This is a genomic window from Mucilaginibacter sp. BGA-UO-ETr-C110, from assembly GCF_059567985.1.
In genome coordinates, this window is the sequence record NZ_JCAQPB010000002.1 from 3,459,123 (window position 1) to 3,516,793 (window position 57,671).

The 57,671-nt window shown below is 42.4% G+C and carries 46 protein-coding genes and 1 tRNA gene (1 of these 47 only partly in view); 24 read left to right on the plus strand and 23 right to left on the minus strand.

The genetic code is table 11. From position 1 onward, the window contains the following. Both AC57BQ_RS14995 and AC57BQ_RS15000 read left to right on the plus strand, forming a co-directional pair. A protein-coding gene (locus AC57BQ_RS14995) for a cellulase family glycosylhydrolase (protein WP_496407059.1) crosses the window boundary here: on the plus strand, positions 1 to 269 show its final stretch. The gene continues 1,429 nt to the left of window position 1, outside the view; the window shows 269 of its 1,698 coding nt (coding positions 1,430-1,698); its start codon lies beyond the left edge, outside the window; it ends in the stop codon at positions 267 to 269. 110 nt (positions 270 to 379) lie between these two features. Continuing rightward, entirely contained in the window at positions 380 to 616 is a 237-nt protein-coding gene (locus tag AC57BQ_RS15000) for an ester cyclase (RefSeq protein WP_496407060.1), read from the plus strand. Positions 617 to 887: 271 nt separating this feature from the next. Here AC57BQ_RS15000 and AC57BQ_RS15005 read toward each other — a convergent pair whose 3' ends face one another. The 5 genes from AC57BQ_RS15005 to AC57BQ_RS15025 all read right to left on the minus strand — a co-directional run bounded on the left by AC57BQ_RS15005 (position 888) and on the right by AC57BQ_RS15025 (position 3,519). After that, positions 888 to 1,394, minus strand: a complete 507-nt coding sequence (locus tag AC57BQ_RS15005; protein WP_496407061.1) for a cupin domain-containing protein — start codon at positions 1,392 to 1,394, stop codon at positions 888 to 890. 127 nt (positions 1,395 to 1,521) lie between these two features. Further along, positions 1,522 to 2,055 (minus strand): nuclear transport factor 2 family protein, encoded by a 534-nt coding sequence (locus tag AC57BQ_RS15010; protein ID WP_496407062.1) that lies wholly within the window; start codon positions 2,053 to 2,055, stop codon positions 1,522 to 1,524. A 20-nt stretch (positions 2,056 to 2,075) separates the two neighbouring features. Further along, a complete protein-coding gene (locus AC57BQ_RS15015) occupies positions 2,076 to 2,504 on the minus strand; it encodes a tautomerase family protein (RefSeq protein ID WP_496407063.1) in 429 nt (142 codons plus the stop codon). A 44-nt stretch (positions 2,505 to 2,548) separates the two neighbouring features. Next, entirely contained in the window at positions 2,549 to 3,157 is a 609-nt protein-coding gene (locus AC57BQ_RS15020; protein ID WP_496407064.1) for a Crp/Fnr family transcriptional regulator, read from the minus strand. A 285-nt stretch (positions 3,158 to 3,442) separates the two neighbouring features. Further along, positions 3,443 to 3,519, minus strand: a tRNA-His gene (locus tag AC57BQ_RS15025). 116 nt (positions 3,520 to 3,635) lie between these two features. Between AC57BQ_RS15025 and AC57BQ_RS15030 the strand changes: the two genes are divergently transcribed. Both AC57BQ_RS15030 and rnhA read left to right on the plus strand, forming a co-directional pair. Further along, complete coding sequence (locus AC57BQ_RS15030) at positions 3,636 to 5,729, plus strand: heavy metal translocating P-type ATPase (RefSeq protein WP_496407065.1); 2,094 nt, start codon at positions 3,636 to 3,638, stop codon at positions 5,727 to 5,729. Between the two features lie 133 nt (positions 5,730 to 5,862). Continuing rightward, complete coding sequence (gene rnhA / locus AC57BQ_RS15035) at positions 5,863 to 6,333, plus strand: ribonuclease HI (protein ID WP_496407066.1); 471 nt, start codon at positions 5,863 to 5,865, stop codon at positions 6,331 to 6,333. Positions 6,334 to 6,436: 103 nt separating this feature from the next. Here the strand turns inward: rnhA and AC57BQ_RS15040 are convergent, their stop codons facing one another. Continuing rightward, a complete protein-coding gene (locus AC57BQ_RS15040; protein WP_496407067.1) occupies positions 6,437 to 6,931 on the minus strand; it encodes a metallophosphoesterase family protein in 495 nt (164 codons plus the stop codon). A 420-nt stretch (positions 6,932 to 7,351) separates the two neighbouring features. Further along, positions 7,352 to 8,059: a tRNA1(Val) (adenine(37)-N6)-methyltransferase gene (locus tag AC57BQ_RS15045; RefSeq protein WP_496407068.1), complete on the minus strand. Its 708-nt coding sequence runs from the start codon at positions 8,057 to 8,059 to the stop codon at positions 7,352 to 7,354. On the opposite strand from AC57BQ_RS15045, the gene AC57BQ_RS15050 reads away from it, so the two are divergent. Beyond that, positions 8,058 to 9,209, plus strand: coding sequence for a serine hydrolase domain-containing protein (locus tag AC57BQ_RS15050; protein WP_496407069.1), 1,152 nt, complete (start codon positions 8,058 to 8,060; stop codon positions 9,207 to 9,209). The two genes, AC57BQ_RS15045 and AC57BQ_RS15050, sit on opposite strands and share 2 nt — an antisense overlap. A gap of 7 nt (positions 9,210 to 9,216) precedes the next feature. On the opposite strand, the gene gloA2 is transcribed toward AC57BQ_RS15050, so the two are convergent. Together gloA2 and purL are read right to left on the minus strand one after the other, a co-directional pair. Next, positions 9,217 to 9,606: an SMU1112c/YaeR family gloxylase I-like metalloprotein gene (gloA2, locus tag AC57BQ_RS15055; protein WP_496407070.1), complete on the minus strand. Its 390-nt coding sequence runs from the start codon at positions 9,604 to 9,606 to the stop codon at positions 9,217 to 9,219. After that, positions 9,606 to 11,828 (minus strand): phosphoribosylformylglycinamidine synthase subunit PurL, encoded by a 2,223-nt coding sequence (gene purL, locus AC57BQ_RS15060; protein WP_496407071.1) that lies wholly within the window; start codon positions 11,826 to 11,828, stop codon positions 9,606 to 9,608. Before purL ends, gloA2 begins: the two co-directional genes overlap by 1 nt. 829 nt (positions 11,829 to 12,657) lie before the next feature. On the opposite strand from purL, the gene AC57BQ_RS15065 reads away from it, so the two are divergent. From AC57BQ_RS15065 to AC57BQ_RS15080, 4 genes are all read left to right on the plus strand, one after another. Beyond that, complete coding sequence (locus AC57BQ_RS15065) at positions 12,658 to 13,086, plus strand: VOC family protein (RefSeq protein WP_496409479.1); 429 nt, start codon at positions 12,658 to 12,660, stop codon at positions 13,084 to 13,086. A 185-nt stretch (positions 13,087 to 13,271) separates the two neighbouring features. Beyond that, the gene (locus AC57BQ_RS15070; RefSeq protein ID WP_496407072.1) at positions 13,272 to 14,759 is read left to right on the plus strand and encodes a serine hydrolase; all 1,488 of its coding nucleotides are present in this window, start codon (positions 13,272 to 13,274) and stop codon (positions 14,757 to 14,759) included. 322 nt (positions 14,760 to 15,081) lie between these two features. Beyond that, the gene (locus AC57BQ_RS15075; protein WP_496407073.1) at positions 15,082 to 17,775 is read left to right on the plus strand and encodes a GH92 family glycosyl hydrolase; all 2,694 of its coding nucleotides are present in this window, start codon (positions 15,082 to 15,084) and stop codon (positions 17,773 to 17,775) included. Positions 17,776 to 17,951: 176 nt separating this feature from the next. Continuing rightward, positions 17,952 to 18,971: an LLM class flavin-dependent oxidoreductase gene (locus AC57BQ_RS15080; protein ID WP_496407074.1), complete on the plus strand. Its 1,020-nt coding sequence runs from the start codon at positions 17,952 to 17,954 to the stop codon at positions 18,969 to 18,971. A gap of 236 nt (positions 18,972 to 19,207) precedes the next feature. Here the strand turns inward: AC57BQ_RS15080 and AC57BQ_RS15085 are convergent, their stop codons facing one another. The 3 genes from AC57BQ_RS15085 to AC57BQ_RS15095 all read right to left on the minus strand — a co-directional run bounded on the left by AC57BQ_RS15085 (position 19,208) and on the right by AC57BQ_RS15095 (position 22,440). Continuing rightward, positions 19,208 to 19,798, minus strand: coding sequence for a cysteine hydrolase family protein (locus tag AC57BQ_RS15085; RefSeq protein ID WP_496407075.1), 591 nt, complete (start codon positions 19,796 to 19,798; stop codon positions 19,208 to 19,210). Positions 19,799 to 19,856: 58 nt separating this feature from the next. Continuing rightward, on the minus strand, positions 19,857 to 20,714 hold the full coding sequence (locus AC57BQ_RS15090) for a helix-turn-helix transcriptional regulator (protein WP_496407076.1): 858 nt from the start codon (positions 20,712 to 20,714) through the stop codon (positions 19,857 to 19,859). A 271-nt stretch (positions 20,715 to 20,985) separates the two neighbouring features. Next, the gene (locus AC57BQ_RS15095) at positions 20,986 to 22,440 is read right to left on the minus strand and encodes a pyridoxal phosphate-dependent decarboxylase family protein (protein ID WP_496407077.1); all 1,455 of its coding nucleotides are present in this window, start codon (positions 22,438 to 22,440) and stop codon (positions 20,986 to 20,988) included. 68 nt (positions 22,441 to 22,508) lie between these two features. Between AC57BQ_RS15095 and AC57BQ_RS15100 the strand changes: the two genes are divergently transcribed. Then, entirely contained in the window at positions 22,509 to 23,387 is an 879-nt protein-coding gene (locus AC57BQ_RS15100; protein ID WP_496407078.1) for a LysR substrate-binding domain-containing protein, read from the plus strand. A 126-nt stretch (positions 23,388 to 23,513) separates the two neighbouring features. Here the strand turns inward: AC57BQ_RS15100 and AC57BQ_RS15105 are convergent, their stop codons facing one another. Both AC57BQ_RS15105 and AC57BQ_RS15110 read right to left on the minus strand, forming a co-directional pair. Continuing rightward, positions 23,514 to 24,746 carry a redoxin family protein gene (locus tag AC57BQ_RS15105; RefSeq protein WP_496407079.1) on the minus strand — a complete coding sequence of 411 codons (1,233 nt, stop codon included), beginning with the start codon at positions 24,744 to 24,746 and terminating at the stop codon, positions 23,514 to 23,516. A 157-nt stretch (positions 24,747 to 24,903) separates the two neighbouring features. Next, complete coding sequence (locus tag AC57BQ_RS15110; RefSeq protein ID WP_496407080.1) at positions 24,904 to 25,743, minus strand: energy transducer TonB; 840 nt, start codon at positions 25,741 to 25,743, stop codon at positions 24,904 to 24,906. A 993-nt stretch (positions 25,744 to 26,736) separates the two neighbouring features. On the opposite strand from AC57BQ_RS15110, the gene AC57BQ_RS15115 reads away from it, so the two are divergent. Continuing rightward, complete coding sequence (locus AC57BQ_RS15115; protein WP_496407081.1) at positions 26,737 to 28,044, plus strand: ammonium transporter; 1,308 nt, start codon at positions 26,737 to 26,739, stop codon at positions 28,042 to 28,044. 236 nt (positions 28,045 to 28,280) lie between these two features. On the opposite strand, the gene AC57BQ_RS15120 is transcribed toward AC57BQ_RS15115, so the two are convergent. The 3 genes from AC57BQ_RS15120 to AC57BQ_RS15130 form a co-directional block, all read right to left on the minus strand. After that, complete coding sequence (locus tag AC57BQ_RS15120; protein ID WP_496407082.1) at positions 28,281 to 28,874, minus strand: DUF4468 domain-containing protein; 594 nt, start codon at positions 28,872 to 28,874, stop codon at positions 28,281 to 28,283. Between the two features lie 154 nt (positions 28,875 to 29,028). Then, positions 29,029 to 30,063: a porin gene (locus tag AC57BQ_RS15125; RefSeq protein WP_496407083.1), complete on the minus strand. Its 1,035-nt coding sequence runs from the start codon at positions 30,061 to 30,063 to the stop codon at positions 29,029 to 29,031. A gap of 213 nt (positions 30,064 to 30,276) precedes the next feature. Then, positions 30,277 to 31,899, minus strand: coding sequence for an ammonium transporter (locus AC57BQ_RS15130; RefSeq protein ID WP_090466885.1), 1,623 nt, complete (start codon positions 31,897 to 31,899; stop codon positions 30,277 to 30,279). An 811-nt stretch (positions 31,900 to 32,710) separates the two neighbouring features. Between AC57BQ_RS15130 and AC57BQ_RS15135 the strand changes: the two genes are divergently transcribed. The 3 genes from AC57BQ_RS15135 (at position 32,711) to AC57BQ_RS15145 (ending at position 37,012) form a co-directional block, all read left to right on the plus strand. Beyond that, positions 32,711 to 34,885, plus strand: coding sequence for a glutamine synthetase III family protein (locus AC57BQ_RS15135; RefSeq protein ID WP_496407084.1), 2,175 nt, complete (start codon positions 32,711 to 32,713; stop codon positions 34,883 to 34,885). A gap of 93 nt (positions 34,886 to 34,978) precedes the next feature. Further along, the gene (locus tag AC57BQ_RS15140; RefSeq protein ID WP_496407085.1) at positions 34,979 to 36,160 is read left to right on the plus strand and encodes an AIR synthase related protein; all 1,182 of its coding nucleotides are present in this window, start codon (positions 34,979 to 34,981) and stop codon (positions 36,158 to 36,160) included. Between the two features lie 153 nt (positions 36,161 to 36,313). Continuing rightward, the gene (locus AC57BQ_RS15145; RefSeq protein WP_496407086.1) at positions 36,314 to 37,012 is read left to right on the plus strand and encodes a sterol desaturase family protein; all 699 of its coding nucleotides are present in this window, start codon (positions 36,314 to 36,316) and stop codon (positions 37,010 to 37,012) included. Positions 37,013 to 37,118: 106 nt separating this feature from the next. On the opposite strand, the gene AC57BQ_RS15150 is transcribed toward AC57BQ_RS15145, so the two are convergent. Then, entirely contained in the window at positions 37,119 to 40,478 is a 3,360-nt protein-coding gene (locus AC57BQ_RS15150) for a TonB-dependent receptor (protein ID WP_496407087.1), read from the minus strand. A 364-nt stretch (positions 40,479 to 40,842) separates the two neighbouring features. Between AC57BQ_RS15150 and lpdA the strand changes: the two genes are divergently transcribed. The 8 genes from lpdA (at position 40,843) to AC57BQ_RS15190 (ending at position 48,638) form a co-directional block, all read left to right on the plus strand. Then, complete coding sequence (gene lpdA, locus AC57BQ_RS15155; protein WP_496407088.1) at positions 40,843 to 42,234, plus strand: dihydrolipoyl dehydrogenase; 1,392 nt, start codon at positions 40,843 to 40,845, stop codon at positions 42,232 to 42,234. 237 nt (positions 42,235 to 42,471) lie between these two features. Next, a complete protein-coding gene (locus tag AC57BQ_RS15160; RefSeq protein ID WP_496407089.1) occupies positions 42,472 to 43,311 on the plus strand; it encodes an MBL fold metallo-hydrolase in 840 nt (279 codons plus the stop codon). A 238-nt stretch (positions 43,312 to 43,549) separates the two neighbouring features. Further along, positions 43,550 to 44,410: a sigma-70 family RNA polymerase sigma factor gene (locus AC57BQ_RS15165; protein WP_090466905.1), complete on the plus strand. Its 861-nt coding sequence runs from the start codon at positions 43,550 to 43,552 to the stop codon at positions 44,408 to 44,410. Positions 44,411 to 44,606: 196 nt separating this feature from the next. After that, positions 44,607 to 45,812: a DUF4932 domain-containing protein gene (locus AC57BQ_RS15170; RefSeq protein ID WP_496407090.1), complete on the plus strand. Its 1,206-nt coding sequence runs from the start codon at positions 44,607 to 44,609 to the stop codon at positions 45,810 to 45,812. 135 nt (positions 45,813 to 45,947) lie between these two features. Next, positions 45,948 to 46,289, plus strand: coding sequence for a hypothetical protein (locus AC57BQ_RS15175; protein ID WP_496407091.1), 342 nt, complete (start codon positions 45,948 to 45,950; stop codon positions 46,287 to 46,289). Then, positions 46,264 to 46,929 (plus strand): ATP-binding cassette domain-containing protein, encoded by a 666-nt coding sequence (locus AC57BQ_RS15180; protein WP_496407092.1) that lies wholly within the window; start codon positions 46,264 to 46,266, stop codon positions 46,927 to 46,929. Before AC57BQ_RS15175 ends, AC57BQ_RS15180 begins: the two co-directional genes overlap by 26 nt. A gap of 118 nt (positions 46,930 to 47,047) precedes the next feature. After that, complete coding sequence (locus AC57BQ_RS15185) at positions 47,048 to 47,839, plus strand: PhzF family phenazine biosynthesis protein (protein WP_496407093.1); 792 nt, start codon at positions 47,048 to 47,050, stop codon at positions 47,837 to 47,839. Between the two features lie 325 nt (positions 47,840 to 48,164). Beyond that, positions 48,165 to 48,638: a hypothetical protein gene (locus AC57BQ_RS15190; RefSeq protein WP_496407094.1), complete on the plus strand. Its 474-nt coding sequence runs from the start codon at positions 48,165 to 48,167 to the stop codon at positions 48,636 to 48,638. Between the two features lie 154 nt (positions 48,639 to 48,792). Here AC57BQ_RS15190 and AC57BQ_RS15195 read toward each other — a convergent pair whose 3' ends face one another. Next, positions 48,793 to 49,206 (minus strand): hypothetical protein, encoded by a 414-nt coding sequence (locus tag AC57BQ_RS15195; RefSeq protein ID WP_496407095.1) that lies wholly within the window; start codon positions 49,204 to 49,206, stop codon positions 48,793 to 48,795. A 181-nt stretch (positions 49,207 to 49,387) separates the two neighbouring features. Between AC57BQ_RS15195 and smc the strand changes: the two genes are divergently transcribed. Further along, complete coding sequence (smc, locus tag AC57BQ_RS15200; RefSeq protein ID WP_496407096.1) at positions 49,388 to 52,930, plus strand: chromosome segregation protein SMC; 3,543 nt, start codon at positions 49,388 to 49,390, stop codon at positions 52,928 to 52,930. Between the two features lie 11 nt (positions 52,931 to 52,941). On the opposite strand, the gene AC57BQ_RS15205 is transcribed toward smc, so the two are convergent. The 4 genes from AC57BQ_RS15205 to AC57BQ_RS15220 are packed head-to-tail and all read right to left on the minus strand — an operon-like array spanning position 52,942 to position 56,149. Continuing rightward, the gene (locus AC57BQ_RS15205; protein WP_496407097.1) at positions 52,942 to 54,519 is read right to left on the minus strand and encodes a S41 family peptidase; all 1,578 of its coding nucleotides are present in this window, start codon (positions 54,517 to 54,519) and stop codon (positions 52,942 to 52,944) included. A gap of 55 nt (positions 54,520 to 54,574) precedes the next feature. After that, positions 54,575 to 55,183, minus strand: a complete 609-nt coding sequence (locus AC57BQ_RS15210) for an HAD family hydrolase (RefSeq protein ID WP_496407098.1) — start codon at positions 55,181 to 55,183, stop codon at positions 54,575 to 54,577. Then, positions 55,173 to 55,481: a hypothetical protein gene (locus AC57BQ_RS15215; protein WP_496407099.1), complete on the minus strand. Its 309-nt coding sequence runs from the start codon at positions 55,479 to 55,481 to the stop codon at positions 55,173 to 55,175. The genes AC57BQ_RS15210 and AC57BQ_RS15215 overlap by 11 nt, the downstream gene beginning before the upstream one ends. A gap of 2 nt (positions 55,482 to 55,483) precedes the next feature. Next, complete coding sequence (locus AC57BQ_RS15220; RefSeq protein WP_496407100.1) at positions 55,484 to 56,149, minus strand: ABC transporter ATP-binding protein; 666 nt, start codon at positions 56,147 to 56,149, stop codon at positions 55,484 to 55,486. 146 nt (positions 56,150 to 56,295) lie between these two features. Between AC57BQ_RS15220 and sucC the strand changes: the two genes are divergently transcribed. Next, on the plus strand, positions 56,296 to 57,582 hold the full coding sequence (gene sucC, locus AC57BQ_RS15225) for an ADP-forming succinate--CoA ligase subunit beta (RefSeq protein WP_496407101.1): 1,287 nt from the start codon (positions 56,296 to 56,298) through the stop codon (positions 57,580 to 57,582). The last annotated feature ends 89 nt before the right edge of the window (positions 57,583 to 57,671 follow it).

Sequence of the window (57,671 nt, forward strand, 5' to 3'; positions counted from 1 at the left end):
TAACCCCTATGCATGCCACCGGAAAATGTTTGGAAATGTATGGCTTTGGCACCGGTAATGGTGGGCAGGTAGATTTATGGGATTACAACGGTGGGACAAACCAAAAATGGTCGATTCAGATAACCGACAACGGATATTATAAAATTATCAATGCAAACAGCGGAATAGTTTTGGATGTTGCAGCTTCTTCGCTCAATAATGGCGGTGCACTTGAACAATGGACCTACTCCGGAGGCCGTAATCAGCAATGGGGATTTGTGAAAATATAAGATAAATATAAAGCAACCAATTAAGTTATTTCACCAAATTGCTAGAAATCTCTAATGCCTCTGTTTTAAATGAGGTGTTAGAGATTTTTTGTTAGGTATTGATGGCTTGAATGATTTGTGTTGGGCAGATAGCCGAATTTCGTACAAAAACGCTGCTTTATCCGTTGTATTTTTATCGAAAAACCCGCAGTGGAACGTTCTTGGGTGTGCCAGCTACATTCAGAGCTATTGAAGTAAAAGCGGTAAATTTCTATAGATTTCATAATGATCAAATCATTGAAGAATTTGGCCAGCCTGATTTGCTAAATTTGTTACAACAAATAGGAGCAATGCCGTCTATGAATTAATGCCCCCATTGCTAGCACACGCGTGCCATGGCTGTTTAACTGTACAGTGGAATATGTGCATCCTAAAGGTTTAACTTATCAAAGCCATGTGCTTCAGCATCGGCAATTGTTTTTTTTACTTCTTCGGGTAGTGCCATTGAATTATTTTTAATGTTTGAATATCTTTTTATTGCTAAATGATATTCAAAGGTCGGCGGGATGCCAAATTTAAAATAGCGCGTCAAGCCCGAAAAATAGTCCGATCCGCCCGAATCTTAATAGCATCCAATCTTTACTTCTTATCCAAAAAATGCGGCGGATAAACTATTTGCCCATGCTTTTGCGCAATTGCCTGTAGCTTTTTTACAGCATCCGGTGTCATTGGCGGCGGTGGAAGAAATTCACCGGCCGCGACCGGTTCACCTATTTCTTCGAAAAATTCTTCCAACCCGGCCGGGACAACAGTACAAAGCAAATGTGCCAGCTGTTCACTTACATTTTTAAAGTAATGTACTACACCGCCTTTGGGAATTACTACATAGGAGCCTTTGGTTGCTGTGTAAGACCCAGCTTCAGAATGAACTTCCACCTCACCGTTGACAACATAAAAGGTTTCATAGAAATCAGCGTGCGAGTGAGGCCCGGGGCCACTTTGAGGAGGGATCAGCATATCAATAGTAGCAAATGCACCATTGGTTTGCTTGCCGGAGACAAGTATCCGATAGTTATCGCCTACGATTGATAATATTTCTCCGCCTTTAGGGCCGACGGTTATTGGTGCCGGTTTTGAGTTTTCCATATTGATATAGTTTATTTGCGTTTGACAGGTTTTTATTCTTCAGAAAATGAGTCTGTTAACGTAAGAATAACTCTACGGCATCTGCTATTGTTTTGTTGATTTAATAATGCAATAACTTGATGCCAGATCAATCACCCTTTTGTCGTTCTTTTAGCGGGGGCTGATCAAAATAATCTGTAAGTTCTAAGGAATAGATAACGCTGGTTATCTTCCATTTTCCCTCTCTTTTGATTAACGTAAGATATTTACCACCCCAATTGGTCATTTTGTTATCTGCCCAAAAGCTGTAATCCATACTGACCGATGCTATAGTTCCATCTTCAATGATCCGGATATGATCAAACTTATCTTCGGTTGACTGATACCTGAATAGAGACCGCATAAAAGCCTGGTAACTTCCGGAAAAGTAATTCCTGCGCGCAGCTTTGATCCCTTTAATTTCCAATTCTTTGGCTTGTGATCTTTCTTTAAGGGCCGCACACCAGGTTACCGGGCCATCATTGAACAAACTATAAAATGCAGCTGAGTCCTTTTCAATGACGTATTTGCTGTAATTGTTGATCACCTTAATTATTTCTTCCTTGTTAGCTTTTTTTTGCTGCGCATAAGAGTGCTGGATGATCATCAAAAATATAATGGACAGCAGTTTAATAGTTTTCATTGGTAATAGTGATAATGATTTCAAACAACCCGGGCAGGGATGCTATCATTTTTCCTTTGATTATTAATGTATTTATATTCTATCGTTGACCCTTCGTAACCATAAGCATCTGCTTTCGTTTCCTGAATGGCAGTATAACTGACCGGATGGATACTTCCAAGAAGAGCGGTTAGGGATTTATGAACAGCCTCTATATAATCAGCCTTATCAACCTTAAGGTTGGTAGAATCCGATATTTTAATATTAAGATGGAAACTTTTTGTTTTTAATTCCTCCAGGGATACTGAATTAACGAACCAAAGGTGATCCGGGACGAATGATACAGTGACTACGGTAACCTCGGGGTTTTTCTTTAGAACTTCCTTTGTAAGACGGCTGATCTCGATGGCGAGTTGTTGCGCTAAAGCGGGGTTTTCCTGACCGCTTACTTTTAATTCGATTAATGGCATACTTCAATATTTAATGAAGTACAAATTTCCGTTTAAAATTGGCCTTATTTATTGATGTATGTTAAGAGTTTAATCCGGCTCAGGGATTCCGGCTTTACACCCAAATAAGAAGCAATATGGTATTGTGAAACGCGCTGTTCGATTCCCGGGTACAATTGCAAAACACTTTCCAGCCTTTGAGCAGCGGTATTTTTCAAAAATGAGGTTTCCCGTTTACACTTCCTGATAAAAAATGTTTCCGCTATGTATTTACCCAGTTTAAGCCATTCATTATCCCGTGAAATCATGGACTGATATTGTTCCAAGGTGATGTAAACTATACTTGCATCAGTCAGGGCCTGAATATTACAATTGGTAGGTCTGGATGTTAAGAAACTGGTATATGCGCTCACAAAATCGTGCTCAAAATAAAAATCATTATTAAATTCATCCGTTTGACCTGCGCGTATAAATGAGCGCATAACCCCGGAAACCACAATGGCGATGAAATTGCAGGTATTGCCCTCGGTGATCAGGAATTCTTTTTTGGTTAATGGCTTACGAAGCATCACCTGCCTGAATTCGGCAACATGGCGCTCGTCAAGCCCCACAACTCCCAGAAGCACGCTATCCAATGCAGTGCGTTCTTCTGCCAAAAGACTTTCTGTATTCATACGGGCAATTATAACATATATTAAAGATAAATAACAAATTGTTACTTTTCTGTGTTGATACGGAATCGTTAAGAAGTGCACTGGAACAAGCGTGATGTTTGAGTACCACTTCCTTGATCGTAGCCATACTGACGAAATCCATTGTAAAACATTTTCGTCAAGTTGGGCAGTTTTTGTTAAACACAACGCATCAGCTTTCAACTGACGAACATTATTTTTTATCGAAAATCTGCCCTGAGGGCATAAAAAAAGCCCTTTTACTACTGTAAAAAGGCTTTTTAGAAATGGGGTAAATGATGGGGCTCGAACCCACGACCCTCGGTACCACAAACCGATGCTCTAACCAACTGAGCTACATCTACCGTTTGGAGAGTGCAAAAATAGAAATCTTACGGCTATTTGCAAACTCTTTTTAAAATTACATTCGGCTTACCTGTTTAATTTAGAACGATTTTAATTAATCACTAAATTTGTATTTATGGCTGAGCAATTAATTGAACTGAATGTGACAGGGATGCATTGTAATAATTGCGCCTTATCTGTGCATAAACTACTCGAAAAAAAGGGCTTACATAATATACTGGTTGACTTTGCCAGTGAAGAGGTAAAATTTTCAACCAGCGACAGTACCCAACTACCCGAAATAAAAAAAGGAATAGAAAACTTAGGTTTTAGAGTGATCGACGATATTTCTCAACACCAACCTTCATTTTATGATAAAGTAGAGAACAAATTTATCTTCTGTGCCCTGTTTACTGCCCCACTCCTGCTCAGCATGTTGCTGCCATGGCAGTTTTTACATCAGCCCATCGTACAATTATTGTTATGCCTGCCGGTATTTATGGTAGGCTGCCTACATTTTGGTAAAAGTGCGTGGAGTTCGGTTAAAGGCGGTGTACCCAATATGGATGTGCTCATATTTATAGGCTCAACATCAGCATTTATATATAGTCTTACAGGAACACTGCAGCATCTAGGCTCACAATACCAATTTTATGAAACCTGTGCTACCATTATTACTCTGGTATTATTAGGCAATGTATTCGAGAAACGTTCCGTAACTCAAACAACATCAGCAGTAAAAGACCTGATCAAATTTCAGCAGGTAAACGCCAATCGTGTTGTTAACGGTGGTATAGAGGTGATCAGCGCCAAAGAAGTACGTCCCGGCGATACCTTATTAGTAAATCAGGGCGATAAGATACCCGTTGATGGCGAGATACTATCTGGCAGCGCCTCTGTTGATGAGGCCATGCTTACCGGCGAAAGTTTACCTGTCGAAAAAGAAAAATACGACCGGGTGATAGGCGGTACTATATTGCTTAATGGCAATATACACATGCTAGCCACCAAAGTTGGCTCCAACACCATCCTGTCGCAGATCATCGAACTGATGAAAAAAGCCCAGGCAGCCAAACCTCCCATTCAAAAACTGGGTGATAAGGTTGCTTCTATATTTGTACCTGCTGTATTGGGTATTTCCCTGCTTACTTTTATACTTACTTTTTACATTGGCCATGCCGGCTTGCAACACTCCTTGCTGAATGCTATAGCCGTACTGGTTATATCGTGCCCCTGCGCCATGGGTTTGGCCACTCCTACCGCCGTGATGGTTGGTCTGGGTCGTGCAGCTAAGAGCGGTATTTTGATTAAAGGTGGCGACACTATTGAAGCCGTGGCCCATACCAAATATGTGGTATTCGACAAAACAGGCACTTTAACAACCGGTAAGTTCAGTATTAATGAGATCAAAGCTGAACCTGGTATTGATATCGACTTGATCCGTGGTATCATCATCGCTATTGAAGAGCGGTCAAACCACCCGATTGCCCGCTCATTGGTTAACGGACTAAAAGGCCTGCCCAAACAAAAGGTGATACTCAAAGTAGCCAAAGAAGAAAAAGGACTGGGTATGCGCGCCGAAGATGTAGAAGGCAATAACTATTTCCTGGGTACCGCTAAATTGAATAAGGACGATCATTTTAATCTCTCGCTCTATAAAAACCAACAGTTACTGGCACAAATAGCCATTGATGATGAAATAAAACCCGAAACTGCCTCCCTGATAACCCAGCTCAAGAAAATGGGTATTAAACCAGTGCTGCTAAGCGGAGACAAAAAAGATATTTGTTTAAAGGTAGCCGCCGCTATTGGTATAAAAGAAGTACATGCCGAAAAATTGCCTGACGAAAAGTTGAAAGTGATTGACATGTACAAGCAAAAGGGCAAAACCATCATGATAGGCGATGGTATAAACGACGCTCCCGCTTTAACCAAGGCCGATGTTGGTGTATCCATGAACGATGCCAGTCAGGTAGCCATACAATCGGCCAGTGTGGTGCTGTTAAATACCGATCTACATTCGGTTATTAAATTTTTGCAGATCAGCAAGCATACCCTGCTCACCATTAAACAAAACCTGTTCTGGGCATTTGCCTACAATATCATCGCCATTCCCCTTGCTGCTTTAGGTTTTCTAAACCCGATGATCGGCGCATTTACTATGGCCTTTTCTGATGTTATAGTAATTGGGAACTCACTGAGGTTGAAAATTAAAAAGGTTGATAGTTAATAGTTCATGGTTCATAGTCACCTTTGATGTGTTTTGTTTTCTGTCACTTAGGGTAAAGTTTGTTATTTTTGGCATTTACAATGGTGCATATGTTAACTATGATCTATGAACCATCAACCATGAACTAATTTAAATGATCGAAATATTTACAGACGGTGCATCAAGCGGGAATCCGGGTCCGGGAGGTTATGGGGTAATTTTGCGTTCGGGTAAGCATTATAAGGAGCTTTCCGAAGGCTTTCGAAAAACCACCAATAATCGCATGGAATTACTGGCTGTAATAAAAGGTCTGGAAGCATTAAAAACGCCCAATCAGCAGGTGATGATCTTCTCCGACTCTAAATATGTGATCGATGCTATCGAAAAACGCTGGGTGAATGGCTGGCTGCAAAAAGGTTTCGCGGGTAAAAAGAACAAAGACCTTTGGTTACGTTATCTCGACATCAGCAAACACCATCAGATCAAATTCACCTGGGTACGCGGTCACAACGGTCACCCCGAAAATGAACGTTGCGATGAATTGGCCGTAGCGGCCGGTAAACAGAAGCCACTGCTGATAGATTCGGTTTTTGAAGTAGAAAATGCGAAAGCGGGCTTGATATAAAATCAGTATCAAGTAATTAGTATCAAGTATCACGACTTCTTTCTTTAACCTTGAAGAGGTAAGGTATCTTGATACATGATACTAATTACTTGATACCCAAAACTCATCTCCCTGCCAGCTCTATAACCTGCAAATCCTGGATTCTATCCCCATCGATATTAAAACGCATCAGGGTGCGTACCTTATGCCAGCCTTGCTGCCCTGCCGCGCCTGGGTTAAGATGCAGGCAGCCAATTGCTTTATCGGGCATTACTTTTAAAATATGCGAATGCCCTGAAATAAATAGCTTAGGCGGATTTAAGTAGATCTCCTTTTTTACCGCCGGGCTATATTTGCCCGGATAGCCACCAATGTGCGTCATCCATACATCAACACCTTCGCAATTAAAGCGCAGATTTTCCGGGTATACCAATCGTACATCCTTCCCGTCGATATTGCCGTAAACGCCCTTTAATGGCTTAAAGGCGGCCAGTTTATCAGCCAGTTCCAGGGTGCCGAAATCGCCGGCGTGCCAGATCTCGTCGCAATTTTCAAAGTGTTTAAAAACAGCGTCGTCAAGGTAACTGTGGGTATCGGATATTAAGCCTATGCGGGTCATGCTGTAAAGATAGATACAAGAGGTAAGAGTCAAGAACCAGGAGTTAAGAAATCTGTCATTGCCCACAAAAAAACCTGAGTAAAGTTAAAAAAGTGGGTTTACATGGTTTACACTTTTCATGGTTAACATTGATTTATTTAATTGGTAATCAGATAAATAATAATTATCTGTGTCGTTTTTTGGGTTTACAGTGTAAACCATAATTAGTGAGTTTACATTGGTCAGTTTTATAGCATTTTGGTATTCCAACATTTGTGGATTGGGGACGGGTGATAGTGGAGATAGTATCCATGTAAAAACATGTCATTGCTCAGTGCGGCAATCCCCAATTTACAGAGCAAACTTTGCATACCCGATCTGCATATTGGGGATTGCTTCGTCGTTCCTCCTCGCAATGACATGATGGGATAGTATATTGATTTAAAATATCGTCAAAAATTCCTTCAATATCGCCTGGTATTCTTTACTGTAAACTTTAGGTTCATCATAAATCACCAACCTTTCCTCCTCCTGTCGAGCTTTACCAAAACCAAAGGCCAGTATTTCCCGGTGTGGTTCATCACCTGTAAAAGAATAGACCTTTATTATTTTCTGCAAATGGAGCTGATGTCGCGCAGCCAAAGTTTTAACAAACTCAGCCGTCTCCAGCGGTAAAACCAACCAGCAAGTACCATTCTCCGTTAAATGGTTTGCAACTGCTTCTATCAATCCCTCAAAAAATCCCTCACCTGCATGTTTAGCTAAATTCTTCTTTACGCCCGGCGATTGCAGCGAATTGATATAGAACGGCGGATTGGATACGATCAAATCATATTTTTTGTCCCGATGAGTAGAGAAAAAATCGGCAAAGCCAACCGGAAACAGCATAAGTCGATCAGCAAAAGGTGAGCCTTTAAAATTATTTTCGGCCGTTATAGCCGCGCTTTCATCAATCTCTACGGCATCGATCCGGGCATCAGCAAAGCGCTGGGCCAGCATCAGGGCAATTACGCCGGTGCCCGTGCCTATATCTAAAATGGTAGAATATTCGGCAATACCGGCCAAGGCACCCAACAAAACACCATCCGTATTGATTTTCATGGCGCAGCCTGTCTGATCAACGCTGAATTGTTTAAATTTGAATATCATGTTTAAGAAAATAACAGCAATTAGTTTAGTATCATTAATTTCAATAAACTGTTTTGCTCAAAGCATTAAAGGCGCACTTCCTAATACAGTCAAAGTTAGCATTGATAATCTTTTTAAAGCATATAGTAAACAAAACTCGCCCGGCTATGCCATTGGTATTGTTAAAGCAACAAAAGTTTTATATACCCAGGGTTATGGTTCAGCCAATCTGGATTATCTTATCCCGATAACACCAAACTCCTCTTTTGATATTGCTTCTGTATCCAAGCAGTTTACCGCGGCCTGCATAGCCCTGCTTATTATGGATGGCAAACTAAGCCTGGATGACCCTGTAAGTAAATTTGTGCCTGCTCTGGGTAAATACAGCGATACTATCCGCATTAAGCACCTGATATATAATACCAGCGGAATAATTGATTATTTTAAGCTACCCCGGCCCGACGGCCACTCCTGGATCACGTTCAATTATTTTGATATTGACTACTGTATCAAAACCTCGTTGAGTAAAGATACACTTGCATTTAAACCCGGTGATCAATGGGACTATTGCAATGTGAATTATATGCTGCTCACCAAAATAATTGAAAAAGTAAGCGGTATACCCTTTAGCGAATTTTGCAAAAAGCGATTGTTTGAGCCCTTAGGCATGTCCAGTACTTTAATTAATGACGATGTTACCGAAGTAATCAAAAACCGGGTAACTCCTTATAATATCCGTAATAAAGTTTATGCAGATGCCTACCGCAAAGAAGGTATTCATGTAAAGAACGAGGGCGACTGGATGCAACACCCCAGAAATTCACCGCATTACGGAGGCAGCGGCGTTGTAACTACAGTAAACGACCTGCTGACGTGGAGCGAGAACTTTTTCACCAAAAAATTTGGCGGGGAAGAATTTTACAAACTGATGCACCTGACCTTAAAATTTAAACACAACAGGGATAACCAGGCATTTGGCTTATATAGGGGTACTTATAAGGGCAAAACCTATTGGGCCTGGGATGGTGGCGATTTTGGTATAAGCTCGCAACTTATCCGTTTCCCGGATCAAAAAATAGCTATAGTAGTACTATCGAATATAGGTTCAGGTAATGCTGCTGAAAAGGCAAATGCCATTGCAGATATATTAATAAGCAGTAAGATATTTTAATCGAATTTTATCTTTCGTAAAGTTCCAGCGGTAAACCATCCGGATCGGCAAAAAAGGTAAAGCGTTTGCCGGTAAATTCATCAATGCGGATAGGCTCTGTAATTACACCACTGCTTTGCAAGGAATTAACTACTTCATCAATATCATCAACCTCAAAAGCTAAATGGCGCAAACCAGCAGCTTCCGGGCGTGATGGTCGGGCAGGCGGCTCCGGGAAAGAGAAAAGCTCGATCTGGTACTGGTTGCCCACTTCCAGATCGAGTTTATAGGATTGCCGCTCTTCGCGATAAACCTCTAACAATATTTTTAAACCCAGTATCTCGCTATAAAAATGCTTCGACTTTTGGTAATCGGAACAAATAATGGCGATATGATGTACCCGGTTCAGCTTCAGCATTATTCGCCTAGTATGGTGTGTAATACGTTGCTGTGAACCATTTTCAGGTCGGTAACATGACCGAATGGTACTTCGTCAACATTCAGGAAACCATTGTTTACGGTACCCAGTAAGCTGAATTCCACATCGCTGGTAGCCATAAACTCAATAAAACGTTCCTGCTCTTCTGGTGCTACGGTTACCACTACCCTGCCTTGTGCCTCACCAAACAGGAATGCATCCTTACGGATCTCATCATCTGTTTCGATGTCAAAACCTAAACCGTTTGGCATAGACGACTCCAGCAGCGCGATATATAAACCACCATCAGCCACATCATGTGCCGATTCGATCACCCGGTGTTTGATAAGCCCTTTTACGGTTTGTTGCATCTCATATTCCTGATCGATATCAAAATAAGGTGCAGGTGCTTTTAATATTTTGTGCCATGAAGCCAGGTACTGTGATGACGCGATATCATTAACCGATTCGCCGATCAGGTAGATCAGGTCGCCGGGTTGTTTAAAGTCGGCGGTCATGATGTTTTCTACATCGTCCATTACACCCAGCATGCCAATAGTTGGTGTCGGGAATACCGAACCACCATCTGCCGACTGGTTATAAAAGCTCACGTTACCACCGGTAACCGGGGTTTCGAACTTGCGGCAGGCATCGCCCATACCTTTTATAGCGCTTACAAACTGCCAGTAAACCTCGGGATTGTAAGGATTACCAAAGTTTAAGCAGTTGGTGATAGCTACCGGCTCGCCACCCGCACAGGTAATATTACGTGCAGCTTCGGCAACAGCAATGGCAGTACCTTTATAAGGGTCGGCATAAACATAGCGCGAGTTGCAATCTGTTGTTAATACAATAGCTTTATCGGTATCCTTAACCGCTACTACAGCTGCATCGCAGGCCAGGTTGGCAGTCATGGTTTGTACACCTACCATGCTATCGTACTGGTCGGTTACCCAACGTTTGGAAGCCAGGTTGGGGTGTGAGGCCAAATGTTCGGCTACTTCAACCAGGTTTTCAGGTTCTTTAACATCATCGATGTTGAATTTCTGATTTTCGGCAAAGTAAGCAGGCTCTCGGTATTCGCGTTCATAAACAGGTGCACCGCCGCCTAAAACTAAGTCGTCTGCAGGTACATCGGCAACCAATTCGCCGTTCATGAAGTATTCTAAACGTCTGGTATCGGTTACTTCGCCTATTACAGCGCAGTTCAGATCCCATTTGTCAAAAACAGCCTCTACTTCTTTTTCGCGGCCTTTATAAACCACAATCAGCATACGCTCCTGTGATTCGGACAGCAAAATTTCGTAAGGCTTCATATGATCCTGGCGGGTTGGTACTTTATCCAGATCGATACGCATACCATGTTCGCCTTTAGCGCTCATTTCGGAGTTGGAGCAGATGATACCGGCAGCGCCCATATCCTGCATACCTACTACGGCACCGGTTTTAATTACTTCTAATGTAGCTTCCAGCAACAGTTTTTCCTGGAAAGGGTCGCCTACCTGTACGGCAGGAAGATCATTCACAGAATCGGCGGTGATATCTTTAGATGCGAAAGCCGCGCCGTGGATACCGTCTTTACCGGTTGCAGAACCTACTATATATACCGGGTTACCTACGCCGTAGGAGGTTGCCGAAACGGTTTCGCCCGCTTTTACAATCCCTGCCGACATGGCGTTAACCAGCGGATTTACATTATAACAATCGTCAAAAAACAGCTCGCCACCTACAGTTGGGATCCCAAAGGCATTACCGTAATGACTGATACCTTTTACTACACCTTTTACTAACCATTTGGTTTTATCCAAGGTAAGGTCGCCGAAACGCAGGGAGTTGAGCTGTGCGATAGGACGTGCGCCCATGGTAAAAATATCACGGTTGATACCGCCTACGCCGGTTGCGGCGCCTTGATAAGGCTCCAAAGCCGATGGGTGGTTATGCGACTCGATCTTGAAAGCGCAGCCGATGCCATCGCCCAAGTCAACCAGACCGGCATTTTCTTCACCCGCCTTAGCCAGCATACGCGGACTATCCTTAGGCAAAGTTTTTAGCCAGGTGATGGAATTTTTATAGGAACAGTGCTCGCTCCACATGACCGAAAAAATAGAAAGCTCGGTAAAATTGGGAACTCGCCCTAATATCTCTTTTATACGTTCAAATTCTTCGGGTAATAAGCCTAAATCTTTGGCGGTTTCAACGGTGGTTAATTCCTGGTGCTCCAATGTACTATTGTTTTATTTGAAAGGATGCGCAAAAGTAGGAAAAAACGGCGAAAGCTGAAAGGCAAAAGGCGAAAGCTTTTGACTCCTATCAGGGTCGGGTTGTGGGTTGCGAGGTTCGGGTGCCGGAATGGTTAGCCTATTTTCATCACCTGAAAACCAAACTTATAAAATTCAAACTACAGAAACTTCTTAAACCAATAATTTTAACACTTTTCTGCTCAGAATTGGGGCGAAAAGCGATCAAAAACTATTCAAAACTTGATCAAAACCATCGATTTTAACACTTTTTAACAAATTATTGACGGGTTTTTAAACTTTAAAAAGTATTAAATAATTGACATTCAAATAACTACATACCAAACGGTTGATTTTTGTTCCTGTTTTTGAAGGACGTAATTATGTTTTTCAAACAGGGCAGAATGCCGAATTGGCTTAATTAAATATATAAAAAATGTTTGGGAACTGCAATGGGTTATGGACCGGATTTAAACTTGTGTGCTGTAGAAACCCCTTCCTCCCTCCATTGGCGCAAGTCTTGTGTGATAGGTTAGGGTAAAGGCTGACTTGTGACCTCGCCTGCATGGTATACAAGCACAAGTCATCACCCCACCAGCAACCACACAAGACTTGCGCTAAAAATGGATGTTGATGCCATTTTTTATAGGGCACTAATTTGCCCCTATCAAAATCATCATAGTAAATAGTATATTCAGCCTGTGGTCGGTGTTATCACTATACCACTATATTTGTTTTAGGTAACGCTTTATCAATACTATAGAAATTACGCCTTTTAATAAATAAGACTATGGCAAAAAGTAAATTACTGCGAATGGACAACATCGGCATCGTTGTAGAATCCCTCGATAATGCTATCTCTTTTTTCACGGAGGTGGGCCTAAAGCTCGAAGGGCGGGCCACGGTGGAAGGAGAATGGGCTGGTCGCGTTACCGGACTGGGCACTCAGCAAGTAGAGATCGCTATGATGGTTACCCCCGATGGTCACAGCCGGCTCGAGATTTCGAAATTTCTCACCCCGCCTACTATCGCAGATCACCGGGCTGCTCCTGTGAACGCTCTTGGTTATTTACGCGCTATGTTTACCGTTGAGGATATTGACGAGCTGGTATCCAGGCTCATCAAGCATGGCGCCCAACTCGTTGGCGAAGTAGTTCAGTACGAGAACTCGTATAAGCTCTGTTACATTCGCGGAGCAGAAGGACTTCTGATCGGTTTGGCAGAAGAACTCAGTAATAAATAAGTAACGGATATTTTGGCTCGTGACAGGTGTTATCACCGTAGCGCTACATCGGTTTTACTTTAAACCATATGCCTAAAAGCGAACTATAAGTGTCCGGTTTCATCACAATGCATTTAATTTACCGGTAACACTATACTGGCTATGAATTAATTATAATTTTGGCATGCATTTTACTGCAATAAGGCATGAAGAAATTATTCTTATTATCTATCCTCTTTACTTACACCTATAACCAGGTAAGTGCTCAAAACATTGATTCTACGGTACGGCATGCGGCAAGCACTTTTATGGCAAGCGGACCGCGCGTTGGATTTTCTGTTGGCATCATTAAAAACAACCAGGCTTATCGATACCATTTCGGCAGCACACAGAAAAATATAAACGATACCCCTACCGATCAAACTATTTACGAAATAGGATCGGTTACCAAAACATTTTTCAGCTTGTTGCTGGCACAAGCCGTAATTGAAAAAAAGGTTAGTTTAAGCGATGATATCCGTAAATATCTTAAAGGAAATTATCCTAACCTGCAGTATAACGGCAAACCTATCCAACTGGTGCACTTAGCTAATTTAACCTCGGGGTTGCCGGATAATCTTCCTGAAAAATTGCCCGCATCTAAAATCACGAGTCCCGATCCGCAAACTTTTGAGAACAAAAAATTTTATGATGCCTTTACGCGAAACCAGTTTTTAACGGAGCTTCATAACGTAAAGCTGAGTCAAGAACCCGGATCAAACTCGGCACACTCCAACACGGCAGCCCAATTATTAGGGCTTTTGCTCGAAAATATTTATGGCACAAGCTATGATGCCCTCCTGGCAAAATACATAACAGGGCCATTGAAAATGGGAAGTACTTTTTTTACCGTACCCGCAGCTAAACAAGCCCTTTACGCCAGGGGCTATAACGAAAAAGGGGTATTAATGCCCGAAATTCCGAAAGACGCCGGAAGCGCGGCCGGACTAAAATCATCACTGGCAGATATGCTGGTGTATATGAAGTATCAGTTGGAAGAGAAAAACGCGGTGGTCACCATGAGCCATAAACCCACCTGGGGCAAGCCCGAAAGTACAGCTGTTGGTTTGGTTTGGTTTACCAGAACACATTTTGATGGTAAAAGGGATATATGGGAATCGGGAGGCACAGGTGGCCATTCCTGTTTAATTGATCTGTACCCTGAAAGAAACTTCGGCATTGTAATACTTACTAATGAGAGCGACAACCAAGCCCAGGACAGGATATCTGATATGGCCGAAACCATTTATAATGAGCTTTATTTTACCGCGGCCCAGCGTTCAAAAGAAGGCTTTGGCTTTTCTGCCGATGCAAATACCCTGCTTGATACTTTAAACAAATACGGGTTTCAAAATGCAATTAAAATAGCAGATAATTTAAAGAAATATGATCATTCGTTTAAATTAACAGAAGACGAGATGAACGTATTGGGTTATAAATTCCTGAACAAGGGCCAAAAGGAAAAGGCGCTGGAACTATTTAAATTAAATGTAAATCTGTACCCTGCAAGTTCAAATACCTATGATAGTCTGGCCGAAACCTATGAAAATACGGGCAACAAGATTTTGGCTATCAAAAACTATAAACGTGCGCTTGAACTTAATCCCCAAAGCAGTAATGCTGTGGAGCATTTAAAGAAATTAGAAAAAGAATAGTTGATTGTTCGTTTTGTCCCCCGCAGGGTCTCCTGAAAGGGACCCTGTGGGGGACTACAGACCCTGAAGGGACGAAAAAAAAGGCCTGTCAGTCTGAGCCCCGTCGAAGACTCGCGTGCAGAGGCCTGCCCACCATGCTTCGACGGCGCTCAGCATGACAACCTACAAACAATTAAAGTTTTGCAAACTGTAATATGTTGCCTGTAGTCCTTACTATTCTCCAGTCACTTTGAATTTTCAAATTAATTATAATATGTTTGTACATATCAACAAATATTTCTGATCCAGGTTTATTTGTATCAATTATTAATCGTTTCCCGGTATGAATTTTAAGTCCTTACTCTTTTCGGTATTACTGGCTCTTTGGTGTTTTAGCGCTAAAGCCGAAGCTGATAATATAGCGCCGCAGGCTACCGTAACCGCTTCTTCAACTTTCAGTAAGGACTATAGTCCGGCTAATGTTACTGATGGCATTATTGGTATTGAAGATAAAGGGGAATGGGCTTGCCTGGGCGAAACCGCCTTTTGGGGGTATATTAAGTTTCCCTGGATCCAGCTCAGCTGGAAAGATACTAAACTGGTGAACCGTATTGTGTTGTACGACCGCCCCTGTCGTAACGAATACATAGCAAGCGGTAAACTCGTGTTCAGCGATGGATCGGTGGTTTGGGTTGATCAGATCCCGAATAATGGTATGGCGAAATCGGTTACTTTTAGTCCCCGGAAAATAAAATGGGTAAAATTTGTAGCCACCGATGGCGACGGCAAAAACCTTGGCTTTTCGGAAATTGAGGTATTCAGCGCGCCCGAACAATTCAACGACTACGTATCATGGGTCGACCCTTATATTGAAACCAACCGGGGCCGTTATTTCTTTTTTATAACAGGTTGCCGTCCCTTTGGGATGATCAGCGCCGCGCCGCATACCCGCAACAAAAACCAATGGGGCGGCGGTTATGTTTACAACGAAGATCATATATTGGGCTACGGGCAAATCCACGACTGGAGCCTCTCGGGGCTCGAAATTATGCCCACTCCCGCCGGTGTAGATCCCACCAATGGCGAAACCGCCTGGCAATCGCTGTATAGTCATGATGATGAAATTGTACAACCCGGGTACCAGCGAAACTTTCTGCGCGACCACCACACCTGGGTTGAGCAAACCAGCACAAACCGGGTGAGCTTTTACCGCTTTACCTATACGCAAAACATGAATGCCCAGGTAATTACCAACCTGGGTGGCTACATTGGCGGCACCACCATGACCCACGCCGAGGTTAAACAAACCGGCAGCGCATCTTACGAAGGTTCATTTAGCGATGTGGGACGTTTGTGGGGCGGTCCTAAAGATGTGAAAGTATTTTTTGTGGTGGAGTTTGATAAACCGTTTAAAACCCTGAATGGCTGGGACGGCAAAAAACAATTCAACGATATTAAAGAGATCAAAGGCGATAACGCGGGTGTGGCACCACAATATGAAGTGAAAGCAGGCGAACAGCTGCAAATGAAGATAGCTATTTCCTACACCAGTGTGGAGAATGCCCGTAATAATTTAAAGCGGGAATGTGCCGGCTGGGATTTCAACTCGGTAAGGAGCGACTCGCGCCGGGAATGGAACAGCTGGCTGGGCAAAATAGATGTAAAGGGCGGCACTGCAGATCAGCGTAAAAAATTCTATACCAATTTGTGGCATGTGCTGCTGGGTCGTCACCTCAACAATGATGTTTCCGGTGATTATGCCGACCGCAGCGGGCCTTCCGAAGCCAAGGCGACAGATGGTTCATTTAAGATAAAAACCCTGCCCAAAAACGCCGATGGCAAACCCAAATTCGGCATGTATAATTCAGACGCGTTTTGGCTTACCCAATGGAACCTGAACGTACTTTGGGGCCTGGGATGGCCCGAAGTGCAGGATGATATGTCGGCCTTTATGATACAGTTTGCTGATGATGGCGGGCTGCTGCCGCGCGGCCCCGTTGGCGGCGGCGATACTTTTATTATGACCAGCTGCCCGGCCACCAACCTTATTGTAAGTACCTATCAAAAAGGTTTACTCAAAAAAACAGATGCCGACCATGCCTTTGATGTTATCCGCCGCAACCATTTGCCCGGCGGGGTACTTGGCAGTAAAGAGGATATTGAGTTTTATACCGAAAAGGCTTACTGGCCCGATAATGCCGGAATAACCATCGAAGCGGCTTTCCAGGATTATGCCGCCGCGCAAATGGCCGCTAAACTTAACCGCCAGGCCGACTATAACTTTTTCATGAAACGGTCATCAGGATGGAAAGCATTGTTTGAGCCTAAACAAAAACTGCTGTTCCCCAAAAACAAAGCCGGTCAATTCATACATACCGATGCCCTAAGCGGGCAGGGCTGGATAGAGGCCAACGCCTGGCAGGCAACCTGGGGTATTTCACATGATATTGATGGTTTGGCCAAATTAATGGGCGGCCGGGATGTACTGTGCAGCAAGCTCAATTACGCCTTTGAGCAATCACAGGAAAGCGATTTTGTTTATGATTACGGCAGGGGTTACATCAGTTATGCCAATCAGCCCGGCTGTTCAGACGCGCATGTATTTAACTATGCGGGCAAACCATGGCTTACCCAATACTGGGTGCGCAAGGTTCAGGAGCAGGCCTACGGCGGGGTATCGCCCGACCTGGGTTATGGAGGTTCTGATGAAGACCAGGGGCAAATGGGCGGCGTAAGCGCTTTAATGTCCATTGGCTTGTTTAACCTGCAGGGCAATGTGACCAAAGATCCTGTTTATGATATTACCAGTCCTGTTTTTGATGAGGTAACCATCAAACTCGATCAGCGTTACTACACCGGTAAGCAGTTTGTGATCAAAACCCATAATAACTCGGCCCGTAATATGTATATCCAAAAAGCAACATTAAACGGCAAACCGTTAAGCCATTTCTGGTTTAAACATGCTGATTTTGCCAAAGGCGGCGAACTTGTTTTATGGCTCGGCCCTCAACCCAATAAACAGTGGGGGATTAAATAATTTAAACTCAATAACATATAAAAAGCCTGTCAGTCTGTTTGTTGTTTTGGCAATAGGGCGATAACCCAACCATAAGCTAAGTCAACAACATGTCAATAACGACGCAGCATTTGCTTAGACGAAAGTTTGTTCCGATCTTTGAATTAGATGTTTAAACATTTATTAGAAATAACAAGATGGAAATAGGAATAGACAGCTTCGCTTCGGCGATGTACGGCAGTAAGGAATTGAGCAGTGTGGATGCCATGGAACAATTGCTGGACCGTATTGCATTTGCCGATGAGGTTGGTCTGGATGTTTTCGGTATCGGCGAACATCATAAAAAGGAGTTCCTGGATTCGGCAACAGCGGTGATCCTGGCTGCTGCCGCGGCGCGAACCAAACGTATCAAACTAACCAGCGCGGTAACGGTGCTCAGTGCTGCCGATCCGGTACGGGTATACCAGAGTTTTGCCACTTTAGACCTCATATCTAAAGGCCGTGCAGAAATGGTTGTTGGCCGGGGATCATCTATTGAGGCCTATCCCCTGTTTGGTTTTAATCTGGACGATTACGACGCGCTATTTAAAGAAAAGCTGGACTTATTACTGAAGGTTCGTGACAATGAATTTGTGACCTGGTCTGGTAAATTCCGTGCGCCTTTAAACAACAGGCCCGTATATCCAAGAGCCTTACAGGAAAAACTACCCATTTGGCTGGGTGTTGGTGGTACGCCGGAATCATTCGCACGTGCCGGTACATTGGGATTACCCCTAATGGTAGCCGTGATAGGTGGCGAAACACACAGGTTCAAGCCCCTGATAGATCTGTATCGCGAAGCCGGTAAAAGAGCAGGTTTTACCCCCGATCAGTTAAAGGTGGGACTACATTCGCCGGGCTATGTGGCCGCGACCAATGAACAGGCCGTTACCGATTACTATCCGGGTTATGCGGAGCTCTGGACCAAATTAGGTCGGGAACGTGGCTGGCCACCAGTGACCAAAACTCAGTTTGATACGTTAGTAGCACCAAAAGGTGTATTAGTTGTAGGCGGACCAGAACAGGTAGCTGAAAAACTATTGCGCCACAGTGAAGCACTGGGTGGCGTGGATCGTTTTACTTTCCAAATGGATAATGCAGGTTTAACACATGCCCAATTAATGAGTTCTATTGAACTGATTGGGAAAAAAGTGATACCGTTGGTGAATTCCAAGTAAGGCTAAGGATATATTTTCTACATACCACTTATACATCATGTCATTGCGAGGAGGAACGACGAAGCAATCTCCTCGTATATCATAAACGCGAGGAGATTGCTTCACTCCGTTCGCAATGACATATTTTTATCCCTGATTCTTGATTCTTATATCTTGACTTCTCTCCCCCTTACTTCATTACCGCAAGCACCTGCGAAACGGGCAGATAAGGCGCTAAAAGTTTCCTCATAAACTTGCTAAAGAAAATCATCGTTTTTTTTTAAAGCGTTGATTACCTCGTCGGTATTCAATACGGTTGCAAACTCTTCGTTTATCTGTGCCAGCGCGGTTAGGTGAATGATTTCTGCATCGTAATGTTCGCCTTTGATTCCTGTTTTGGCAAAGGAAGCAACAGCATCGGCTACTACAAAAGTGTTATATCCAAAATTGCCCGCCATTCTTGCAGTGGTTGATACGCAATGTTCGGTGGTGAGCCCTACTATAACTACGGTATCAATGCCGACAGCATCCAGCCGCTGTTGCAGATCGGTACCTATAAACGAACTGTTCACCGATTTTTTGATCACCGGTTCACCGGGCAAAGGTTTTACAATTTCTTTGTGCGCGTTGCCGGGATTACCTTCGGCCAGCATGGAGTTGGGGTTGGTAGAGCAATGCTGAATGTGAAAAAGCGGCAGATTATTTGCGCGCCAGTAATCAAGCAGTTTACGGGCATTTGCTTCGGCGTTTGGATTGTTGCGTTCGCCGCCCCAGTACGGGATATTGTCAAAACCCTGCTGTATATCAATCAGTATCAGCGCCGGGTTGGTATTTGTTAATGTTTTCATACCTCAAAATTGCAGCTTTACCGGCAGCCGGATTTTGCTGTGAGGCTTTATTTGTTTGTTATAATAACACCGGCTCGTTACGCGCGCTGCTGGGTGGCGCGCCAAACTTTTGCTTATACACTTTTGAAAAATGCGAAATATTCTCGAACCCACTGCTGTAAGCTATCGTGGATACCGGGTCATTGGAGTTTTTGAGCTGATAGGCTGCATACTCCAGCCTGCGGTTGATCTGCCATTTTACGGGTGTGGTATTAAAGCGCTCGGTAAATTCCTTTTTAAAGGCACTTACGCTTCGTCCGGTCAATTTAGCCATATCCTGCAGGGAAAGTTGCCGGTTAAAGTTTTGTTCCATAAAGTAGGCCAGGTCGACCTTATTTTCGCTAACCAGGTGTTTTAAAAACGAAACAAAGGTTTTGGAGCTATCGCTCGATAAAATCTGAAGCAATATCTGGTGCGTTACAAATTTTACGATACAGCGTGAATAATCCTGCGGATGTGCAATATGCTGAATGGCCTGCGCTATGTTGGCTTTTATAAATTCGGATGTTTTAAAGATGAAGGGTGACAGATCGTCGGTCAGTTTTTCCTGCCTAAACTCGGGTACGTGGCTGTCCAAAAAATAATCAACAAACTCGTTTTCCATAAAAATGAGCATGCTGGTATAATCATCAGACGGAAATATCTGGTAATTACCCCGTCTCCTGAACTGGATATCGCCTGCCGCAAGATGCTGTACATGACCACCATACCAAACATCGATCGATCCGGTTAAAACCACCTCGAGGCAATGCATAGTTTGCAGGGTATCATCACAGCTGAAAGGCCGCTTTTTGTCGATAACAATACCGTACATATCGCAAAACCGCATTCTCATATGTACATGATGCTCAAGCAGGTCTTTTGGGATTTGGATCATCTTTATAGCTTATTTACTCTAAGCTACGTGTTGTTATGCTATCTTTTTAACTTTTGGGGTAATTGTAACAAAACGATGATAAAAGAGACACCGCAGTCATTCGGCTCCTGCCGAGTGACGATTATCCGCAGGCCTCTGGCCTGCGGATTAAATACGGTGTTGTTTTACTGCGGCCGGAGGCCGGGTAATAGTTGTCACTCGGCTGGAGCCGAGCGACTGCATGGTGATTTTATTTTTTTATCTCTTGATTCCTGACTCTTATATCTTGATTCTAAATCACCGCGTTACTCATGGCCAGATCCTCAATTACGCTGAGCAATTGTTCCAGATCATCTTTTTGGGTAAGCGGGTTCATGAGGGTTATCCGCAGATAAAAATCCTTTTTAATGGTAGTGCCTACTATATAAAAGCGACCGTCTTCTATCAAACGCTGTAACACATCACGGTTGAGTTCGTTAGAGTCAGCACTGGCTTTCAGGCGGAAACAAACAATATTGCTTTGGGGTTCGCAGGCCAGTTCAAAGTTTTCATGCTGATGTACCATGTGGGCAAATTCACCGGCCATACCGTACAGTTTATCAATGTGCTGTTGGTACAGGCTATCGCCATAAAGCCGCATAATAGTGTAAGTATGCAAAATGGTCATGGGTTTGGTGCATTCAAAGGTTTGCTTTCCCGAGTTATACCATTCATCGGCTTGTTGATCCTGCCACAGGTACTCGGCTTTTTGCAGGAATGTTTTGCCGGCCTGCCTGGCCGATTTAAACAGCACAGCTGTTGATAAGGAGGGTGCCATCATCATTTTATGAAAATCAACCATCACCGAATCTGCCTTTTCGATCCCTCCGAGCAGATGCTTATACACCGGCGAAAAAATAACCGGGGCGCCATGCGCGCCATCTACATGAAACCAGATACCTTGTTTTTGTGCAAAGTGACCAATAGCATCCAGATCATCATAGGCACCGATAGAGGTGGAACAGGCACAACCAACAATACAGAATACCTTTTTACCTTTTGCAGTAGCATCCCGATACTGATCTTCAAGCAATTCGGTGCGCATCTGGAAACGATCATTAACCGGTATTTTGATAATATTTTCGGGAGGTAGCCCCATGATCCGTACGGCTCGCTCAATACTGTAATGCGCTTCTTCGGATACCATAATGGCCAGCTGCCCATACTCTGGCTTACCTAATACATTGGACAGAGATGCCCGGGCGGCTAATAAAGCGGTCAAGTTACCCAGCGTACCACCGGAAGTAACAATGCCCGATGCTTCCTCACCAAAACCAAATTTGGCAGCCATGTAGGCGGTTACTACTTTCTCCATGGCATTGCCGGCCATCCCCATTTCATAAACGGCCATGCCATTATTCAAGAAAGAGATCAATGCCGATGTTAAAGCAGTTACCGGCAAAGTTGTTGAGGTTTGGTGCCCGATATAACCCCGGCTATGTAAATTAACCGACCTGGACATCACCGAACGGAAAAGTTCCAGGGGATTATCAATTAAAGGTGAATTAAAATCATTTTGCCAGTAAGCCAGCTGCTCCGCCGGACTTTCCCAGTTTATCGTGTCTTTTTTTTGAGGGGCGGTGTGCGCTTTTTCAAGTTCGGTGGCCAGCAGTTCAACTAATTGGTGAGCCTCGGCCCGGAAAGTTTCGGGTCGATACGCTTTGGTGATCAGATCTTCCATGGTGGTGGTGGTTATGTTCTTAAACAAAGGAAGCGTTTGCTATTAATAATAAAAAATACTTATATTTCATCAACTTATAACAAATTTGCATAAATATGGATATTAATGTGCTCAAGAATTTCCTGGTATTGGCCGAAACGCTGCATTTCACCAAATCGTCTGACAAATCTTTTATCGCACAACCCGCGCTGAGCCGGCAGATCAAACAAATGGAGGAATCATTAAACGCCCAATTATTTAAGCGTAACAAGCGCAATGTGGAGCTTACAGCAGCCGGCAGGTATTTTAAAGCCGAAATGGAACGCCTGGTAAATCAGTTTGATCATGCGGCCAAACGCACCGCCCAACTGCATAAAGGCGAAGCCGGCGAGATAAGGATAGGTTATACTTATTCTGTTATGCAAAGTTTTTTGCCGGGCATGATCAGGCACATCAATGAAATCTTGCCCGATATTCATACGGTATTGCTGGAGATAAACAATAAGCAGCAGGCCATCGATCTGAAGAATAAAGAGATTGATATCGGATTTTCTACCAACCCGGTTATTAATGATGATTTAAAAAGCAAGGTATTGCTGCGGGATAACTTTGCTATTGTGCTGCCGCTCGATCACCCGGTAGGTCCGGAAAATTTCAGCGATCTGAGCGTGTTTGCCAACGAGCGGTTTATTTTGCCGCCGCGCTCAGAAGGGTCACTCTATGTGGGTACGGTTGAATCTATTTTTATTGAAGCAGGTTTTTTACCCAACATTGTGCACAAAACGCCTTTTGCCAGTACCGGCATCCGCCTGGTTGAGGCGGGGCTGGGCATTACCGTAGAGCCCATGTCGAGCTTGCGCAACTATCCGGGTATTATCAAATATATTGAGCTGAAAGATGTACCCCAAAAGGCCGAACTCACCATGCTCTGGCATGCCGAACTGGAAACAGAGATGCCCCGGGTAATTGATCTGCTGATGAATTTTAGTATATAACAAAAAAAGGGCAAACGAAAAATATTCGCTTGCCCACGGTGGTCATTTAACGATTTCTGTCCCCCCGGAGACGCTATACAACCACTTTATCTTGATCACCCATTGCTATATACATCAACGGGCAATTTATGGTAACACTTCTGCTATTTTTTTATGCATGGCTTCCTCATCGCCCGAAGCCAAAAGCACTTTTCCTTCTTTATCCAGCAACACATAAAAAGGGATGGTACGGCTTGGGAATAATTCACTCACCTTTCTTTTTGAATGTTCCGAAGTACGTTCATCAATAACCTGTGTCCACGGCATTTTTTCTTTATCGAGCGCTGGCAGCCACTTTTTCCAGGAATCATCAATTGATACACTTACGATACTAAATCCTTTTGGATGGTATTTGGCATAAACTTTTTTCCAGTTTGGGATAGCCGCCCTGCAGGGCACACACCAGCTTGCCCAAAAATCTATCATGGTAATATTTCCGCGTGTTGCAGACAATGTGAATTTTGTTTTATCCCTTTTTTGCAGCGTAAAATCGGGCGCAACACTATTGGCTTCGTTATTTTTTAAATTGCCTGCGACAACTGCCAGCTCCTTATAATAGACAGAAGTTTTTGCCTCTCCTGAAAATTGAGCAAGAACAGATTGTAAATAACCCTGCGGACTTCCGGATAATGCTTGCGCATAAAGCTCCTTAAATATGAAAGCCCCGGCCACTGATGTTGGATATTGATGGATATAATTTTCGATCCATGCTTTTTGCTTTGGCACCATCACCTGGCGAACAGAATCCATTTTGGCACGTATAGCAGCAATATCCGAGGCCCCGATGGCCGCGTTAAGTTGCTTAAAAAGAGATATGAAGTAAGTCGGGCCTGTTTCATCCTCATATCTGGCATAAACATCCCCTATTTTCGATCCTGTTTCTTTGATTTGCCATATCATCGGGTAGTCTTTATTACCAGCACGCTGGTGCATGGCGCCCGCGGTGTCTATTTCAAGCGTAAGCACCGTATCTTGTACAAATGCCCGAAATGACCAATTGCCCGGAACGATCATAAACGACCTCGTATCTGATGAGCCAGTTTTCCCCCGGAAAATAAATTTTCCGTTGGTGATAGTGGCACTATCTATTGCATTGAGCCCACCCCCAACAGCAAGCATACGCACAATACCCGAGTTTACGCCTTGTATAGTACCCTTGATCTCAAAGCCCTGTTGGTTACTCTGGGCATTGGCCTGCATTACGTTTACACGGCGTACAGTACTCTTGACAACCAAACCCCGTCCGTCGCCCTGGGCGTTTGCCTGCATTATAAATAATAATAAGGAGGCACAAATAGAGATACCTGATAGTCTGGTCATAAAATGGTTTTATTATGTAAACTCTAAAAAGGGGTGTCATGCTGAGCTCCGTCGAAGCATGGTGGGCAGCCTCTGCGCTCTACCCTTCGACGAAGCTCAGGGTGACCCCTCTCTTTTGAGCGCCATGATTCATCACCCTGAGCTTTCGTTAAATTATCTATTGCTCACTTAGCTGAAAATTGATAGGGATATTATACCGTACCCGCACCGGCTGGCCATTCTGGATACCTGGTTTCCAGGCTTTGGCCAGTTTGAGCACGCGCAGGGCCTCTTCATCAAACCCATACCCTGCACCATGCTCTACTTTGATATTGGACAAAGAGCCGTCTTTCTCAATAATAAAACTCAATGTTACCCTGCCTGAAACTCCCTGTTCCTGTGCAACCGCCGGAAAACGAAGGTTCTTTTGTAAAAATTTCCCCCAGGCTGCCGCACCGCCAACTGGTTCGGGCATTACTTCGAGGCCTCCGTCTCTGGCATCGACTATACCATTATTTGCCGGCGCAGTACCATTCCCACCGGGAGTGGTGTTTGTGTTAAGTACATTTTCAGGTCCTTTTGCAGGTCCATCAACAGTAACCGGACCAATGGCACCTTCTATTTTGCTGATATCCACCGGATCTACAGTACGGGGATCATCATCTGGACGTACTGTAGTTGGTATAGCTGTTTGTTTTATGGGAACCGCTGGTGCAGGAGGATCAACAGATTTGGGCGCATCTTGCTTTTTAAGTTTAGCTTCTACAGGTGGCTGTATTGTAATATCTTTCAAATCCACCGGGGTCATATTTACTTTGGTAACCGGTTCTATTTTGTGTTTGAATACTATACTTGCCGCAACTAAAATGGCAACGCCGGCAAGGGCAAGCCCCATGGCCCTTGACATGGTGCGGCCATAATTCTTTCTCAGATCATAAGCACCGTATTCTTTGTTACGGTGGTCAAATACAAGGTCGAGCCACTCGGCGTTGTACAAATCAAATTTGGCAATACTCATAATTTTCAGAATTAAATTTCTTATAAAACGAATATACATATATAATATTTTATAAAACAAGAATTATTTTAAAATAATTTTCATCCGAATTACACTATGCCAAACCCGGTAAAATTTAATTTTTCCAACAAAAAGTCTTTTTGCTGAATGTATTTAGCAATTGAAAACATTATTGTTTAATCAAAAAAGAATGTCATTTCGACGAGAAACAGGGAGAAACCTTTTACATTTTGCGCTAACAGCAACTCATAATTATTACATTTTTCAAAATACCGAACAAACCACCTGCATAAATATCAATAAGAGTGATACTTTTTTACATTTTTAATTAAAACCATAATTCAAAATGGCATTTATCTATATATTTATCACATAAACAAACAAAAAGTTAAAATATTTATAAAAAAATGGCATTTATTTTAATTTTTTACTACTTTTAGACATGGTTAACAGGCTTTATCAATTTACTGCCTTAATTTTATTCCTTTTTTCTGGATTTTCCGCATCCGGTCGGGGAGGATTATACCATATCAACCATAAAGAAGAAAAAAAAGCTTCTTTAAGAACAGCAAGCCCCAATCACCACCCTTTTAATTACGAGTACAGCCTCAACAATGTACCCTTACCGGTCATTAATGTTCAGCAACACCGCGGAGCACATTCCTTACAAGGTTTTTATCACAGCCCCAATTTTTTCTCAATAGGGATAAAATATGTCACATTCTCTTGCGGCCTTGGCACAAGTCAGCTGTCACGCTTCCGCAAACTCATCCTTTTTCCGTTTCACGCTTTTTGGTAGCAGAAAAAACAATGCTATCCCGCTGCTCTGATTAAGCATCCGGGATCTTATTGTTTTTAAAAATTTAGTTTAATACCTCCCGGCATTTTGATTGGGTGCCGGGTATATTATTAATTTTTTAATACTGCCTGGTATTTTGATTGGGTACCAGGCAGTATTGATAAACTTTATTAAAACTCCCTAAAACCCGAAACATGAAAAAATTCATACCCTTTGGCGTACTTATAATTGTAATTGTACTTGCCCTTATTTATCCCTCGGTTACCTTAACCACTGTAAAAGACAGCAAAATTGATAGTGGCGATACCGCCTGGCTATTAGTAAGTACCGCGCTTGTACTCATCATGACGCCAGGACTGGCCTTTTTCTACGGTGGTATGGTGAGCAAGAAAAACGTACTATCAACCATGCTGCAAAGCTTTGTTTGTATGGGCGTGATCACCGTTATATGGGTTATCTTTGGTTTTAGCCTGGCCTTCGGCGATTCCATTGGCGGCTTTATAGGCGATCCGCGTACCTTTTTTATGATGAAGGGCACACTGGGTAATGCCACCTGGAAACTGGCGCCAACTATACCATTGGTATTATTTGCTATGTTCCAGTTAAAATTTGCGGTAATCACCCCGGCCCTCATCACCGGCGCCTTTGCCGAGCGGATCCGCTTTAACTCCTATGTAATTTTCCTTTGCCTGTTCATGATATGTATCTATGCTCCACTGGCGCACTCTACCTGGCACCCGGATGGTTTCCTGTTTGGTAAAGGCGTATTGGATTTTGCAGGTGGTACAGTAGTACACATGTCTGCAGGCTGGGCAGCATTGGCTTCGGCATTATATTTAAAACAACGTAACGATAAAGCACACGCGCCTGCACGTATCAGCTATGTATTATTAGGTACCGGTTTATTATGGTTCGGCTGGTTTGGCTTTAACGCTGGCTCTGCTTTAGGCTCTGGCACATTAGCCGCCACCGCTTTGGCTACCACCACTACCGCATCGGCAGCTGCAGCTATGGCCTGGATGTTTTTTGATATATTGCGTGGTAAAAAACCGGGCGTTATGGGCGCTTGTATAGGCGCAGTTGTAGGTCTTGTGGCTATTACACCGGCTGCAGGCTTTGTAACCATCCCCCATTCTTTAATCATCGGTATTGTAGCCGCGGTTGTAAGTAACCTGGTCGTGATCTGGAGAACATCAACCAGCATTGATGACACACTCGATGTATTCCCTTGCCATGGCGTAGGCGGTATGGTGGGTATGTTATTAACAGGCGTATTCGCGCATCAAAATGTAAACGCGGGCAATACTACCGGCAACGGTTTATATTATGGCGAAACGCATTTATTTTTAGTTCACCTCATTACTTTGGTAGGTGTTTCGGCCTTCGCATTTTTCGGTTCCTTGTTATTATTGAAGATCACAGATATGATCAGCACCTTACGTGTTAGCCCTGAGGAAGAGCTTGCCGGTCTTGACATCAGTCAGCACGACGAAGAACTTTAAGCTACACAGCACGATATAATCAAACCAAACAACAAGAAAAAACTAAAGCTGCATTTTTAAAGATGCAGCTTTTTTAATTATTGAATTATTGATTTAGTGAATTAGTGATTTCTTTTCTGAACCTTGATTTGTGTTTTTTTTACCTGAACCTGAATTTTCAGAATTTGATTAAATTGCTTGTCATTTTTTCAAAACTGCAAACTGCAAACTGCAAACTGCAAACTGCAAACTGCAAACTACCACTCCTTAGTTGATATCTTATTGATCTTTTTCTGCTCTTTGGGTAAAGCAGATATTTTAAGTATGTATGATTTCAGCACAGCACCTACTTTACGACTGTTCAGCAATATGCGGTTTAAAAACTCGGCAACATCGCGTTTATCCAGTTTGTCTTTGGCTTTCTCCATAGGGATAGTTACGCCCGGCACAGCCTCATATACATTATAGCGATTGCGCTGATAGGGCACATATACAAAATCGGTGAACCAGTAACGGTATTTATTATCCTTTACCTCAACCCGCAGGGTATAGGTAATCTCACCATCTTCGTGTGTAGTTACAAACGATTTTTTTGATACCAGAAAACCACTGCTGCCTACCAACACTCCCTGGGCCTTATCGGCAGTTGACAGCTTTAACTTATTTTTAGGATAGGCCGACTTAAAAAAGTAAAGCCCCCGACTATACAAAGTATCAGCACTCAGGCCTTCCTGAGCAACCGTTTGATAATAGATATACTTATCATTTTCATCAAAAGCCAGCGAATCCTTTTGCGCCGAAGCACTTTTCACCAACAACACACAAACAAGCACCGTCAATATATTTTTCATTATAGTATTTTACTTAATTTAAATCAGAAGTTCTAATTCCGAAACAGCGAAGCTCTCAACGAAGTTAATCCGAAATCAAAAGAACCGCTATAAAGATAAAAGCCGTTCCGGGTAATTGGAACGGCTTTTATAAAAGAATTGAAATTTATTTTTTTTAGAAGGCGTAAACCGCGGCTAACACAAATTGTGAAGCTTTATTGGTTGACACACCACTGCTGTTAACAAAAGGCGCGTAGAATTTATCGCTCTTGTTGTCAAATCTAAGCTCTGGGATCAGCGTTAACGGACCAGCCTTGATATTTGAAGTTACAGTAATCGCTTTTACATCGCCACCATCGTTTTTAACTTTAAAGTACTCACCTCTTAAACCAAAGCTAACGATTTTTGATACCGCCAACTGAGGATATAAAGCAACACCACTAAAGCCACCGGTATTATGTGGAGCAGAGAAAGTAGCGCCGTTTAAGCCTAATTTAAAGGCATCGGTTATTTGATAAGCAGTTGTCAAATCAAACTCTGTTCCGGAGTAAGTACCGGTTAACACGTTTAGGTAAGCAGTCCAGCCTTTAACCGGCGCAATCATCAATTGAGCGCCAAAGGTTGATACATCGCCAGAAGCTGTACCTTCGCTTACAGGTCTGAATGAACTATAAGTATTCCAGTAGTTATTAAAAACACCGGCCATTAAGCTTACTTTATCAGAAAAAGCGTAAGTAGCTTTTAAACCAGCGTTCTGGAACGGACCATTGGTAAATAAATAAGAAGTTGAATAGTTATAGTTACCTGTTGGCGCGATCACTTCATAACCAACAAAAGTAGCCATATAACCAGCTGTTAAATTAAACTGACTGGTAACATCATATGATACATACAAGTTTTGGATATGATAATTTGGATTCGGGATTGACTGATCATTTCGCGGACCAAAAGACAATTCGCCCACAAACGAAGCTTTGCCTACTTTTTTCTTCAGGCCCAGATCGATCATACCTATCGAAACCGAGTTTTGATCTGATGCAAAGCTGGTTGGTATATTAGCATGTTTAGAAAAATCATACTTATAATAAGCATCAACCGATCCGGTAATAGTCAAGGGCGGATCTGGCGCTGCAGTTTTTGTGGTGTCCTGTGCTTTCACTGTAAAAGCCGCGATAGAAAACAAACATAATAGTAAAGCTGTTTTTTTCATGATAACGATTTAATTGTTAATAAAATTGGGTTTGTTAATTGTTTTTTGATTTAAAGTACTGATATACAAAAGATTAATACAATTCGGGATCTTTTATTGTCGGCATAAAAAATCCCTGTGCAGTTGGCGATGCCATTGCATTAAAGCCACACACCAACCACACAAGGTATTACAGATCCCCGACCGGGGATCTGCATTGTTATTTATTCATTCTTAAACTTCAGAAGTTGATTTAACCCCTTTATCAAAAAGACCACTTAAGCTGATCTCTTCTTCCTGGGCCGGATAAACCTCAATACCGTGATCAAACACGTCAAGACCACCTAAACCAGCCTCGCCATGTTCTTCAACACGCAGTCTCCATGGATTTGGCAATTTATTCAGGATGTACATCATTCCAAAGGTTACAATAAACACCGCCGCCGTAATGGTAAAGCTACCTATAGCCTGGGCCTTCAATACGCCAAAACCACCGCCGTAAAATAAACCGGTAACCGGGGCTGAATTATCCGCGCCAGTTGGACCTGTAGCACCAAACTGGCCAGATGCAAATAAACCTAATGATAAAGTACCCCAGATACCGCAAAGACCGTGAACAGAAACTGCACCAACCGGATCGTCGATACGGAACCACTCAATAATATAAACACCTGCAAATATTACAAAGCCGGCAACACCACCCAGTAAAATAGCACCAAGTGGGCTTACCCAATAACATGGGCAGGTAATAGCAACTAAACCACCTAAAAATCCGTTGATAGTAAAGGCCAGGTCAAATTTACCTTTTGTTGGACCCCACCAAAGTGCAGCAAGCATAGCTGCAAAACCACCGGCGCAGGCAGCAAGGGTTGTATTAGCAGCAACACGACCAATACCCTGCATATCCATTGCTGATAAAGTTGATCCCGGGTTAAAACCGTACCAGCCAAACCATAATATAAAACCACCTACGGCAGCTACTAATAAGTTATGACCGGCAGGTAATCCGCCTTTTTCTTTATCGTCTCGGGCAAATATCCTGCCTAAGCGTGGGCCTAATACCATAGCGCCAGCCAGTGAAGCCACACCACCAATAGTATGCACTACGGTTGAACCGGCAAAATCACGGAAAGGCTGACCTAATGATGCCAGGAAACCACCTGTAGATCCCATTGTAGCCAGAAAGCCATCCGGCCCCCAGGCCCAGTGACCAATTATTGGATAAATAAAGCCTGTAATACCTATACTGTATAAAATATCGCCACGGAAGCTTGTACGACCGATCATTGCACCAGATACAATAGTTGAGCAAGTATCAGCAAAAGCATACTGGAATATCCAGTGAGCCAAAAGCGGGATACCGGTTGCACCATAAGTAGCCGGAGTATTTTGTAAAAAGAACCAGTTAGTAATGGTTTTGCCATCGGCGCCTAAGCCGCCCCAGCCAATAAAGCCATTACCGTTACCAAACATAAAGGCATAACCTATTGCATAAAACAATAATCCGCAAAGGCATGTATCAAAAATACACTCCATTAAAACGTTAACCGTTTCTCTTTTACGGGCAAAGCCAGCCTCAAGCATAACAAAACCTGCCTGCATACCGAAAACCAAAAAGGCAGCAACCAGGGTCCATACCGTATTAACGGTATTGATCAGTGCTGTTTCATGAGCGGTGTAAGTGTCGGCAGCGTGAGCAGATGAACCCAGTAAACCAGGCAAACTGATCATGGCCACCAATACCAGCCCTAAACCAATCATCTTTCCTGTTAAAATGGTGGCTCCCAGCGCCCATTTTTCACGTGACAGTTGTCGGACTGCACTCAGGAGGTTGTGTTTTGTTGAACTTACTTTCATTTGTCTTTAATTTAGTTTGATTGTTTTTAAAAGTTTAATTTAGTTTGATTGTTTATTTAATTAAGCTTGATTGCAGGTTTAAAATTTAACAAAACCACCACATTCACCCACAAATCCCTTCTTTTAGCCTTTTAATTATTGACATTTTTATAAAAAATACAATAATTATGATGTTTATGTAAATTATTTTCTGAAATTATGTAGTTATTTTAACAATAACAAATTTTTAACAAAAAAATAACGTCAAAAAATGCAATATTTACGAAAATTGTAAATCAAAACTAAAAATTGTATCAAATTTTAATGATTTTGAAATTCAAATCATTTACAAATCGAAATAAATTCTCTTAACAGAAAAAATCAAAGCATTTTTCATAAAAAAAGTCAATTTTTTAAAAATTAAGAGCAAAAACAAGCTAAAAAACCTATAAAAATTCAATTTTAGCCAAACTCAGCGCATTAAAACGACACTTTTGGGGAATATTAAGAATTTAAGTTTAATGGACCAGAGTAATTACTTTTTAAGTTTATCATGCTTTTTTATGGGTCCGAGGAGGGCAAAAGCTAAAAAGCGGAGGTCATGTTGAATTTATTTCGGCATTCTACTTGCAGATACGTCCGCAATGGCAAATTGCAAGCCTTACAGGCCTGAATATCCTGTGGGATACCGAAATAAATTCGGCATGACCCATTTTTTAAGCGGTTTCTCCGTTTCATTGCTTACTTACATCATATTTCCTTTAATTTTTGTGAATATTTTAAATGATAGTTCTATTTTTGAAAGTTGACCTTTATTTAAACCGCATATCTTATGTCTAACATCCGATTTAAAGCACTGCAGGACGTTCTGAGCAGAACCATCCCAGAAGTGAAACCACCTTCTTCAAAAATCTCAGATTACTTTGGCGCCAATGTTTTCGATAAAAAGAAAATGAAGGAATATCTGTCTACAGAGGCGTACCAGGGGATCATTAATTCTATTGAAAAAGGTGAACCAATTCCACGCGATCTGGCCGAGCAAATTGCTGCCGCCATGAAATCATGGGCATTGGGTAAAGGAGCAACGCATTATACGCACTGGTTTCAGCCGCTTACCGGCACCACTGCCGAAAAACATGACGCTTTTTTTGAACCTACTGCCGATGGTGGCGCTATCGAACGTTTCTCGGGCGATGCATTGGCACAACAAGAGCCAGATGCTTCGAGCTTTCCGAGTGGTGGCATCCGCAATACTTTTGAGGCCCGCGGCTATACCGCCTGGGATCCATCGTCACCGGCATTTTTAATGGCCCGTACTTTATGTATACCAACCGTGTTTGTATCCTACACCGGCGAGGCACTGGATTATAAAGTACCTTTATTAAAAGCGTTGAGTGTTTTAGATAAAGCAGCTGTAGATGTTTGCCATTATTTTGATAAAGGCATTGAAAAAGTAAACGCTTCCTTAGGTATCGAACAGGAATATTTCCTGGTTGATATCGCTTTGTTTAATGCCCGTCCAGACCTTTATTTAACCGGTCGTACTTTGTTTGGTCACATATCGGCCAAAAACCAACAATTAGAAGATCATTATTTCGGGTCGATACCGGAGCGTGTGTACGCTTACATGCAGGACATGGAAGCCGAAGCCTTATTATTAGGTATACCTTTAAAAACACGCCATAATGAGGTTGCACCTTCGCAATTTGAGTGCGCCCCTATTTATGAAGAAATAAACCTGGCCATCGACCATAATCAATTATTGATGGACCTCATGGACCGCGTTGCCCGCCGCCATAACTTTAAAGTATTGCTGCATGAGAAACCTTATGCCGGCATCAATGGTTCGGGAAAACACAATAACTGGTCGCTCATCACCAATACGGGCAAAAACCTGTTGTCGCCGGGCAAAACGCCTAAGAACAACCTCATGTTCCTGACCTTCTTTGTAAATACCATCAAAGCGGTTTATGAACATGCAGATCTGTTAAGAGCATCCATAGCTTCGGTGAATAATGATCACCGCCTGGGCGCTAACGAGGCCCCTCCTGCCATTATCTCTATTTTCCTGGGCAGCCAGTTGAATGATGTACTGGATGAGATAGAAACCTCGAGGATCAGTAAAAAGATCAAAGAAGATAACTTGCTATGGCAGGGCATCCCTAAGATACCACAGATATTGCCTGATAATACCGACCGCAACCGTACCTCGCCTTTTGCCTTTACCGGTAACAAGTTTGAGCTGCGTGCCGTGGGTTCTTCTGCAAACTCTGCCAGCCCGATGACCGTACTGAACCTGATTGTTGCTGATCAGCTTAAAAAATTCAAGTACGATGTAGATAAGCTGATTAAAAAAGGCGAGAAAAAAGACCTGGCCTTATTAATGGTGATCAAAAAATACATCAAGGAATCCAAAAACATTCGCTTTGAAGGTAATGGATATAGCGAAGCATGGGAAAAAGAAGCCGAAGAAAGAGGACTGGCCAACATCAAAACCACGCCGAAAGCGCTGGATGCCATGCTGTCTGAAAAAACGGATATCCTTTTTGCCGAAACCGGCATATTCACACCAAGGGAAGCACATGCCCGTCATGAAATTTTGCTGGACGCCTTTTATAAGAAATTACAGATAGAGGCTCGCGTTATTGGCGAACTGGTACTGAATGTGATTATCCCGGCGGCTATTGCCTATCAATCAAAACTCATCGAAAACGTAAAAGGTCTTAAAGATCTTGGTTTGGCCGATACCGCTTACGCTGCACAACTGGATATTATTAACAAAATATCCGAGCACGTAAACTTTATTAAAACCAACGTGGAACAAATGGTTAACGAGCGTAAAAAAGCCAACGTAATTGAAGACTTACGTCAACGTGCCATTGATTACGACGAAAAGGTTAAAACATTCTTCCAACCAATCCGCTACCATGTAGATAAACTGGAACAACTGGTTGATGACACCCTGTGGCCGCTGCCAAAATTCAGGGAACTGTTATTTATTAAGTAGATAATCAAAAATCCACAGTTTTAAAAAAGGTGCTAATTAAATTGGCGCCTTTTTTACTGTGTAATTTTGTGTAATTCTGTGTAGTTTTGCCCCATGGTTTCTTCACAACGTTATGATCAACGTGGCGTATCTGCCTCCAAGGATGATGTACACAATGCAATAAAAAATATTAATAAAGGTATTTTCCCACAAGCCTTCTGTAAAATTGTACCTGATATATTAACCGGCGACGACGCGTACTGCAATATTATGCATGCCGATGGTGCAGGTACCAAATCATCCCTAGCCTATACTTACTGGAAAGAAACCGGCGACATATCTGTATGGCGCGGTATTGCACAAGATGCCATTATCATGAACCTGGACGACCTGCTGTGTGTAGGCGCTACAGATAATATCCTGCTTTCATCAACCATCGGTCGTAACAAAAACCTGATACCGGGCGAAGTGATCGCTGCCATTATTAATGGCACCGAAGAAATATTAAGTGAACTACGTGATGCCGGCATCGGCATTTACTCCACTGGTGGTGAAACTGCCGATGTGGGCGACCTGGTACGCACCATCATTGTCGACTCTACCGTTACCTGTCGCATGAAACGAGAGGATGTGATATCCAATCACCGCATCCAGCCGCGCGATGTAATAGTTGGCTTGGCCAGCTACGGACAGGCCAATTACGAAAAAGAATATAACGGTGGCATGGGCTCTAACGGACTAACCTCTGCCCGTCATGATGTATTTAACAAAACCATAGCCGATAAATATCCCGAAAGCTATGACGCGGCCATTCCTTATGAGCTGATTTTCAGTGGCAGTAAAAACCTGACTGATAAAATTGATATAGGCAACAATCAATCAGTAACGGCAGGCAAACTGGTGCTTAGCGCTACCCGTACCTACGCCCCTATCATCAAAAAAATACTGGATGCTTACCGTGGCCAGGTACACGGGATGGTACATTGCAGCGGCGGCGCGCAAACCAAAGTGCTGCATTTTATTGATAACCTGCATATCATTAAGGATAACCTTTTCCCGGTTCCTCCGCTGTTTAAGCTCATCCAGGAAGAATCAAAAACCAGCTGGCAGGAAATGTATAAGGTTTTCAATATGGGTCACCGTATGGAGCTTTATGTACCCCAGGAGATAGCCGCCGAACTGATCAGCATATCGCAAAGTTTTGGCGTCGATGCCCAGATCATCGGTCGCGTTGAAAAAGCTGATGCCAAAAAAGTAACCGTAACATCAGAGTTTGGGGTGTTTGAATACGAATAAGAATCAAGAGATTAGATTCAAGAATCAAGACAGGAAAATTATCTGCATATAAAAACCATGTTTCAATAGTTGTGTTTTAAAGACTACCAACTGCTGTTATTTTTCTTGGCTCTTGGTTCTTGACTCCTATACAACATACATATTCCCCCGCTTATGCTCAGGTTCCTGTCGGCACAATCAACCTTTAACCTTTGGATGATATTTTTGGCCGAGAACCTGCTGGTTACCATACTGGCTTTATTATTTGGCTGGTTGGTGCTTAAATTAAATCACAAGCCTATCAAAGCCGCATCACGCAACGAGATATTCATTTGCATTTTAACCAATTTCATTAATACAGCTATAACGTATACCGGTTTCTGGCTTTGGCAACATGGCTATATTCTGTTCAGTTATGCCATATCCTGGCGTATCGTTTCCGACTTTTTAGCGCTTTTTATGCTGATGGACCTGGCCATGTTCCTGTTTCATTACGCCATACACCGTTCCATATTTTATAAAGCCATCCACAAATTTCATCACCATTATGCCGATCCTATCCCTATTGATCTGTTTGTATTACACCCGCTCGAAACAGTAGGCTTTGGTTCATTATGGCTTATGATGATCCTATTATTCAGCTTTAGTTTTTACGCTGTTTTTATTTACCTGGTGGTTAATGTATTTTTTGGCATCATGGGGCATTTAGGAATAGAACCGATCCCGGCAGGTATCCGCAAAATGGCGCCCTTTAAATATTTAGGTACATCATCCTTTCATCACCAGCATCATTTAAATATCAATCACAACTTTGGCTTTTATACCAATATTTGGGATAAGATTTTTAAAACCTATAAAGGATTTGGAGAGTAAAGACTTCGGGAACAAGGAGCAAGGATTTCCAGATAAAGGATAAAACAAAAAGCCCGGCCAAATTGGCCGGGCTTTTTGTTTTATATTCCTGTTTCAGGAGAAACGATTAGTTAAATATGTATCTAACACCGATCTGAGCCTGGAAACGAGAGAACTGGCTGATATCTGTTTTGTATGAGTTGGTAACAGGTATAGCGTTGTTAGCATCTAGATAAGGGAATGAATAAGTTGCCTGAACTGAACCATCAGCATTTTTTTGAGGCCCCATATACCTTAACACAGTTGTTGCCCCGTTATTAAATCCACTGTATGATATTTGTTGGTTACCCCAGTTACGGTTCAACAAGTTAGTAAAGTTAATCACGTCAAAAGTAACTTCAATGGTGTTTTTAGTTTTACCAGCTTGTACAAAAAAGTCTTGTGCAAAGTGCAAGTCAACTCTTTTGTAAGTAGGCAATATCGCTCCGTTTCTTTGAGCATATTGACCTCTGTGTTGGCTCAGGTATGGATCCTGGTTAATAAAGTTATTTAACTGCGTCCAGATCTGTGCTGCTGAACGTGTATCAACAGTTCCGTTTGCTGATTTAGGTGCTGCAACCAGGATAAGATCGCTTTGATTTTTAGGGATGTACATCAAATCGTTAGTAGCACCATCACCGTTAGGATCATTAGCAGTAATGTATGATATAGCACCGTTGTTAGCTGCTTCAAATACCAAACCTACAGTAGTAGCCAAGTTTTTAGCATATTGCTTACGGTATGATACGGTTGCAATGATACGGTTTGGCTGCACATATGAACTGTTTGACAGGTTATCAGTGTTCGGGTTACCAGCTACATACCTGGTGCTCCAGATAGTGCTTGCAGTTGAACCGCCGTCGTTAACATCTTTTGATTTGGTGTAAGTATAAGCTATACTGGCAGCAAAACCGTTGGTAAAGCTTTTTTGTAATTGACCGGTAATAAAGTATGAGAAACCTTTGCTGGTATTCTTCATATAATACAATCCATTGATAAATGGATTAGTGGCCGTGGTAGGGTTAGTAGGTGTTGGTGCAGTAATATTTTTTGCAGTATACTGGATTTGACCTTCTGGCCCAGCCAAAGTAGTGTATGAATCAGATAATACTAAGTTCTGGTGATAGATAGCACGGATATCTTTGGTGTAAGCACCTTCGATAGTACCGATGATACCGCCAGGTAATTTCTGATCAACAGCAAGATTTGTTCTCCAGATTTTTGGATATTTCAGGTTAGGATCCGCAACGTCAAGCTCGTATGATGTGTTTGCGCCACCATTTGCAGGACGATTTGCGTCAATATTTTTATTGAATAACAACCTTGGATCGGTTGGAGCATTTTTTTGAGTAACGGTGTACGAACCAAATAACAAACCATTGTTTGAAGCCTGGTTAGATATCCATACGAATGGTACTGAACCGGTAAATAAACCAGAACCACCACGAACCTGGGTAGAACCATCGCCATTCACATCCCAGTTAAAGCCTACACGTGGTGAAAGTTGCACCCTGTTTTTTGGCAATTTAGAAACGTCAACATGTGTACCACCCTGGAAAGTAAGGGCAGCAGCATTAGAGTTAGCAGCCAATGTTGTTGGGAAAGCATCATAATCAGCTCTTAAACCATAAGTTAACCTGAAGTTATCAGTAACATGGTATTTATCCTGTACATATACACTGTAAATAGATGCTTTGATCTTAGCTAATGGCAATGAGCCGCCTTGAGCCGAATAGCGCAAAGTATAAGCCTGTGCTGGCAAACCCTTAATAAAGTCATCGGCTGAGTTATAAGTATATAAACCGTTATAATCAGGAGCAAAACCGTTAGTGTAGCTCTGGATCTGGTTGCTGGTACCGATAGTGAACTCATGCTTACCTGAATAAATGGTAAAGTCATCGGCAAACTGCCAGATGTTGGTGCTTAACAAGTTACCTGCTGTATAAAGCTCCGAACCAAAGCTTGTAGCTGTAGCTGTTGCTGGAGTTGTGCTTGTAATAACACCAGCGTCATTATAGATATTAGAGCCGTTACCAATATCAACCATCGGTAATGAACCATTACCCAAAAAGTTACGGAAATCTCTTAATGCAGAATAACCCACAGTCAATTTGTTTGACATTGAATTGCTGATACGGGTATTTAACTCAACTATACCAATATTAAAGTTGTTATTGATGGTATAACCCGATCCATAAAAAGGCAAGGTATTAGGACCTGGCGCACGGGTTGTACCGTAACCTACACTGGTTGTACCATCGCTGTTGCTGATACCTGAGTTACTGGCCGGCTGATCTTTAAATGATTTTAAGTAGAAGTATTTGGCACTTAAAGTATTGTTCTTGTCAATGTTCCAGTCTAACTTAGCTGTTAATTTGTTACTTGAAGTTCTGTAAGCATAGTTTTCATAAGCGCCCGGATCATAACCATAGCTTGCCAGTTTTGCTTTAAGAGCATCTAATGTACTGGCTTGTACGTTTGATACGTTTGAACCGCTTAAACCTGGGCGACTTGCTACTAAAGCAGTTGCTGGCGGTTGGCTGATTCTTTCCTGCTCGCCTGAAACAAATAAGAACAATTTATTTTTGATGATCGGACCACCTACGGCAATACCATCGGTATGGTAATCAAACGGAGTGATCGGCACATTGGTTGTACCTGCATGGTAACCTGTTAATCTGGTACCACGGCCATAATAATAGGCAGTACCTTTTACCTGGTTAGTACCTGATTTTACTACGGTATTAACACCAGCGCCGGTAAAGTTACCCTGACGTACGTCATAAGGGGCAATATCAACCTGAATCTGATCGATCGCGTCTAATGATATAGGCTGTGAGCTGGTTTGACCACCCAAAGTACCTGATAAACCAAAAGAGTTGTTAAACAACGCACCATCAACAGTAATGTTGTTAAAGTTGCTGCTACGACCACCAAAGGATAAACCGTTTGCAGAAGGAGTTAGTTTGGTAAAGTCGGCCAATGAACGGGCAATGGTAGGCAGGTTTTCAATTTGCTGGCGGCTGATAGTTTCGCGCGCGCCGGTACGTGATGAGTTGATCACTTTACCTTGTGAACCTGTAACCACTACTTCACTTAAAGAAGTTAAATTATCTTCAAGTTTGGTATTGATCTTTTGATCCTGACCGATTGAAAGGGTGATACCGTCCTGAACAAAGTTTTTGTATCCAACAAAACTTACTTTAAAGGTGTACGGACCACCTACCCTTAAGTTTGGAATGTTGTAACGGCCATCCGCGCGGCTTACTGTAGCATATACAGTACCGGTTGGCACGTGGGTGATGGTTACGGTGGCACCCGGAATTGCACCCTTGGCATCGGTAATGATACCGTTTACACTGGCTGTTGTAACACCCTGTGCAAAGGCGTTCCTGTTAAGGAACATAAAACCGGCCAATAATAATAAAAGAAGTAAAGGCTTCCTCATAAATTGCTTTTTTAATTATACTTTTAAGTTGATTAGCCGCAAAGATAAGTAATAGCCTGATTGTCAATGTTAAGTTTATGTTAACAATTATTATATATTTTTCAACATTTTCATCCATCCATAACACTAATTACCAGTAAATTGGTAGATATTATATAATATTTATAATAATTCTTGCACTTACCCCAATAAATGGCATTTGATTGTAAATAATAACGCGATGCCTGCGGGGTGCCTTATTCCATTTTTGCTTTTCAGCCCTTTTACTTAGCTTTGGGCCATTAAAATTAACGCCTGTGTGTACAACACGGCTTAGCTTTAATCCGTACAAAGCGAAAATTTAAATTATATCATCATTAAAAATATGGACTACGATTTAATTGTTATAGGATCAGGCCCGGGTGGTTATGTAGCAGCAATCCGCGCTTCCCAACTCGGTTTAAAAACTGCCATTATTGAAAAAGAATCATTGGGCGGTATATGTCTTAACTGGGGTTGTATCCCTACTAAAGCCCTATTAAAAAGTGCCCAGGTGTTTGAATACATCAACCACGCTGCCGATTATGGTATCAACGTAAACGGTAACGGTGAGGTTAATTTTGAATCGGTTATTAAACGCAGCCGCGGCGTAGCCGATGGCATGAGCAAAGGCGTTCAGTTTTTAATGAAGAAAAACAAGATCGACGTAGTGCTTGGTTTTGGAAAGTTAAAATCAAAAGGTGTTGTTGAAGTAAAAGCCACTGATGGCTCAACCAAACAGATCACCGCTAAAAATATCATATTAGCCACAGGCGGCCGCTCACGCGAATTGCCAAACCTGAAACAGGATGGCAAAAAAGTAATTGGCTACCGCGAGGCTATGTCATTACCCAAACAACCAAAATCAATAGTGGTTGTAGGTTCTGGCGCTATCGGTATCGAGTTTGCCTATTTCTACAACTCTATCGGCACTAAAGTTACTGTGGTGGAGTATCTTGATAACATTGTTCCGTTAGAGGACGAAGAGGTTTCAAAAGGATTGAACCGCATTCTGAAAAAACAAGGTATTACCATTATGACCAGCGCCAATGTGGAGTCTGTTGACAGCAGCGGTGAACTTTGCAAAGTAAATGTAAAAACTGCCGCCGGTGTTGAAGTACTGGAAGCCGAAGTTGTATTATCAGCTGTAGGTATCTCTACCAACATTGAAGGCATAGGCCTGGAAGAAACCGGTGTAAAAACCGACAAGGGCAAGGTATTGGTTGACGATTTTTACCGCACCAATGTGGAAGGTATATTCGCCATTGGCGATATCGTTAAAGGTCAGGCACTGGCACACGTTGCATCTGCCGAGGGTATCATCTGCGTAGAGAAAATAGCAGGTCATAACCCAGAACCTTTAAACTATAACAACATCCCGGGCTGTACTTATTGCTCACCGGAGATAGCCTCCGTAGGTTATACCGAAAAAGCAGCAAAAGAAGCCGGCTACGAAATTAAAGTTGGTAAATTCCCATTCTCGGCATCGGGTAAAGCCAGCGCTGCCGGAGCTAAAGATGGTTTTGTAAAACTGATATTTGATGCCAAATATGGCGAGTTCCTGGGCGCGCACATGCTGGGCTATAACGTTACCGAAATGATTGCCGAAGTAGTTACCGCCCGCAAGCTGGAAGCTACCGGTCATGAAATCATCAAATCGGTACACCCGCACCCAACCATGAGCGAAGCCGTTATGGAAGCCGCTGCCGAAGCTTACGGTGAATGTATACACTTGTAATTTTTAGTTCATAGATCATGGTTAATGGTTCATAGCTAAAATCAGATCTATTATATTCTTAATCGCCACAAAATGAATGCATAGCATTTAATTTTGTGGCGATTTTCTTTTTATCTGATCACAAAACCTGATCTATCACCCACCAACTTAAAAAGATTGTGTTATTTTAGCTTTTGATGATATATGGCTTCCCTACCGGCTACCATGATCTATGAACCATCAACCATGAACTAAAACATGAAACTCCACACAATAGATACCGGTTTTTTTAAACTAGATGGCGGCGCTATGTTTGGCGTGGTGCCCAAAACCATCTGGAACAAGACCAATCCTGCCGACGATAATAATCTTTGTACCTGGGCCATGCGCTGCCTGCTGGTAGAGGATGGTAAACGACTGATCCTGATCGATACGGGCATCGGCAATAAACAGGACGAAAAATTCTTTAGCCATTACTATCTTCATGGCAACGCTACACTTGACAGTTCGCTGGCAGCCTTTGGTTTTCACCGGGACGATATAACCGATGTATTTTTAACGCATCTGCATTTTGACCATGTTGGCGGCGCGGTAGTACGTGACGGTGAAAATTTGACCCCGGCCTTTAAAAACGCCGTTTACTGGAGTAACCCGCAGCAATGGGACTGGGCGGTAAACCCCAACGAGCGCGAAAAAGCATCATTCCTGAAAGATAATATACTACCTATACAACAAAGCGGGCAGCTACAATATATTGATAGTACGGATGGGGTAAAATTCACAGAAAATTTTCACGTACGCTTTGTTTACGGCCATACCGACGCCATGATGCTGCCATTGATCAGTTATAAAGACAAAAAGATACTTTATATGGCAGATCTGCTGCCATCTGTCGGGCATCTGCCACTCCCCTATGTAATGGCTTATGACATGTTTCCGCTTAAAACCCTGGGCGAAAAGAAACTATTTTTGAACGAAGCCGTAGAACAGGATTATATTTTGTATTTTGAACACGATCCTGTTAATGAATGTTGTACACTACAACAAACAGAGAGAGGCCCGAGGCTGAAAGAAGCCTTTAAATTGGATGAAATTTAATAAGTGTTTCAAGAATACCACAAAAACCATACCGCTTGCCGGTTTAAACAATTAATAATGCAAAAACGAATAATTTGTTAACATTACAATAGTTAAACACTCATAATCAATCATTTATAAAAGCAATTTGTAGTGCGTTTTTTTTCAAAATACAACTTGCAATTATATTTTTTTAGAACAATTTTATAACTTTGCACGTTCTGTACTAAATAGAAAGTACCGAAGGTTTATTAAATAAATGAGACAACTCAAAATAACGCAATCCATTACCAATCGCGAGTCACAATCGCTGGACAAATATCTTCACGAGATTGGTAAAGTTGATCTGATAACTGCCGAAGAAGAAGTAATATTAGCTCAAAAAATACGCGAGGGCGACCAGGCGGCTTTGGAACGGTTAACCAAAACCAATTTACGCTTTGTGGTGTCTGTTGCTAAACAATATCAAAATCAGGGTTTAACGTTGGGCGATTTAATTAACGAAGGTAACCTCGGTTTGATCAAGGCTGCCAAACGTTTTGACGAAACCAAAGGCTTCAAGTTCATCTCCTACGCGGTATGGTGGATTCGTCAGTCGATTTTGCAGGCTATTGCCGAGCAATCACGTATTGTGCGTTTACCATTGAACCAGGTTGGCTCATTAAGCAAGATCAGTAAAGCGTTCTCCAAACTGGAGCAGGAATATGAGCGTGAACCTTCACCAGAAGAGTTGGCAGATATCCTGGAAACTACTGTCGACAAGATCTCTGACACGCTGAGCAACTCCGGTCGTCACGTATCTATGGATGCGCCATTTGTACAAGGCGAAGAAAACACCCTGCTTGACGTACTGGAAAATCAAGAGCCCAATACCGACTCCATCCTGATCAACGAATCGTTATCTGAAGAGATCAAACGCTCACTTTCAACCTTAACAGAGCGTGAACGCGAGATCATTGTATTGTTTTTCGGCTTGGGAACCAACCATCCGCTTTCATTAGAAGAGATCGGTGAAAAATTTAATCTTACCCGTGAGCGTGTACGTCAAATTAAGGACAAAGCACTACAACGTTTACGCCACACCTCCAGAAGCAAAATATTAAAATCATACCTGGGTTAATCTATAAACCCACAACCATATTTAAAAGCCACCGGTAACCCTGGTGGCTTTTTTGTTTTGAATCTTAGAATTGCATGATATCGAATAACGGGAACGAAGCTATAATTTAAAATAGGGCATAAAATCGGTGTAACGATTATAGGTTTAATTGCGTCATCGATAATACTCAAACTCACTTATCTTAAACAGGATCCTTATGGCTTCATTAAACAAAATACGTGGCACGAAAAACGTCCTTTTACTTATCTTCTTTTTTTATGCTCCATGCTCTTTTGCTCAATATAAGGACCAGTTATCACCAAAAGTTTCTGTTATAGTCAGTACCAATCTCGAAACCTATTTTTTTGCCGAAAAACTTGCTGTTGAGCATATCAACGATTATGTGTTTGATCAAAAAGGAGGAGACTATGCACACCAACCCATTGTTCATTACGGTTTTCTGCATTTTAATCGTTATGTAAATACTCCGGTTATATTAAGAATCGCCGATTTGCTTAAACAAATAAAAGACACTTATCATGATAATGGACCTATCATGAACTATTTGTTAAATGAAAAGGAATTCCCATCCAGGGGGCATTTGTTTAAAGGCCTTCCAAATGACTCAAACCATCCCGAAACAGCGGGTTTATTTGCTGAACTTACCGACAGTTTAAACAGTTTTTATCATTTAGCCAAAGTAGGTGAGTTCCTTAAGGAGAACGCTCCATTTTATCAAGGTGCATTAAAAGAAGTGGAGAAAGACATAGATGTCCCTTCTTTTCCCGCGTTGGAAAGATGGTACGGCAAAAGATTCCCACAATATCGCATCTATTTAGCACCCGCAATGCCAATTACCAAAGGTGAAGACAACTACCGGGGATTTGGCCCAAATATCATATCTCCTTATGGTACTATTCCGGGTATGATCATGAGCTCCGACCAAATGCTGTCACCAAAACCCGGCCTGTCATCATATAAACATTTCGGCTTTGACAACCCCGCGGTTACTCATTTTTTAACTAAACATGAAATTGGCCACTCTTTTGTAAATCCTGTTATTGAAAAATATGCAGCTCAGCTTCAAAAAGACTCTGCATTATTCACACCTGCGCTTAAACAAATACTCGCCCCTCATTATATTAATAACTGGTATGTATGCGTGATAGAACACCTGGTGCGGTTAGGCGAAATCCGCACGGCAATATCCATGAAAGATTTGAAGGAAGCTGAACGTTTACGCAAGCTGCACATTTACGGCGAAAAATGCGTATTAATTCCATTACTTGAAATCAAGATCAGGGATTATGAACTTAACCGGAAACATTACCCCACTTTTGAAAGCTATCTGCCACAGCTTATTTCTTATTTTCACTCTTTAACGCCAGCCATAATTAATGAGCAGGTTAAAAAATTCAATTGAAAATGGCAACCGGAATTCTGAAAGGAGAGATCAAGCATGACCAGTTTTCTTTAAATGTTAATAAAATACGCATTGACGATAGCGACAACAATAATCGGCAGATTAATCTGTTTGATTAGCTGTCACAATTACCATTTGAAACGTTTAGGCATCCTTACCTTCCAGTTTTACAAGCTGCTCCTGCTGTATAATATAGCATTTACCGTACTGGCGCTGTTTCTTTTAGTTTTCAATATGGGAATCTTTAATGCCGGAATAATTATAATTCTATTGCTACCAGCCAAGATGATCGGGTTCATATCCGCGGTAGCCCTTCATTATTTTTCGGCCAAAGAGAATTATTTTTATTTCCGCAATGCCGGCTATGGCATGAAGCGTATGTTTATCAGTGCTTTTGCCATTGATCTTTCTATCTGTGTACTATTGATCATCTTATCTAAAATCATATTACATGCAGCCCTTTACCTTAAAAGTTGACAGTGTTCAGCTGGAATTTGATGGCAGGATGATCTTGCAGGATGTTTATCTCGATTGTAAGCAGGGCGAGATTGTGGGCTTGCTGGGGCGCAACGGCTGTGGAAAATCATCCTTACTGCGTATCATATTTGGCATTTTAACGCCAGGCTTTAAGTATGTAAGTATTAATGATCAATACATAGCCAAAGGTTATCATCAAACACGGATAGCTTATCTGCCCCAGCATAATTACCTGCCGCAGGGCATCCCGATAAAAAAACTGGCCCGCAACTTTATCGATCCTATTTTCTGGGAGGAGTTTAGCGGTTTGGATATATACAAAGATCATTTCAACAAAACCGTAGGTCAGTTATCAGGTGGAGAACTGCGTCAACTGGAAACCTTGATGATCATTTACAACAAAGCCGATTTTATTCTGCTGGATGAACCTTTTACTCATATCTCGCCTATACAAGCCGAACTGTTTAAACCCATCATCAAAAAATGCGCCCGGCACAAAGGTTTTATTATTACCGACCATCAATATCGCAACATTATTGATGTGAGCGATAGGATCATCCTGATCAGCAATGGCAGTACCAAACACGTTAAAAGCAAAGATGATCTGATCACCTGGGGTTATGTGAGTCATTTAGATTAACATTTTCGCCATAATTACCCCCCTTTAATCGAATATAATTACCGATATTCCGTTATGTTAGTGTGATTTAATATTCACATAATAAAAAAGTAATTTAGCTTGATCAGAATATCTTTTTATGACTATACCCATCTACCAGGCCGACGCGTTTACCGATAAGTTATTTGGCGGCAATCCTGCAGCTATTTGTCCGCTTACCGAGTGGTTGCCCGATGCTATAATGCAAACCATAGCTATCGAGAATAACCTGGCCGAAACCGCCTTTTTTGTTAAAACCGATGCCGGTTACAAATTGCGCTGGTTTACCCCCGAATATGAAATTGATCTTTGCGGCCATGCCACCCTGGCATCGGCACATATACTGTTTACCGAACTGGGTTTTGAGGGTGATACCCTGCATTTTGAAACCGTAAAAGCCGGCACATTGACCGTAAAAAAAGACGGCGACAAGTATACGATGGATTTCCCATCGAGACCGCCCATACCTATTGAACAACCCATGGGATTAGCCGAGGCCCTTGGTGATAAGCAACCGGTAGCCTTTTTACGGTCGAGGGATTATTTCCTGGTTTATGAAACCGAGCAGGATATCAAAGATATAAGCCCTGACTTTTTCGCTTTATCAAAAATGGATACCGTTGGGGTTATCGTTACTGCCCGTGGTGACAATGCCGATTTTGTATCCCGATTTTTTGCGCCGGGCGCCGGCATTCCCGAGGATCCCGTTACAGGGTCAGCTCATTGCAACCTGATACCCTATTGGGCAAAAATACTAGGTAAAAACACCCTACACGCCTACCAGATCTCGGCCCGCCGGGGCGAACTCTGGTGCGAACTCAAAGGCGACCGCGTACAAATGAGCGGCAAAGCAGTAACCTATTTAAAAGGGGAAATCAGCATTGCTCATTAGGTCATTAGGGTAACTTGTAAAGCTTAAAGTGGGTTTACATGGTTTACACTTTTCATGGTTAACATTGATTTATATAATTGAAAATCAATAAATTATGGAATTTTATGTCAAATTTATGTTAACCGACTTTATAGAATTTTTGTCCCCGCCGGTTCAAGTGTCCTCACTTGAACCCATATGGGCGTAAGCGTCCACGCTTACGCTAAACTATATCTAGGCGTGGACGCCTGGATAGGCGGATTAACCTAAAAAATATTGCAGACGTGTTGGATATAGATGTAAAGGTTTTTTTATAACTTGAACAGACGAACCAATAGGCCCTATTATGGATGAAGAATTACAAATAAAGAAACTTGACGCATTATTTTTCTTATTTAGAGAGGAACAAGTTGGTATCGCCAAACATTTCATCAAGGAGATGATGCTTGGAAAGGGCTTTGAGGTTTCCAATGTGGAGATAGAGAGATATTTAGATCAATTAATTGACGATGGTTATATTATGCTGACGGCCGATGATGCAGGCACCCGTATCTATATCATTAAAATAAAAGGTTTGCTATTTGATGGGTACGAACAGCAAATACTTAGTCGTATTTCCGAAAATACTCGCTTGGAAACACTCGAAAACTCGCAAAGGGCGAATCAAACGTTGACGACTTGGCTAACAGTTTTAATCGCTTTTGGCACACTTGTGGCTGCAGTATATTACTCAATTGAGATTTGTAACCGCTTTTCGCCGATTTTGCATCAACATGATTTATATTGGATTTGGGAAGCAGTCCCAAAAAGAAAGTCTTAATTTCCCTCATGGTCCAACAGGCATATAGTCTCCTAACAAGACAAAGTAACAGCCTTAGCGGCAATTGAGCGCTCTACGATATTCAAAACCGCTCTGTAAAGTATAGAGATTGCTTCGTTCCTCGCAATGACGAGTGAGGATCAAAGCCTCTCCCCTATTTAACCCTAAAAAACAGACTCGTCCCATTCGCAACATTCCCCATCAGTAAAGAATCATTACCCTTAAGTTCCATTTTAAAAGACTCTTTAAAATCGCCATAATTAATATTAACGGAATCCCCGATGAATTTATAAGAATAAGAGGTATCATTATCAGGATAGGTGAATTTTTTCTTGTCGATAATAAGCGTAACACCATCCGTAGTATCTGCGGACCATGAACCTAACATATTTTTAGCTAATGAACTATGCTGATCGGGCGCTGGATCCATTTTTGGTTGCTGTACTACCTGAACTGTTTGTTGTGTTTTAATGGAATCCGTTTCTGCTTTAGCAATTTTACCTGCCTTATTGGATTTGCAGGAGGCCATCAGCGTAACAGTTATCAATGAATAAAAATATCTTTTCATAGTGAATGGGTATCACCGTCAAATTTAATATTTAATCCCGCAATACAAGTTGCATTACCTGGTGGAGCAGGCAACGCCATCCCGATCTTTTATCTTTAGCTGCCACAAAAAAAGTTTAATAAAATCATTTTTTTATGATTACTTTGAAGGTTCGATCTTTTATCAGAACACAATAATATAAATGCAGCTTACCCGCTTAGAAATCAAGGGCTTTAAAAGTTTTGGAGATAAGATCACCATTAATTTTAATGAGGGTGTAACTGCTATTGTGGGGCCAAATGGCTGCGGAAAATCAAATGTGGTCGACTCGATACGCTGGGTTTTGGGCGAACAAAGTACCCGGATGCTCCGCTCCGAAAAGATGGACAACGTTATTTTTAACGGAACCAAGAGCCGCAAGGCAGCCAATCTGGCCGAGGTTTCCCTCACTTTTGATAATACCAAAAACGTACTACCAACCGATTACTCGCAGGTTACTCTAACCCGTAAACTGTACCGCACCGGCGAAAGTGAATACCGCCTGAATGATGTGCAATGCCGCCTGAAAGATATCACCGATCTTTTCCTGGATACAGGTATAGGTTCCGACTCTTACTCTATCATTGAGTTGCGGATGATCGACGAGATCATTACCAATAAGGAGGGTTCGCGCCGTAACCTGTTTGAAGAAGCGTCGGGCATATCTAAATACAAGCTCCGCAAAAAGCAAACTTTTAGTAAGCTTAAAGACACTGAAGCAGATTTGGAACGTGTGGAAGATCTGTTGTTTGAGATCGAGAAGAACTTGAAATCGCTGGAGAATCAGGCTAAAAAAACCGAGCGTTATTACCGCATCAAGGAGCAGTATAAAACGCTCAGCATTATGCTGGCCTCGTTTCGCATCGTGTCGTTCAGTGAATCGTTAAAGAAAATTGAAGACCAGGAGCAACAGCAAAAGGCCGAAAAAGGCGGTATTGTTGCCCAAATAGATACTTTGGAGGCTGCCCTGCAACAACAAAAGCTGGATAGCATCACCAAAGAAAAAAACCTGTCGGTTCAGCAAAAAACCACTAATGAGTTTGTATCCAAGATCCGTGCTTACGAGAGCGAGAAAAAGATCAAGAACGAGCAGCTTAAGTTTCAGCAGGATAAAGAGTCCCGTTTAAGCGAGGAGCTGGAACGTGATAAAAATCAGCTGAACCACGTACTGTACAACATCAAGCGCCTGAGCGAAGAGAAAGCTATGGAGGATGAAAACCTGCAGGCTGTACAAAGCAAGGTAACCGACCTGAAAGAAGCGGTTGATGAATTGAGGCAGCAGCAAACCGAAGCCCGTAACGAGCTCAATGAGCTTACCAATATCAATACCCGCTTGCAAAACCAGGCCTACAAAGCCGAAAAGGATATTGATATTTTACAGATCCAGCAACAGGCCCTGGAACAGGAAAGCCAGCGGAATATGGAGGATACCACCAACAAAGAGGTGGAGCTTTCGCACTTTAACCAGGTAGTTGCCGAACTGCAGGCCCGCAAAGCAACGCTTGACGATGAATACCAGGCTTCGTTAGAAGCTGAAAATAAATTAAAAGAGCAAATCTCAGTAACAGATACGGAACTTACCGAGATAAAGGATACCATTATTAAGGAAAGTCGTAAGCTGGACGCCAAGCAAAACGAATACAACCTCACCAAAAGTATGGTCGACAACCTGGAAGGTTTTCCGGAGTCGATCCGCTTTTTGAAAAAAAATACCGACTGGGCCAAAAACGCGCCGCTGTTTAGCGATGTGCTGTTTTGCCGCGAGGAGTTCCGTGTAGCCATCGAAAACTATCTGGAGCCCCTGATGAACCATTACGTGGTTGAAAGCTATGACGAGGCTATAAAGGCTATCAATTTGCTTAGTACGGCCTCTAGAGGAAGGGCGCATTTCTTTATCCTGGAAAATTATAGCGAAACAGCACCTACCGAACCAGCGTTTGAAAACGCAGGCGCGGTATCGGCGCTCAAAGTGATTGAGGTAGACAAACGCTATACCAACCTGTGCAACCATTTATTAAAAAATGTGTACCTGGTTGATGATGATAAAGACCAGCAGATCAACAATGCCCAGCTGCCCGAAGGCGTGGTATTGATTGGCAAGAGCGGCAAATTCAACAAATCAAAACATACTATGGCCGGTGGTTCGGTAGGTTTGTTTGAAGGTAAAAGGATAGGCAGAGCCAAAAACCTCGAGAACCTGGCCAAAGAGATCAAAGGGATCGAGAACCAGGTGAACGGTTTAAAAACCCGCGTAGATGATTTGCAAAGCAAGCTGGCTGCCCTCAAAGCATCCACCAAAACCGCTGAGCTGAATGAGCAGCAAATGATCATTAACCGTTTAAATACGGAGCTCATTACGGTTAAAACCAGGCAGGAACAGTACCAGACCTTCATTGAAAACAGTCTGAACCGCAAGGAGGATATCGCCCGTAAAATAGCTACCATTACCGAGGAGATGCAAAACCTGCACCCGCTGCTGGCTGAGCTAAAAACACAAAAACAGATCCAGAATGATCTGCTGGTTGAGAAACAGGCCGCCTTTAACGAGCTAAATGAATATGTTTCGGTACAATCAAATGCCTATAACCAGGAGAATATCCGTTTTCATCAGCAGCAAAATAAAGTATCGGGCCTGATAAAAGATCTGGATTATCGCGATACCCAACAGGAAAGCCTCGAAAGTCGCATCAAACAGAATGCTGCCGAGTTTGAAAATGTAAAAATAGCCATACAGGAAAACCTGAAACAAGCCGACAACTCAGACGAGGGTCTGCTGGAAATGTATGAGCAAAAAGAAAACCTGGAAAAAGCCACTCAACAGGCCGAACAGGAATATTACCAATGGCGCGGCGTTATCACCGAAAATGAGAATGAAATAACCGCCCTGCGCCGTAAAAAAGACAACAGCGAGGTTATTGAGAACGAACTGCGTGAAGAGCGCAATAACTTGAAACTGGAACTGAACGCCCTGAAAGAACGCCTTTCGGTAGAGTTCAATATAGACATTGAAGAACTGCCCGAAACCGAAACCCCGGCAGATGAAAACGAGCATGACTTGCGCGAAAGGGCCGAAAAGCTGAAACGCCAACTGGATGATTTTGGCGCCATCAACCCAATGGCGGTAGAGGCTTATAACGAAATGAATGAGCGTTATACTTTCATTCAGGCACAAAAGAAAGACCTGAGCGAAGCTAAGGCCTCCTTACTGGCCACCATACAGGAGATTGACGATACCGCCAAAGAAAAATTCATGACGGCCTTTATCATGGTGCGCGAAAATTTCATCAAGGTATTCCGCTCCCTGTTTAACGAGGAGGATTCCTGCGATTTAGTACTCACCGACCCTAACCATCCGCTGGAGTCTGATATTGATATTATTGCCAAGCCCAAAGGTAAACGCCCGCTATCCATCAACCAGTTATCGGGTGGTGAAAAGACATTGACTGCTACGGCTATCCTGTTTTCGCTTTACCTGTTGAAGCCGGCCCCCTTCTGTATTTTTGATGAGGTTGACGCACCGTTGGATGATACCAATATTGATAAGTTCAATAACATTATCCGCACTTTCTCCAAAGATTCGCAGTTCATCATCGTATCCCATAACAAAAGAACCATAGCCAGCACCGATGTAATTTACGGGGTGACTATGGTTGAACAAGGTATCTCGCGCGTGGTTCCCGTTGATCTCCGGGAACTGGCTGATTAGGCTTTCCTCTTTTATTTCTTTCCTTTTAACGTCAGGAACATAGAGTTTTTACGGGACGACTGTTTGTTTACCGACAACACCCTGCGTTGATAATCGCTTATAGATATGGCATTAGTTGATAAACTTTGAACTTTTAGGGTTGTACTTGACGGGTAGGCTCCGTTATCGACATAACCTAAGGCATTGGCCAACAAAGTTTCATTAGTATCCCCAAAATCATTCTGAATATTTTCTAAGATCCTTTTACCCTGGAATGTTCCACCGCCTGGTAAACTGCCTACCGGTGGCATACCGGTATAATAACCACCTTCGCTGTTTGAATTTTTTGTTTCAAACTCTGGCGTATAAAAGTAATAGCCGTTAACCTTAAGATCCGACAGAAAGCCCACCGGTTTACCAAAAGTAGTATCACCAACTAACTGAACGTTCATTTTAGGCCTCAGGTTATTGATGGTAAGCTCACTGGCCGATGCCGTATTACCCGTTACCAAAAAGAAAACGCGATTTACGCTTAAAGGCCCTTTTTTAGCAAATTTTTCTATCTGCGCCGCATTGGTCGACTGAAAATACCCGGTAGGGAACGGACCCAATTTTTTTTGGATGATAGGATATTTATCATTTTGCATATTGGCTGTCCAATAAGTAGTATTCATCACACTTCCGCTTGCGCTTGATGGAGCAATGAGGTTTGTCAGATAAACGCTCATATCCACATCACCACCGCCGTTATAACGCAGGTCGATGATCAGGTCGGTCACATTTTTATTCTTAAAAACATTAAAAACAGAATCAAGCCTGGCCTGTACATCCGGATTTTTATCCAAAGTCACAAAACTGTTAAACACCATATAGCCGGCTACTTTTCCACCGGTACGCGGATAGGTATTGGCATAAATAACCGGGTTTACCGTATAGCTTTTGGCATTGATTGTAACCGTTTTCTCAGTCCCATTTACCTTACGGATCTGGAGCGTTATGGTGCTGCCATTATTAACCGCGTTACTCACATACTTATAGCCTGCATCATTAGCCGGGTCTTGAAGATTGGTAATATATATACTGTTGCCGGTTTGGCCGTTGATACCGATAATCTGATCGCTTCGCTGCAGGCCGGCCGCGGCTGCCGGCGAACCCGGATAAACCAAACTTACCCTGATCACATTGGCATAGGTATAAAAATAATTAAAGCCAAAATCACCCTTGGTAGCATTCAATTCGCCATTAATAGTACCATCATCAATAAATGAATATTTGGAGCTACCCGGGTTAAACGGATCATATTCATAAGGGAGATTATGATCTGCCGGATTTTTTGATAGCTGGGTATAAGTATCAATTTCCTGGCTAAAGTTGAGTAGATCTGTACTTTGGTGAGTGAATTGTCTCGGATCAAAAATACTGGATGCAGGCAAAGAACTGTTCCAATAATAATCTTCCTGGGCTATCATATAAATAGAATCCTGGGTTAACTGAAATTTCGTAGCATCAGAATTATTTGATCCGTTATTATTATTGTTCGGGCTGCTTTTTTTACAAGCCGAAACAACAACCACAGCAGAAAAAAATATTAAGTAAAGTGCTCTTTTCATATAGGATCATTTTAATAAATTGTAAACGCCATATAACCAACTATGTTACGTATGGTTATAAAAATTTGTCGATGTTGATATGATCTATTCCCACAGCTTCGGCACACAGCCTGTCAACCTCTGAGTTTTCGATCATCATGATATCCCGTCTTTGTAAATTATGGTCTTGCATGAGCAGGTGCAAAACATCAGGTTCGGGTTTTAAGGCAGTTTCTTCGGCAAAATAGCAGGCCAGGTATTTTTCCAGCCCATGCCATTCTGTTTGTTTAATTTTATTTACCTGCTGCGAAATGTGTCCGTTGGTTACAATAAACAATTTTTTACGATCAACAACAATTTCCTGCATCAGCGTCAGCACGTTCTGATACAATAACAGCTTCAATGGCAGCTTAGCTGTGATCAGCAGGTTTTCAAATTTATCCCTGTACTTTTCAGCAATGGGGAAAGCTTCGGCCACCTGGTTAAAAACAGCATCTTTACCTAATGATGTATACGCATCAACCATAATTTCGGTTGTCTGTTTTGCGTCAACTAATTCGGTATACTCCAGCAAATTGGCAAACAGGTAATAAACCTGGTATAAATAATCTTTTTCGGGATAAAGTACATTATCCAATTCAAAAATAAAAGCGCTTTTGCGCCCATCGATGTCCTTATAATTCATTTCCCTCCACCAGGATTTTTATATTGTATTCATTAAACAATGTTTCGGCCTCCAGCAACAGGTCAACCTCTGCCTGGCGAAACAGGTAAACCGTTTCAACCCCCATATCCAGGCATAAGGTAAGCATTTCATGCGTATAACTCGTTGATTTTGGATCGGGCAAACGGATGAGTTTACCGGGTTTTAGCATAAAATCGGGCAGATCCATATGGTCGCCCATGATCACGTTATCGTTGTTCAGCAGGTTTTTTAATTTGTAAGCGGGTGCGGAGTTGGCCGCGGTTATCAATATACTCACGTTTAGGCTAAAGGTTGTTCGGCAATTAAACCATCTTTCATTAAAATTGTACGGTCAGACAAATTGGCCAGGTCCTCGTTATGAGTAACAATCACAAAGGTCTGATTAAAATCCTTCCGCAGTTTGATGAACAACTCGTGCAGTTCCAGCGCGTTCACCGAATCCAGGTTACCCGATGGTTCATCGGCAAATATCAAGGCCGGGTTATTGATGAGCGCACGTGCTACGGCCACCCTTTGCTGCTCGCCGCCCGATAGTTCATTAGGTTTGTGGTTCACCCTATCAGCCAAACCCAGACGTTCCAATAGTTCTGTGGCCTTTTTTTCGGCGTCGGGGCGCGATGTGCCAGCTATAAACGCGGGGATACACACATTTTCAACAGCTGTAAACTCGGCCAGTAAATGATGAAACTGGAATATAAAGCCAATCTTGCGGTTCCGAAAATCGCTCAGCTGCCGGTTGCTCAACTTGCTTAGTTCAATATTATTGATAAACAGCTGACCAGAATCGGGCCTGTCCAGCGTGCCTAAAATATTAAGCAATGAACTTTTACCCGCGCCGGATGCGCCAACAATAGTTACAATTTCGCCCTGCTGTACCTCCAGGTCAACACCCTTTAATATTTGCAGCTGCCCGTATGATTTATGGATAGATGTAGCTTTAAGCATTTTACAAATGTAGAATTAGTATCAAGTAGTTAGTATCAAGTATCAAGATTTTTTCCAAAGGAATTCAAATCTAACAACCAGTATATAGAAAAACGGTCATGATACTTGATACTAACTACTTGATACTTCCCCCTATTGTAAAGACAATGTTAATAAAAGCATTAGGGGCAAATAAACTCCAATTAGGTCATGAACCTTTGAAACAAAATTGTAGATTTACCGCAAATTCTTCAAAAAACATGAATATTCACGAATATCAGGGTAAAGCTATATTAAAGAGCTTTGGCGTTAGAGTTCAGGAAGGCATTGTTGCCGACAATCCTGAAGAGGCTGTTGCGGCTGCGCAAAAAATTAAAGAAGACTTTGGGTCTGATTGGGTAGTTATAAAAGCACAAATACATGCCGGTGGCCGTGGAAAAGGTGGCGGCGTAAAACTGGCCAAAAATCATGATCAGGTTAAAGAACTTGCCGGTAACATTATAGGTATGCAACTGGTTACTCCGCAAACCGGACCAGAAGGTAAAAAAGTAAAAAAGGTGTTAGTAGCACAGGATGTTTACTACCCGGGCGAAAGTGAAACAAAAGAGTTTTACATGAGCGTACTGCTTGATCGTGCCAAAGGTCGTAACATCATCATGTACAGCACCGAAGGCGGTATGGACATTGAGGAAGTTGCTCACTCAACCCCCGAATTAATATTTAAAGAAGAAATTGATCCTAAGGTTGGCTTGCAGCCATTCCAGGCACGTAAAATTGCGTTTAACCTGGGTGTAAGCGGCGATGCTTTTAAGGATATGGTAAAATTCATCACCGCTTTATATAAAGCTTACGATGCTACCGATTCTTCACAATTTGAAATTAACCCGGTATTAAAAACATCCGACAATAAAATTTTAGCGGTTGATGCTAAAGTAAATCTGGACGATAACGCTTTATACCGTCACCCGGATTACGCTGCGATGCGCGATACCGACGAAGAAGATCCAACAGAAGTAGAAGCCGGAAAATCAAACCTGAACTATGTAAAACTCGACGGTAACGTGGGTTGTATGGTTAACGGTGCAGGTTTAGCTATGGCTACCATGGATATCATTAAACTGGCCGGTGGCGAGCCTGCAAACTTTTTGGACGTAGGCGGTACCGCAAACGCGCAAACCGTAAAAGCTGGTTTTAACATCATCTTGTCTGACCCTAACGTAAAAGCTATCCTGATCAATATTTTTGGTGGTATAGTACGTTGCGACCGCGTGGCACAAGGTGTTATTGATGCTTACAAAGAAATTGGCAACATCCCTGTACCTATCATCGTTCGTTTGCAAGGCACCAACGCTGCCGAAGCAAAAGCACTGATCGATAATTCAGGCCTGAAAGTATACTCAGCTATCCTGTTAAAAGAAGCTGCAGAAAGAGTAAAAGAAGTACTGGCTTTGTAATAAGCAATCCTGATCATATTAAAAAAGGGGACGCTTGCGCGTCCCCTTTTTGGTTTACAGATAGTTGGAGGTGTTGGACTATTGAAAAA

Coding starts and splice junctions, on each gene's coding strand:
- AC57BQ_RS15000 (WP_496407060.1), top strand. CDS start 380: ATGATTTGTGTTGGGCAGATAGCCGAATTTCGTACAAAAACGCTGCTT.
- AC57BQ_RS15005 (WP_496407061.1), bottom strand. CDS start 1,394: ATGGAAAACTCAAAACCGGCACCAATAACCGTCGGCCCTAAAGGCGGA.
- AC57BQ_RS15010 (WP_496407062.1), bottom strand. CDS start 2,055: ATGAAAACTATTAAACTGCTGTCCATTATATTTTTGATGATCATCCAG.
- AC57BQ_RS15015 (WP_496407063.1), bottom strand. CDS start 2,504: ATGCCATTAATCGAATTAAAAGTAAGCGGTCAGGAAAACCCCGCTTTA.
- AC57BQ_RS15020 (WP_496407064.1), bottom strand. CDS start 3,157: ATGAATACAGAAAGTCTTTTGGCAGAAGAACGCACTGCATTGGATAGC.
- AC57BQ_RS15030 (WP_496407065.1), top strand. CDS start 3,636: ATGGCTGAGCAATTAATTGAACTGAATGTGACAGGGATGCATTGTAAT.
- rnhA (WP_496407066.1), top strand. CDS start 5,863: ATGATCGAAATATTTACAGACGGTGCATCAAGCGGGAATCCGGGTCCG.
- AC57BQ_RS15040 (WP_496407067.1), bottom strand. CDS start 6,931: ATGACCCGCATAGGCTTAATATCCGATACCCACAGTTACCTTGACGAC.
- AC57BQ_RS15050 (WP_496407069.1), top strand. CDS start 8,058: ATGTTTAAGAAAATAACAGCAATTAGTTTAGTATCATTAATTTCAATA.
- AC57BQ_RS15045 (WP_496407068.1), bottom strand. CDS start 8,059: ATGATATTCAAATTTAAACAATTCAGCGTTGATCAGACAGGCTGCGCC.
- gloA2 (WP_496407070.1), bottom strand. CDS start 9,606: ATGCTGAAGCTGAACCGGGTACATCATATCGCCATTATTTGTTCCGAT.
- AC57BQ_RS15065 (WP_496409479.1), top strand. CDS start 12,658: ATGGACAACATCGGCATCGTTGTAGAATCCCTCGATAATGCTATCTCT.
- AC57BQ_RS15070 (WP_496407072.1), top strand. CDS start 13,272: ATGAAGAAATTATTCTTATTATCTATCCTCTTTACTTACACCTATAAC.
- AC57BQ_RS15075 (WP_496407073.1), top strand. CDS start 15,082: ATGAATTTTAAGTCCTTACTCTTTTCGGTATTACTGGCTCTTTGGTGT.
- AC57BQ_RS15080 (WP_496407074.1), top strand. CDS start 17,952: ATGGAAATAGGAATAGACAGCTTCGCTTCGGCGATGTACGGCAGTAAG.
- AC57BQ_RS15085 (WP_496407075.1), bottom strand. CDS start 19,798: ATGAAAACATTAACAAATACCAACCCGGCGCTGATACTGATTGATATA.
- AC57BQ_RS15090 (WP_496407076.1), bottom strand. CDS start 20,714: ATGATCCAAATCCCAAAAGACCTGCTTGAGCATCATGTACATATGAGA.
- AC57BQ_RS15100 (WP_496407078.1), top strand. CDS start 22,509: ATGGATATTAATGTGCTCAAGAATTTCCTGGTATTGGCCGAAACGCTG.
- AC57BQ_RS15105 (WP_496407079.1), bottom strand. CDS start 24,746: ATGACCAGACTATCAGGTATCTCTATTTGTGCCTCCTTATTATTATTT.
- AC57BQ_RS15110 (WP_496407080.1), bottom strand. CDS start 25,743: ATGAGTATTGCCAAATTTGATTTGTACAACGCCGAGTGGCTCGACCTT.
- AC57BQ_RS15115 (WP_496407081.1), top strand. CDS start 26,737: ATGAAAAAATTCATACCCTTTGGCGTACTTATAATTGTAATTGTACTT.
- AC57BQ_RS15120 (WP_496407082.1), bottom strand. CDS start 28,874: ATGAAAAATATATTGACGGTGCTTGTTTGTGTGTTGTTGGTGAAAAGT.
- AC57BQ_RS15125 (WP_496407083.1), bottom strand. CDS start 30,063: ATGAAAAAAACAGCTTTACTATTATGTTTGTTTTCTATCGCGGCTTTT.
- AC57BQ_RS15130 (WP_090466885.1), bottom strand. CDS start 31,899: ATGAAAGTAAGTTCAACAAAACACAACCTCCTGAGTGCAGTCCGACAA.
- AC57BQ_RS15135 (WP_496407084.1), top strand. CDS start 32,711: ATGTCTAACATCCGATTTAAAGCACTGCAGGACGTTCTGAGCAGAACC.
- AC57BQ_RS15140 (WP_496407085.1), top strand. CDS start 34,979: ATGGTTTCTTCACAACGTTATGATCAACGTGGCGTATCTGCCTCCAAG.
- AC57BQ_RS15145 (WP_496407086.1), top strand. CDS start 36,314: ATGCTCAGGTTCCTGTCGGCACAATCAACCTTTAACCTTTGGATGATA.
- AC57BQ_RS15150 (WP_496407087.1), bottom strand. CDS start 40,478: ATGAGGAAGCCTTTACTTCTTTTATTATTATTGGCCGGTTTTATGTTC.
- lpdA (WP_496407088.1), top strand. CDS start 40,843: ATGGACTACGATTTAATTGTTATAGGATCAGGCCCGGGTGGTTATGTA.
- AC57BQ_RS15160 (WP_496407089.1), top strand. CDS start 42,472: ATGAAACTCCACACAATAGATACCGGTTTTTTTAAACTAGATGGCGGC.
- AC57BQ_RS15165 (WP_090466905.1), top strand. CDS start 43,550: ATGAGACAACTCAAAATAACGCAATCCATTACCAATCGCGAGTCACAA.
- AC57BQ_RS15170 (WP_496407090.1), top strand. CDS start 44,607: ATGGCTTCATTAAACAAAATACGTGGCACGAAAAACGTCCTTTTACTT.
- AC57BQ_RS15180 (WP_496407092.1), top strand. CDS start 46,264: ATGCAGCCCTTTACCTTAAAAGTTGACAGTGTTCAGCTGGAATTTGAT.
- AC57BQ_RS15185 (WP_496407093.1), top strand. CDS start 47,048: ATGACTATACCCATCTACCAGGCCGACGCGTTTACCGATAAGTTATTT.
- AC57BQ_RS15190 (WP_496407094.1), top strand. CDS start 48,165: ATGGATGAAGAATTACAAATAAAGAAACTTGACGCATTATTTTTCTTA.
- AC57BQ_RS15195 (WP_496407095.1), bottom strand. CDS start 49,206: ATGAAAAGATATTTTTATTCATTGATAACTGTTACGCTGATGGCCTCC.
- smc (WP_496407096.1), top strand. CDS start 49,388: ATGCAGCTTACCCGCTTAGAAATCAAGGGCTTTAAAAGTTTTGGAGAT.
- AC57BQ_RS15205 (WP_496407097.1), bottom strand. CDS start 54,519: ATGAAAAGAGCACTTTACTTAATATTTTTTTCTGCTGTGGTTGTTGTT.
- AC57BQ_RS15210 (WP_496407098.1), bottom strand. CDS start 55,183: ATGAATTATAAGGACATCGATGGGCGCAAAAGCGCTTTTATTTTTGAA.
- AC57BQ_RS15220 (WP_496407100.1), bottom strand. CDS start 56,149: ATGCTTAAAGCTACATCTATCCATAAATCATACGGGCAGCTGCAAATA.
- sucC (WP_496407101.1), top strand. CDS start 56,296: ATGTTAATAAAAGCATTAGGGGCAAATAAACTCCAATTAGGTCATGAA.